The organism is Candidatus Nanosynbacter sp. TM7-057 (assembly GCF_022828295.1).
Classification (GTDB): Bacteria; Patescibacteriota; Saccharimonadia; order Saccharimonadales; family Saccharimonadaceae; genus Nanosynbacter.
This window is the reverse complement of record NZ_JAJQJT010000001.1, coordinates 57,081-113,857: the sequence shown is the minus strand read 5'-3', so window position 1 is coordinate 113,857 and position 56,777 is coordinate 57,081. Positions and strand designations below refer to the sequence as shown.

Below are 56,777 nucleotides of genomic sequence, written 5' to 3'. Positions count from 1 at the left end.
TATCCAGAATCAGACTGAATTGGCATTGAAAAAAGGAGTCGAAGCAGCTGGCGCCACTGAGGGAAGTGTGATTGTTATGAATCCGAAAAACGGTCAAGTTCTGGCAATGGCGAATTATCCGACTTATAATCCAGCGGATTTTGCCAAGCAGAAAAATGGGTCGGTGTTTGTGGATAGCGCGTCGATGGTGCCATTTGAGCCGGGATCGATTATCAAATCTTTTAGCTTCGCTACGGCAATTGACAAGGGTGTTATTACTCCGTCCAGCACGTATAATAATACCGATTGTATTAAAGTCGCTGACCGCACGATGTGTAATGCTCTGAGAGGTTTGGGCGGCACGATGACGATTCAAGGTGCGTTTAACAATTCGCTCAACGTCGGCACGATTACCGCGATTCGAAAATTAGGAAATGGCTCGCAGATTAATTTGCCGGCTCGCCAGACTTTGTATGAATATTATCACGATAAATTTGGCTTTGGCACCAAAACTGGAATTGAGCTGGGCGAGGCTTCGGGCTATATTTACCCGCCGGATAGTGTAGAAGGAAATGAGGTTCGTTATTCGGCCATGACTTACGGGCAGAGTATGAATTTGACTATGGTTCAAGTCGCGGCTGGATTTTCGTCGCTAGTTAACGGCGGTCAATATTACAAGCCAACCGTTCTTGTTGGTACAATTGACGAATCTGGCAATTTGAAACCGTCGGAAAATAAAGTTATTCGCCAAACCGTAAGCGGCGGCACGTCATCTCAGATGCGAACGATGCTAACGACGGCGCGCCGATCTTCATTTCTATCAAAGAGCGACAAATCTGGCTATGAAATTGGTGGAAAAACCGGTACTTCTGAAGCGGTGGTTAATGGCGCTTACACACAGAAGGAAACGATTGCTACATATATTGGTTATGGCGGTGGAAAAAATGGCGCCGAATATGTCATAATGGTACGTGTAGCGGCTCCGGGAAAAGGGATTAACTTACAGGGAAATCTCCATGCTGGGCCAATTTTTACGGATATATCCAACTGGATGATTGATTATATGAAAATAGCACCAAAGGAATAAATATGGGAATAGCTCTGCAGACAGTAACTAATGAATTAACGCACGTATTTTTGCTGAGTGTCGGCGCGTTTTTACTAGCGATGTTTTTAACGCCAATTTATACGTTTTTCGCTTATCGATATCGCTTCTGGAAGCGCCAAAGGTCGGAAAGCACTGACGGGAAAAAGTTGAAGATTTTCGCCAAATTCCAAGCGGCAAAATTGCGGCGAAACATCCCGACGATGGCTGGAGTGATTGGCGTAATTTCAATCTTTGTGGTGACGATTTTCTTCAATCTAGACCGAGCTCAGACCTGGCTTCCTTTGGCGGCGTTGGTTGGTGGCGGAATTGTTGGGCTAATTGACGATATCATCAATCTGCGCGGTTTGGGCGGCGGCGCGGCTGGACTTCGTAGTCCAGTGAAGTTTGCGCTAATTACGTTGATTGGCGTGGTGCTTGGTTGGTTTTTCTTTGCTAAACTGGGCGTGGCGAGTTTCCACGTTCCGTTTGCGGGCGAGGTGAATATTGGTTGGTTGATAGTTCCTTTGTTCGCATTTGCGGTGGTGGCTACTGGTAACGCTGTTAATATTTCTGACGGAATGGACGGATTGGCGGGCGGACTGCTCAGTATTAGCTTTGGGGCGTTTGGTGTGATTGCCTTATTGCAACAACATGTTATATTGGCGGGATTCTGCTTTACGGTTGTCGGAGTGCTCTTGAGCTATTTGTGGTTCAATATTTACCCAGCTCGATTCTTTATGGGTGACGTTGGTAGCTTTGCTTATGGCGCGTGTTTGGGAGTTGTGGCAATGCTGACCGACTCTTTGCTCCTGCTTCCTGTGATTGGCTTGCTATTTGTAATTGAGGCGGGATCAAGCTTGACCCAAATCGTCAGCAAGAAGCTGTTTAAGAGAAAGGTTTTCCTATCCGCGCCGATTCATCATCACTTGGAGGCGATTGGCTGGCCAGAAACTAAAGTGACGATGCGCTTCTGGGTTATTGGCTGCGTGATGGCGTTTATCGGCGTGATGCTGGCGCTTGCTGGAGGTCATATTGCGTAATTCGATCGCCAAAAATCGTCAATCTATCGCTCAGCCGGTTCGAAGTCATCGACCGATGTACCAGATTGTGCTTTATATGGGGCTTTTGCTGCTACTTGGGCTGATTGTTATGTATGCGCTGGGGCCGCAACGCGCCAACGTGATGAATTATGCTTACGGCACGAATTATAGCGATACGTATTTCTTTGGCAAGCAGCTGACGAGTGTGCTTATTGCTGTCGTGGCTTTTTCTGCGTTTTATTTTACGCCGTACAAATGGTTTACTGGCGAGAGATCAAAATATATTCTTTACGCTGGATTTGCGCTATGCATTTTATTATTTCTCTCGGGCGCGGTACTTCATTTGTCGTTTGCGCAAGAAACTAACGGTGCGTATCGATGGTTTTATCTGGGAGGATTAGGTAGTTTCCAGCCGTCAGAATTGCTCAAATATGGCGTGCTATTGTTTTTGGCGGGATTTTTAGGGCGTCGCTCGCAACAGGGAAAATTGAACGACATCCAAGAAACTATTATTCCGCTGGGCATTATTTCCGGATTATCGCTGCTGATGATTGTGTTTTTGCAAAAAGACTTGGGAACGGGAATTTCGTTGATAGCGATTATCTTATCAATGATTTTAGTGGCTGGAATTGATTGGAAGATTTTCAAGAAGATTCTGGCGATTGTTGCACTTTGTGGTTTGGTGATGATTTTTACATCGCCGCACCGAATCGAGCGCGTGATGACTTTTGTGCAGGGCGATAGTCACAAAGGGACGAGCAGTCAGGAGAATAAGAATTATCACATTCAGCAGGCCAGAATTGCAATTGGTTCTGGCGGGCTTCTAGGACTTGGAATTGGTAAAAGCGTTCAGGCGACAGGATATCTTCCAGAGGCGACTAACGACTCTATTTTTGCCGTCATGGGAGAAACGTTTGGCTTTGTCGGCTTAATGGCTATATTGGCGCTGTTTACGGCGTTACTCTTGTCGATTTTGCACGTAGCCGCGAGGCTTCCGAACGTAACGTTGCGGCTAATTGTGGCGGGAATTTTTGGCTGGATTGCTTCTCACGTGATACTGAATATTGCTGCAATGACAGGTTTGGCGCCGCTTACTGGAATCCCGTTACCATTATTAAGTTATGGCGGTACAAGCATGTTGTTTATCGCGGCAGCGCTCGGTTTAGTTTTCCAAATTTCCAAATATACGTCACATAAAGCATTAGAGGAGGGTGAAAGTGGCCAAGATCTTAGCGGTCGGCGGCGGCTCAGGCGGACACGTTACGCCAGTGGTAGCCGTATTTAGAGAATTACAGAAAACTGGTGATCACGAGCTTCGTTTTTGGTGCGATAAAAAATTTGGTGCCAGCGCACGCGGGATTTTTGCTAAGTTCGACGAGAATATTCCGGTCGATTTGATTATTGCTGGAAAATTACGCCGATATCACGGAAAAAGCATCTCATTGCATCTACATCCGTCAATTTTATTCCCAAATCTACGTGATGGTTTTAAGGTGATGATTGGCTTTTTCCAGAGCTTGTTTAAGCTTATGAAGTGGCGTCCAGACGTTATTTTCATTAAGGGCGGATATGTTTGTTTGCCAGTTGGCTATGCGGCTCGGCTATTAAGAATTCCGTTGGTTTTGCATGATTCTGACGCGCATCCAGGTTTGACGAATCGCTTGCTGAGTCCTTTCGCAAAAGCTATCGGCACGGGTGCGCCGCTTGAATATTACAATTATCCACCGGAAAAAGCTTCATATGTTGGTATTCCAGTTGCGCCAGAATTCCATCCATATTCTGAGGCTGAGAGGAAAGAATTGAAGGAAAAATTAGGCTTTAATGTCAATAAACCGCTAGTTGTTATTACTGGCGGTGGACTCGGAGCTGGCCGAATTAATTCCGCGATTGTAGCAATTAGGGAAAACCTGCTTTCTGAGGCTTCGGTATTTTTGATATCGGGAAATCAGCAATATGAAGAAATTCTCAAGCAAACCGACGAACGGGAGGGCTGGCGATTGCAGGCGTTTGTTCACAACGGGATGGCGGAAGTTTTGGCGGCAGCGGATATAGTCGTGACCAGGGCAGGGGCGACCACTCTTCTGGAGTTGGCGGCGCTACATAAACCGACAATTATTATCCCTAACGGCCATTTGACGGGCGGGCATCAATTGAAAAACGCTAAAGTTTACCAGGACGCATTGGCGGCGTTGATAGTTTCCGAAGACGAGTTGGATAAGGACAATCAAATCTTGGCACGAAAAATAATTGGCGTATTAAAATCTAAGAAAATTCTTAAAGGTCTGGGCGATAACTTCGGCAAATTTGCCAAACCAAAAGCGGCTAAAGATATGGCGAAGATTATTCTTACTACGGTGCGAAGGCAGGGTAGGCGAAAGTGAAATTCCCCTTCTCTAAGAAAAAATCGGACGAGAATCTAAGTCGTCGAGAAATCGCGGCGCGTCGTCGGACTGAGAATTATGAGGATTTGCCCGCCCAATCATATCGTCGGAACAGGACGCTTAATAGCCGCCAGACATCCTCTCCTTTGGAGACTTCTGAGAGACTCGAGACGCACGAATTGGTGAAAAAACGTCGCCGTGTAATGCGGAAAATGTTTGCGACTGCGGTAAGTCTGCTTATTGTGATATTCCTTTTGTTTCAATTGACAATCAATATTTCAATCCAAACTCCCGACGCAAAAAGTTCCAGCAATGCCAATAAATACGTGAGCGTTCTTAATGAATATTACAGCGCTCATCCAGCGGAGAGATTTCGGTTTTTCCTCAATAATAATGATCTCAAGCAATTCTTTTTACAGAAAGCTCCTGAGGTAAAAAATATTCGCGTGGAGGGAGATTTTCTAGCGCGATCGGCCGTTAAGTTGACGTTTAGGCAGCCGGTGGCTCAGTGGTCTTCCGGTGATAAGATTTATTTTGTTGATGATAGCGGTGTTACTTTTGAGCAGAATTATTTTGCTGCACCTACGGTTGCTGTTCGTGATGAGAGTGGCCTACCGACTAGAGGCGGTCAAGAAGTTATAAATCGTCAATTCTTGAGCTTTCTTGGTCAAGCCGTGTCTGAATTTTCGCAACATAAAATGAATGTTTCAGAGGTTATTCTGCCAGCTAATACTGTACGCCAAGTTTGGTTTAAGGTCGAGGGCAGGGAAACCCAGATCCGTATGACGGTGGATAGGTCTGCTCAAGCTCAGGTTAAACAGGTGATAGCTACTTTGAATTATTTGGATAATAACGGCGCGAAGCCAGGGTATATAGACGTCAGGGTAGATCAGAGGTCGTTCTATAAGTAGGGCGGTCAACTTCTCTTCTGGATAGAGTAAGTTCTCTTTTTGTTCTATTTCTGTATGGTGTAGAAAATATATATAACAATATAAAAATATGCAAAAGTCAAATAATCGCAAAATGATAAGCTAGGGGAGTAGGGCAATAAAAATATAAAAATGTCAAATAATATAAAATGCGTTGTGGAAAACTTAACGAGCTTACGGCGCGCATACTCAGAGTTTATATTGATGTAAAAATATCAATGTAGCACTCCGGTATGTGTAGTGCTGGAATTAAAAAAATATTTTTTAAGTTCGCATTTTGTTGGTGTATATTTTTATAAAAGACAGTATGTTTTATGAAGTTGTATATGATAGAGAATCCCCTAGTCGAATTACCAGAAAAAGTTCGTTTTATAAGGTGTTAGCGGATATGTAGAGACATATGTATATTCATCTTTGTACGGCATTTATTATTGCGTAAAAGATACATTGTGCGACATTAAAACTATATCTAAAACACGACTATTCCATCGTCTTTCTTCGCGATAAATTTATCTCATTTTTACCAAATCAATCTACTTGTCATTTTTGTTTTATAAACCGCCCTATTTACTGGCTTGGTGCGTTTTATGTTGTACGTTGGTTTATCTGCATTGGCTCGGATTTATAATTTATGTTTGTATCTCGCAAAATTTATCAATATAAATACTCTCAGCCGATTCGGCTTTATGTATGCTTAAAAATGGCTAATAATTAGTTCGTATTTTGTTCTATTGTTCTTTAATCGCTAATTTTGTGAAAGAGCTTGAGTGATTCTGTGCTTAATTATTTCACTGTTCCATTCGCCTGCCTTAAATCGCAGTAGGGGCATATTAGTATTGGCCATGATTGAATTGACAAAATCGTCGCGCGTTTTCCGATCGGGCTGATTGTGAGTATTATCATCAAGTTCAATAGCTATGAGAGGCTTCATATCATTGGTGCAAATTAGAAAATCTACAGATTTGCCGTTTATTCTCGCGAAAGCCGCCTTCCAGTTTTGCCCTTTTATCTCATGGTCTAAAAACATACTTAAATGAGCCTGAGGTATAATTACACATCCGTTTATTGCTTCGTGTAGTATTTTGTAAAACGATAATTCACTTGGCGTCATTGCGCAAGATTTTTTAATGTATACATATTCTTTCTTTATTGGGGTCTTAATCGGGCTTGTGTCGCCGTCAGTCCCCCGCCTTGCTTTGATTATCAGAAAAATAATTGCGGCTACTATAACTATAAATATAAGCGTTCCCATGAGATTAGTCTATCATATGTTGATAATAAATGCTTACGATTTTTAGGCTTTATCGTTGCGGTGATATAATAAGAGTGATAATTTTATCGGAGATATTTATGGCTTTTTTAAATTATAATAAAGATGAAAAGTTGGAATTCAATTATAAGAGAGCGTGTGGATTGTGGCTAATTGTAATAGCAGCGATTATTTCAATAGCTACTTTAATAGGAGGAAAACGAGTAATAAATATGCAAGTATTTAGCATTGGATATGTTATTAGTTTTTTCTCAATCAACATGAATAAAAAGGTGTTGAATAGGCTGTCTGATGGATCTTCGAGTGAATTTCAAAAGAAAGTATCTTTATACGCCGTTATTTTATTATTTATCTTGATGGTTTTGCTGGGTGGACCATTCTTTGCGACTGAAAATTGGAGATTGATTTGGCTGGGAGCGCTGATGGCGACCGCACTGCATTTTTTCCCGTATTATTTTGTGCATGGAAAATCAATGATATATCTGGGTCTTATTTGCGCCATTAATGTTTTTGTAGGATATATTTTTACCGATATCCCATTAGAGGTGATAGCATATATTGACTCGGCAATTAAGCTTGTATTTGGAATGTATTTATTATTTTTTTCGAAGCCGTCAAAAAAGACACCTCGAAAATGAGGTGTCTTCACATAACGACGACTGCAAATCACAACAATCGCCCAGCTATAATACTACTTTTTAAGAGATTGCTCAAGCCTCCTCTTGTTGCTATTTGCTAGATTCCGCAATACGCTTAGTTGGCTATATTGTTATGGTGTTCTGTGACTTCGTAATAATTTATACATTTGATAAGCTAAAATACATAAATGAGCGCGTAAAATAAACAACGTATTTTATGCTAAAATGAGGGCAGGAGGATAATATGGCAAACGGAACTAGAATACTTGACAATGGAATTATTTTTCATTCTTTTACGATGGGCGAATTAATGATATCAGTACTACTATTGATAATCATAATAATTTTGCTGGTCAATATCAATAAAAAAGACTAAGCGAAAATAGAAAAGTCGCGCTTTCGGACTTTTAAATATTCATTCACCATAAAAAAGAAGTAGGTCCGCTTTCCTGTTCAATACGAGTGGCGCTACCTACTTCTGCGTAAATATTACTACTGCCACCATAAAAAATCAATAAACGGCTGTTGTTAATACCCCCTTCGTTATAGTTCCCTAACAATTTAGATATTGATATAATAAAAAACGGGCCAGCCGAGAGGCCGAATGGGTTATAGTTCCCTAACAATTTAGATATTGATATAATAAGACGCACGGTTCATGATTGATTCTATGAAGTTATAGTTCCCTAACAATTTAGATATTGATATAATCTATCTAAATTCATGACCATCGGCGCATAAGTTATAGTTCCCTAACAATTTAGATATTGATATAATCAATTAAAACGCGCAACCAGCTAAAGACGAGTTATAGTTCCCTAACAATTTAGATATTGATATAATTGTAAAGAAAATAAACGCAGAATCCCAATGGTTATAGTTCCCTAACAATTTAGATATTGATATAATACTGGCAAGCCGGTCTCATCGCTGATTGGTGTTATAGTTCCCTAACAATTTAGATATTGATATAATGCGAGGTTGTCTCAGAATATCAATATTTTTGTTATAGTTCCCTAACAATTTAGATATTGATATAATACTTCCTTAAATCCCCCTCTGTTACGAGGGGGATTTTTGGTTAGAAAAATGCTAATTGCCCAGCTGGAACGGACTTTTCTTGGGTGGTTTTTTCGCCAACAATAACGTGCATGTGTGTAAATTGATGCTCTGTTAAATAAAGCAATCGCACCGAGCCGCTGTCCGGAGCGTGCCTCTTAATTCGCATCATATGTTTTTCTGCAACGTCACGATTTGGACATAGTCGCGTATATATGCTGTATTGGAGCATGTCAAAACCGTCGTCCAATAAGAATTTACGGAACTGTGCGGCGGCCTTGCGCTCTGTTTTGGTATTGGTCGGCAAATCAAAAAATACTGCGACCCTCATGATTTTATATGACATCCCTTCCCTGTTAGGAGGCGATTTTTGGCAAAAGAAGCTTACGCGCCTCCTTTACCTCGATACATTCGATAAAGCTTTCAACCGTCCGCTCGACCGCATGTTTTATAGTAAACTTCTTACTGTCAATTATAACATAATAATTTAATATGTCAATAATAAGTTGGCGATCATGCTTGGTGAGGCTGGCATCGCGGTCGCCGACATGAAGTGGCGCAACTTTTTCTAAGATATATAAATCGACAGCGGCACGGTACGGCTCAATTAGATCGTCAGCCAGGTTAAAGCTGTTAAGCTCATTGTGGTGGAATAGCCCCTGTGAGGCAACTAGTCCGCGAGCAGCAATATGTCTGGCAATGTGACTTCGCACCATAGCGTAGCCATAGTTTAATGCGGCATTGTGCCAGATTGGCTTGCGGCGTGTGGCGTCGCCCAGTATTTGGTCGAAATAGATTCTGGCGGCAATTGACTCGCGATTGCTGGTGTCGCCCGATTTAACATCGTTAGCTAAAGACCGCAAAGTGGAATCGTCTAGCCCGCGAGATCGCAAGACGTCTGCTTGATTTGTGATTTTACTGATAATAATTTGTTGCCATAGTTGCTTTTTTAAGGGTTGGCTCATGGACAATTGTTGACGCGAAACTTTGGCTTGGCGCGAATGTTGTGAATATGGTAGAAGTACGCTGGCAGGTAAATGCTTTTCGTCGCATATTACAGTCGTCGTTCCTTTTGTAGCTAATGCTGTCAGCAAATTTGTCGTGATAGTTGATCCGTAATTGTCTAAAATTAAGGCGTCAATATCTTCAATTGGAAGAGTAGACTCCATTTCCTGTGCAATTACTAGTTGATTATCACGCACGCTAAGCCGCGCAGGATTTTCGATAGCTACGACGCGCCAAGCCATTTATAGCCACCTGTAGTTATCGCCGAGGACGGCAATGTCGTAGCGCTCAATGAGGGTGGCGGTTTTGGCTACCTTGCTGATTAAGTCGTTATCGTTTTTACTCGTGTCACTGTGTTTTATAAGTTTTAAACTACTGTCGTTAGTGTTGTATTTTACGTAGTATCCTTCAACGATCTCGTTATCAAAATATATTCGCACGTAGTCATTTGGATATATGGAGAATTGCTTTATAAATCCATTCTCTAGTGTCGCATATATCTTATTATCCTCTGTTCGGATAGTATCAAAATCTGCCTTTTCGTTCTTGCTCCGGCCAGTAGGTGTTGGCAAAACCTCAATCCTTTGAGTGTTTATCAAATGAGTGTAGACTGGAGTAAAATAATATTCATATATATCTTTATAGTTTTTGCGTTTATAAACATCAAGACGAATAGTCTTACCATTATTCACAAAGGCTCTTTGCTTGTTAACTAAAAATCCACTTCTTGAATCTCGTGTGTTATATATTTTTATACTGCGTACAATATTGCCACGCTTACCGTCTTTTGTTGGTTTGTAAACGCTCTCGGCAAATGCTTTTTTTGGATCGCCATTAAAATCCTTGAGTCGCTGTTCCAAAATTTTGTACAGTTTAGGATCTGTTTCACGAATTGGTGAATCGTATAATTTTTTAAGATCTACAGAATGGAGCGACACTCGCTGCTTGCGTGCAATGGCGGGTTTCCCTTTTTCGTCAATGTAACCTGCTACGATTTTAGGCGATCGGAAAGTCGCATCATTTGCTGAGCCTTTTCCGGAGCGTTTAGGCATGCGTGAAACAAATATAGGCAGTGTGTTCAAACGAAACTCTTCATCGTAGTTTTTTAGACCAGTTAGTTCATTATGGAGTTCGCTTGGTGTATTGTATAGTTTACTGCGTTTTCGCACCTCCTTACCGAAATCATCCCAGGGCTCAAGATCTGCTATATGCTGTTCAAATTGATTACGATCAAGAACCTCTCCTGTTAGTTTGTCGACAATCTCGTTTTTATCAGTATATTTGAATAATTCGTAGTATTTATTAAGACTTGATATTTTTTGAATAATGCTTGGACTTGTCGCGGCAATAATACAGGCATCAGCTGCATGGTGCAAATTATTATCATCGCGATTTTTATTGCCAACATGCCACACTCTTCTTAAATATGAAGTGATTGGTCCACTTGGTGAGAAGACCCTCTGCGCGCCGGTCTTGCCTTCGATTTTAGGAAAATCTAAATTATCACGAATGTATTGACGTAAAAAACGTGAAATATATCGAGTATCGTTGAGCGCACGGACATTCCAATCTTCAACTGGCTTACTTTTTGACAGAAGGCGATCTCTTTTAGCGGCTGGTAATCCAGCGGTTGCTCTTACACGTGCCTCAAATTGTGTCCATTTTTTATCATCTCCACCCAACGCCTCATATGGTGTCAGATTTCCTTTCTCTTGATTTTCGTCTGCAAAAACCAAAACTTTATTGTTTAATCCATCGTTGCCGCAGCGTGAAAATGGTATAATGTGATCTATCTCGCCATAATGTTCATCGGCGAAAAGATTTTCAAGATTTATTTCTTTGCCTGAGTAAAGGCTAACACCGTTTTGCTGCTCACGTAATTTAAACTTAGTAATTTGTAGTCCTGTTGGTGCTGGTATATTAAATTCAGTGATAAGTTTCTGCTTAATTTTTTCGTTATATTCAGCATTCTCGTCTTGAATCTTTTTTATCTTATTACGTTCTTGGGCGTTTTTTGCCAGCTCGCTTGCTGTTTCTATTTTTACACTGTATGGTATTCCATACTTCCTGATAATTGCATTAACTACTTTAATAGTCTGAGACACTGCACGCTTGACAACAGGGTTAGTAATTTGTGCTGCTTGTTTCTCTGACAATGGCGGTAATTTCTTCTTGTTGCCAGAAAGACTTTGAGAAAAGCTGTAGCCAGCCTTTTCGACCGCCTCGCTATAGTTTAATCCTCTTAGTAGCCATGGGGTTATTCTATGGAGAGAGTCAAATGACAAATGGACAAAGCCGCTAACGTTGATTGGTAAAAGTGCTTCAACGGCATAGGTGCTTATATTTAATTTGGATAGTTCTGTGCGCAGACTCGAGTCGTCTTTATTTACCGTCAGCATTAACCCTGCTGTATCTAATAGTTCAAAATTATTGGTAGCTAGTATGTCCCAATCTTTTGGATGTTGTTCGAGAGCTTTTTTGACAGTATGGTAAAATATCATTGAGTCGAATTTATTGCCTTCACCGTTCTTTTTGTCGTCATTTTTAATTTTGCCACGTATCATACCCTGAGCAAAACTAAAGCTTTGGTCGTCCTTATATCCAAGTATGTCACGAATATGCTCATATTTTAGTACTTTGACGTTCTTTGCTTTCTCGATTATTTTTGCGATCTCATCCTCAGACAACCGTCGAGCCTCTCGATCGACTACAATGCGAAGATGGGATAGATTTTGAGCGAGGCGAAATAGCTCAAAGCTATAGCTAGCCTTTGGTGCGCGAGGCTTTTCTGGCTCGAATTCACAATAACCACGCATCTTTTTAATCAGTTCACTTGTCATGAATGGTCGCTGTGAAAATATACCATTGTAGTTGCCATTTTTTATATCACCGTACAGCAAGGTTTGTATCTTTTCATATGGTAGTTTAAGGCCAAATTTTTTCTGAGAATCAAGAATTAACATCACTTCATCTTCAAAATTTTTACGAACAAATGAATTTTTATATGTGCTTATTTTATTACGTTTATTGTTCTTAAATTTTTCATCAAGCGTAAGTACTTTGGCTACCGATTTTGTCTTATACTTTTCCAAAAGTAGTTTGTTCTCAGAAATAGCTGATAACACTTGAGATCCTTCAATATCCTGCTCTTCTACGGATATACGATTACTCTTATATCCACGTCTCTTTGCTATATGATAAAGAGCTACGAATAGCTCTTCTGGCGAGAGTCTTTCATTCAAACCCTTGATACGTAGAGCGTAGGGATCATAGATTGGCCTCCACTTTTTGGGGTGAGTTGGGCTAAGCATATCACCTATGCGACTCTCTGATATCAAATTGTTATCAATAAAGAACCGCTTGAGATAATTAAGCCTTTGTCGACGTCTCCTTAGTCGATGTCTATTGGATCTATCAATCCTGCGCGGTTCGGCAAGACTCTTGCCGGTTTTTGGTACTTCTGGTCGCTCAAAAATGCGCACCCCTAAATCATGGATGCGCTCTTTATCTAAGTCTAATACTGCCCAGCCGATTGAAGATGTCCCAATGTCTAGACCTAGTGAATATTTTTTTGGTGAATATGAATATTTTTGAGTCATGATAGTCCCTTTTGTGAGATAATTTAATGCAATTATACAACCAAAATAGAATATTTGAAAGCGTAAATACTTTACTCATAAAAAAGATAATCCGCCCAACAAGTGAGCGGATTAGTGCTTTGCTCCAGTATTTCATATACTTTACAGCGGATTTTTACCGCCAGATTATTACAGAAACCTAGAACAATTTAGATATTAATACAATCCTTACTTAAGGGACTGTAACTACAGTGTACTCCAATCAATGTTATTGCGCAAGTATTATTTTGGTCGTATTCTGTCAACTGAGCGGCACTGGCACGGTTACCGCCGCCGTCGACATTCTGAGATTCTTGTGCTATATTACGAGCAGAATCCCCTAGATGGTGTAACTCAGTTGATGGGCTCGTCCCTGCTGGCTCCATGGGGGATTTTCTTGTTGTGGCGTGATCATTCTCATCATTGATATTCTGGGCTTCTTGTGTTACACTGGCACCATCAGAGCTCCGACCGGCGGAAACTGGCGCGCCGCCGACATAGCTATCGCTGTTGGTGGATGATGGAACAACATTTGCGCCCCATCCGAAGCTCTCGAAATCTCTTCTCGTTGTTGGGAGAGATTTTTTATTTCTCCTTCTCATCATTGACATTCTGGGTTTCTTATGCTATACTTCCATTAGAAAAGTCGCCCAGTCCCCGTTCGGCTTGTCCACGGGGCGCACTATTAAGGTCACCTGGGTGGCTTTTTTTCTTGGCTTCGCACTACCTTCATAAAGAGTATTTCGCCCTATTGTCTGTCTTCTAAGAAATTTACAGGCTATTGATCGTTGGTATCTTGAGGATTGTTTGCTATAGTGGAGTTATTAATATCCCCTCCCTTTAAGAGGTTCATCCTCTGAGGGGATGTTTCCAGAAGAATCCCCACTTAAATCCCGGTAATGGGATTCGGGGATTTTTTCTGTATTATTTGGTTATAATGCCCCAACAATCTAAATACCGATATCCTCTAAGAGCCGCGTTTCACCTTTACTCCTGACGCTCCAGGGGTGATATAATTACTATAATATGCATGCGTCTGCGGTCCAATCTATAACCATAAAAGTGAGTGAAGTTGACTCTGCTTTGCTTAATGATGCGGACGAGCTACAGAAATTGTTAAGAAATGTTACGGAATTGGCTGGCTTACATCGTCTGGAGTCAGTGATGCATCAATTTTCTCCGCAAGGAATTAGCGCTGCCCTGCTTTTGTCGGAGTCGCATATCGCGATTCATACGTGGCCGGAAAGCGGCGTGGCGTATATAGCGATGACAACTTGTAAAATGCTGGATGATGATAAATTGCGACAAATAAAAGAGCTGATTGCACGGCTGCTGGGTGCAAAAAACATAATTATGAAAGAAATGGCATTGTAATATGAAACGAACCAAGGCGCGACTTAAAATCAACCAAATATTGACTGGAAAGAAAACTAATTTGCGAGTTGTTGGCTGTTTGCTTTTTCGTGAGTGGGATAAGAAAGATAAGCGATTTTACTACTGGGAAGAGTGGGAGATTACCGGGCTGGCTGATTATGATAGCTGGGTGGAATATGATCACAGCGATCAAACCGTTTCTCTGTATGAGCCGATTCGTTTTACTCAGGCAATTGATCCAACGCAATTAAAAAAAGGTCAATCATTCACCGTTTCTGAGCAGGACGGCAAGGATCACGTTGTGGTGGTTGACGAGGTTGGAATTGGTGAAATTATGAATATCAAGGGCAAAAACACGTACCAAGTTTTCCCGAAAGAACTGATGGCGTATGCTACTTTGAGAGATACTAGCGCGCCGAAAAACCGTCAGCTGATAACGATTGAGAAGTATAACAATCGCGAATATGATGCCTACCGTAAGGTTAGGTTGAGTGACAAAGAGCAAAAGGAAATGTTCGGCAGAACCATTAAACCGATTGACTGGACGACGATTATATTTATTGTCATATTTATCGCTATTATTTTGTTTGCGTTCATCTTTGACAACAATTCCGACAATAGTAATGGCGGAGGTCACGGCGGATCGCGCAGTGTTTACGGCGGCAGTAGCGGCGGGCTTGGTAAATAAAAGGAGTTATAATGTCACGATCAAGTACGAAAAAACGGGAGCAAGTTGCTCTATTTGCAGCGGCAATTTTAGTGGCAATTGGCGGAATTATTTACGAGCTGATTTTAGGCGCAGCTGCGTCATATCTGGTGGGCGATTCGATTTTGAGCTTTAGTCTGGCAACTGGCGTGACGCTGTTTGGCATGGGAATTGGCTCGCTGCTGGTCAATTATATCAAGCTTCATCCAGCGACCAGCTTCGCAACAAACGAAATTATTCTGGGGCTAATTGGCGGAAATTCGGTGATGTTGATGTATTTGGGATTCGTTTTTACGCGTTCGCATTGGATAATTTTTGCCGTCATAAGTTTGGCAATTGGTATTTGTATCGGGCTGGAAATTCCGCTTTTAATGAAGATGTTTCAGGAATTCGGGCGCAAGTCTTCGGTGAAATTATTTAGTAAGATTTTAGCGCTCGATTATTTTGGGGCGTTAATTGCGTCGCTATTATTCCCGCTTGTTATGCTTCCGTATCTTGGCTTAATGCGCAGCGCGTATCTGGTGGCGGCACTGAATATTGGCGTTGCGGTTCTGATTCTTAAGCAAATGAAAGCGTCGAAAATCGTGATGACAATTAGCGTTATTGCAACAATGTTGCTTTTGGGGTTCTTTATTTATGCGACGGAAATTGAGCACGGAATCGACAAGCGAACGTATAAAGATCCTGTGATGTGGCAACAGCAGACGCCATATCAGAAGATTGTTCTGACGAGATATAAAAATGACACTAGGTTGTTTTTGAATCGCAATTTACAGTTTTCCAGCCTTGACGAAGCGCGTTATCACGAAACATTGTCTACTTCCGCTCTGTCTTCAGTCGCCAGTCCGAAGCGCGTGCTGATTATGGGCGGCGGCGATGGTTTGCTGGCTCGGGACGTTTTGAAATATCCCAGCGTTGAGCATATTACGTTGGTCGATATCGATGAGGTGATGACTAATCTGGCAAAAACTAATCATCTTCTCACCGATATAAATCAGCGTTCTCTGCATGATCCGCGCGTTTCCATTATCAATCAAGATGCTTTCCAATTTGCTTTTTCTACCTCAGATAAATATGATGTTGTGTTGATTGATCTGGTGGATCCGTCGAATGAAAAATTAGCCAAGTTGTATTCTGAGCAATTATATCGTCAAATTGGCAATATTTTAACGGAGCGTGGGGTTATGGTGACGCAGGCGACGTCATCATTTTTCTCTCCGCATGCTTTTTATATGGTGGCAAATACCGTCAAATCATCTCATCCAGAGCGATATGTGACGGCGTTTTCGGTCAATGTGCCGTCATTTGGCGAGTGGGGTTTTGTGATGTCTACGCCGCAAGCTGAGGTTGTAGCTAGCCAGCCATTGCCGAAAAACCTACGATATCAAAACCAGAAATTGCTCACCTTCCTGACTAAGCAAAACGCCATATCAGTGCCATCTGGACCGACTTCTACGTTGGTTTCTCCGCGAATCACCGACGTTTACAACTCTGATATGCGTCAGTGGCGATACGAATAGTTTTTTAGGCGGCGGTAGTGCTCTTTTTTCGTCGGCGACGTCGTCTTTTTGGTGTTGCTGAATCTAGCGGTGTAACTGTGTTGATTGCGGTTTCTGTAGGTGCATTATCATTGCCGCGAATTTGCAAAACAACTTCGCCATCGTTTGCTGCGGGTTGCTGCTTTTCCGGTTGGCTATTGACCGCTGGAGCGTTGTTTGCAGGTTGCGGTTGAGGTTTGGCTGGTTGCTTTTTTTGGTTGCGAACAGGTTTTATTGCGGCGTCAATTTCCTTCTCGACATCTTCCCTGTTTCGCGAATACATGCGACGCGAATGTTCAATAATGTGCGGCGTGTTGTCGGCTTGGCTTGGCGGAAGTTCCAATGTGCGGGCAGAAAACGCGGGAGTTTTCTCGCCGCCGATAACCATATTGACAACGAAATTACGATTGTGCATCTGTAGAAGGTCGATTGCCTCGAAGTTCGGCTCGAATTGCTTGGCAAGAATCGGTGCATCGTCAGCAGAAACTCGGAAAGAAATCATGGTGCCGACGTTTCCGAAAACCGCATCGCGAACCGTGTCGCTCATCTGGGAAATGTACTGGTTGGCAACGGTCAAGTTAAGGCCATATTTTCGAGCCTCGGATAGAATAGTTGCAAACGAATCGGTGGCGAAGTTCTGGAACTCGTCGACGTAAAGATAGAATGGGCGGCGGTCGCGGACGTCAGGAATGTCGCTTCGAGACATGGCAGCAAGCTGAATTTTTGTGACCAAAAACGAACCGAGGATGGCGGCATTATCTTCACCGATAAGACCTTTGGACAGATTGACAATTAGAATCTTTCCTTCGTCCATAATTTGTCGAATATTGAACGTGGATTTCGGTTGGCCGATGATATTGCGAATGATTGGATTGGCGGTGAAAGCCCCGACTTTATTTAAGACTGGCGCAATCGCCTCGGCGACAAACTTGTCATTCCAGCTGGCAAATTCAACATTCCAGAATTGCAAAACCACGGTGTCTTGGCAATAAGTCAGCGTTTCTTTTCGGAATTCCTTATCTGTTAGCATGCGAGTAATGTCAAGCATCGTCGCTTCTGGTCGGTCCAGCAAAGCCAGAATTGTATACCGCAAAATATACTCAAGCCGTGGCCCCCACGAATCGCCGAAAATACGCTTCAAAACGCCGATGATTTCTGATGAGATGTTGGTTTTTTGGTTCGGGTTTGTGACCTCCAGTGGGTTGAATCCCAGAGGGTACGCGGTGTCGGCTGGGTTGAAATAGATCACGTCGTTCAATCGGCTGCCGGGAATAAATTTCATGTTGTTTATTGCGAAGTCGCCGTGCGGGTCGATGATGGCATATCCTTGATTATGGAAAATGTCGCTTAAGGCGAAGAGCTCTAATAGTCCACTTTTTCCGGCGCCCGTTTGCCCGATTATGTAAACGTGGCGTGATCGGTCGTAGCGCAACATGCCGAATTGGTGGCTGATGCCGCGGAAGTTGGTGACGCCAAAGGCAGAAATTTGGTCATCGTTGATATCTTCGCCGGTTAAGACTGGCAATTTGGACGGCGGTTCTGCAGTCTTGGAACTTGCCCAAACTATATTTGGTGTTTCAACGTTGGTGTGTGGCAAATGAAAAACTGACGCCAATTCTTCTATATTTAAGATGAATCCGTCGCCGATGAACGAACGCTTGCGATATTTATCAATAAATTCTTTACCAAACGCACCCTTGACTGCGTGGAATCCGTTGAGATTTGTTGAGTTGAACTGCTTAAATGTGCCGACGAGCGCCTGCATACGAAGCTTAGCGTTTGTCTGACTTTCGCCCATATAAACTAAGCGAATCTTTACTTCATACCCGAGCTTTGTGGCCTTTTTCTCTGCTTCAGAAATGCGAGTTTTATCGCGGTCTGATAGCTCAACGGCTGTTGATTGATTTGCTCCCTGCTCTGGTGGTTGCCATAATGCGCCAAGTACACCGATTAGCCACTGCATGCTACCGCCAAATCCTGGCAAGGAGAACATTCGCCCGTTTTTTATACTATTGATATATCGATCTGCGGCGTTTTGCCAGTCATCTGGGATTGGTCTGACTAGCACCTGAATCCACAATTCTTCACCGGTGGTTTCTAATTTTGCTAGCGTGCCTGTAATGCCCGCCAGCGGGTCGACTTCGAAGTTTTGGAAGGTGCGAATTGGGAGAAATTCGTCGGTGGTTAATGTCAATTCTGTCGAGTAAGCAACTTCGTGATCGCGCTCGTGCTCAGTATAATCTTCGTCGGCTTGGTGAATTTGAACGGTTGGGTATTGAGAATAAATCTGTCCCTCGACAAAGCTCTGCAGGGTTTTTGGTACCCAAACGTAAAAGCGAATTTGTCCATTAACTGAGGCGATTTCAAAGCTGATGTGCTCTTGGTGTCCGCCAGATAATCGCAATTCTTTATTGTCGCGAAGAATTCCGTGCAGTGAAGCGAATAACTGTTCGGCGGCAAGCTCTTGCTTGTCATTTGTGCGTGGGATTTCCAGAACCAAAAGCACACTCTCAACTGGGGTGAAATCTTCTATTTTCCGATAATTCCGCCACGTCAAAAACATCAGGACTGCCACGATTGGCATCCAAATATACCATTGTAATAATGTGCTGATGATCCAAGAAATAATCTGCATTATGTGTAAATTATCTCACCTCTGAAAGAAGTTTGCAACTTAGCTTAAGCGGCTTCTTCAAAAACGTATGTGGCTTTAGCGACGCGTTTGAATTGCGGCTTTGATTGAAGGTTTAATAGAATAGTAGTTTCCTTGACTTGTCGTTTGTCGAGGACTTGACGAACGATTTCATCACGGTGAAGCGGAGTTTCGGAATTCTTCAAAATATCAGTAATGATATCTGCTACAGTTCCGCGGCTGTAGCCCCAGCTGGCAAGCGCGTAAATACCGCGGCCGATTAGAACAAAGCGCTTGTCTTTAATAAGTTCATTGTGAATTGCCTGTGTTGTAACGCTTCGGCGGTTAAATTCGCTGTCCCGAATTCCCTTGGCGATGTCGGAAAAATGCATCGGTGAGCCATTGGTGTCCAGAACGACGTAGATTTTATCGCGGATGTTCTTTGGGTTAACGGCTGGCCATTTGGCTAGTCCCCACTGATCGTTTAAGCTGGCCAATTTTTTACTAACGGTAGCCAAGGCTGCAATGTTTGAAGGATGTTCATAGTCCAATTTTTTGTGCAATTCTTCCGCGGTAACGGGTTCGCCGTGTTTTTTGATGGTCTTTACAACTTCTTCGACTCGTGCTCTAATTTGCTTTTCATTGCCGAGAGTGTCAATTGCTGCTGCTTGGTAATAATCGTCATTCTCTGTAACAATCGTGATATTTTCTGCTAGCTCAGAAATAAACGCCACACGAGCGCGGTCAATTGCAGTAGCTTCTTTACCGAGGAAATGCGACGCCAAATCTTGCATGCGCGCAACTCGTCCCATCTCAGACAAACTCGAAGTGATTTCTTTTTCCATAGCAATAACCGAAGGAAGTTCTCCCTCGGCGACAGCTGCACGTAGACGCGTTAAGATTGCTTTTTCTAGCTGACGAACGCGCTCGCGAGTAATGCCGAACATATCGCCAATTAACTCTAACGTTTCTTTTCGGTCGTACAAACCAAATCGTCGAGAAATAATTTCCTTCTCGCGCTCTTGCGGAATCTTAGAAATAATAGTATCGACGACAGAATTTAATTTGGCGCTTTGCTCGGTTTTTGCTGTCTCGCTCATGCTACTAGAAACATCCTCTCTGCCTCACCACAGGTTATATTGATTGAAAATATGTTTTTAATTATACAATTGCATTTGACAAAAGTCAATAGATAAATGCCATAATTGCTGATATAAATTATAGCATTTATTTTACGTTTTTTGCAATAGATTATATGAAGAGTTTTTATTATCCGGAATTATTGGATAGTATGAAAACGCTATTTCTTTTTAGCGGATGTTTTGGTGGCTTTTTTAACTACGCGTTTGCGAGTTGGCTTCGCTGTTATGGCGTTTAATAGCTCCAGAGCTTTTTCGTGAGTAATAGTTTTCGGATCTGTGGCTTTAGGGATTTTGACGTTTTTGGCGCCGTTGGTAATGTATGGACCGAATCGACCATTGAGAACCTTAACTCCATCTGGAAACTCGGCGATATTCTTAGCGGCTTCGGCTTCTAATTTGGCGGCGTAAAGTTCACGTGCCTTTTCTAAAGTAATGCTGTGAGGATCTTCTGGCTTAATGGAAACGAACAATTTGCCGACTTGAATATACGGACCGAATCGCCCAATATTCGCCTTAATATCTTGCCCGTCCTCTGTTTGTCCGACGATGCGTGGCAACTTGAACATTTCCAGTGCTTGCTCCAGAGTAACCGTTTCAATCTTCGCGCCCTTTGGCAGCGGTGCAAAACGCGGCTTATCTTCATCTTCAGTTGTGCCCAGCTGCAACATTGGACCAAATCGCCCAAATCGCGCGATAATCGGTTTATTCGTCTTCGGGTCAATTCCCACTTCGCGATTAGCACCGACTTTGCTTCGGTCGATCCCGCCAGATTGCTCAATTAATTTATGGAAAGGTGTGTAAAATCCGTGCAGCATTGCGCTTTTTTCCAAATTAGCACCGGCAATTTTGTCAAATTCCGTTTCAACGTTGGCGGTAAAATCGTAATCGACAATTTGCGTAAAATGGTCCGTCAGGAAATCGGCAATCAGTTCGCCGCTTGGCGTTGGAATAAGCTTGCCGCGTGTCGAGCCAGTTTTTTCCTGGACAATACTTCGGCTAACTTCCTCGCCGTTATAGTTCAGGACAATTACATCACGCGGTTGACCTTCGCTGTCACCCTTTTCAACGTAGCCGCGAGTCTGAATAGTGTCAATAATCGTAGCGTAAGTTGACGGACGTCCGATTCCAAGCTCCTCCAGCTTCTTGACTAGCGAACCTTCGGTGTAGCGAGCTGGCGGTCGTGTAAATGTTTGACGAGCCGTAATATTGTGAGAATTGACTTCATCGCCAGACTGTAACTTCGGTAGAAGCTCATCTTTATTGCCGCCGTAAACGCGCAAAAATCCATCAAACGTAATAACTTCGCCTTTTGCTTCAAACTGAGTGGGCTTTTTGCTTTTTGGTAAATTGTCGCCTTTGATGTCAATTGTAATAGTCGTTTTTTCTAGCTTCGCTGGCGACATTTGCGACGCTAAAGTTCGGCGTCGAATCAGGTCATATAATTTCTGGTCATAGCTATTATTAGACGCGGTTTCCAGAGTGATGTCCGTCGGGCGAATGGCTTCGTGGGCTTCTTGGGCGGACGCGGATTTGGTCTTAAACTTGCGAACCGTTGAGTAATCTGGACCGTAAAGACGCTTAATGAAGTCGGTAGCCGCCGCGATGGCTTGACCGCTCAAATTTACGGAGTCGGTACGCATATAGGTGATTTTTCCATCTTGGTATAATTTTTGCGCCGAGGCCATAGTTGCTTTGGAACTGAAGCCAAGTTTAGAGTTGGCTTCCTGCTGCAAGGTTGACGTGGTAAATGGTGCCGCTGGATTCCTGATCCCAGGAGTTTTTGAGATATCGCTAACAATAAATTCGGCGGGTTTCAGACTATTTAAGAACTCGTTCGCCGCTTCTTCTGTGTCGAATTTTTGATTAAGCTCAGCCTTGAATTCTTGATTGTCGTGAATAAAAATGGCAGTAACTTTGAACTGAGAATTGCCCTCAAACTTCATAATTTCTCGTTCGCGCTCGACTAGTAATCGCACCGCTGGGCTCTGAACGCGACCAGCTGACTTTCCGCCAGGAACTTTTTGCCAGACGACTGGACTAAGCTCGAAACCGACTAATCTGTCTAAGATCTGCCTGGCTTGTTGCGCCTGAACCAAATTCATATCCACGGTTCGCGGATTCTTAATTGCATTGGTTATGGCATCTTTGGTGATCTCGTGGAAGACAATTCGCTTAGTCGTTTCAATTGGAAGATCCAACACCTTACATAAATGCCAAGCAATAGCCTCTCCTTCGCGGTCTTCATCGGTTGCGAGCCAAACATTTTCCTTGCCGACTGCCTTTACATTTCTTTTAAGCTCGGTGATAACTTTCTTTTTTTCAGGATCAACTTCGTAAATCGCGAAAAAATCGTTAGCCACGTCAATCGGCGGCGTTCCGTCTTTGGTTTTTTTAACAATCGAGCGAATATGCCCCACGCTGGACAGGACGTGAAAATCCTTGCCGAGATATTTCTCGATGGTTTTAGCTTTGGCTGGTGACTCGACGATAACGAGATTTTTCATAACTTTATATTATAACAAATCACTATCTGGCTACAACCGCAAAGTGAATTATTACGAGCGACCACTGAGGTGACGGAGCATTGCCATTGACCCGAGGCTGCGATTAACATCTGCTATTTGGCGTGGCTCTTCTGGATCTTCTTTTCCTGTGTTGCCGTTAATTGCTCGCTTTATATAGGTGTGTGTTGCGTGTATGGCGAACGGAAGCGAGGCGGCGAATGCTCCAGCTCCCAGTTTGCGTAGAAACTTGGCAGGCTTTGGATTGTCGGTTCGTTTGTCGGCTAATTCGGCAGCGGCATAAGCGACTAAGGCTGCTGTTTCTATAGCTAGCCCCACCTTCCCTGATTTGGTCGGTCGAGTTTCAGCTTTCTCCTTGTTACGTAGATTGGCAATTCCAGTAGCCCCAGCGTTTATCGAGTTTAGTAGCGCAACAGTGCCAAGAACATACTTTGGAGCCAACCCTTTTTTGTTCATTTCATAGAGAATTTTTGCCATAACTATTTTATCTGTTGTGGCATCTAAGGCTGCTCCAAAATTGCTAGTCTGTCCTGTCATACGTGCTACTTTGCCGTCCAAGACGTCAGCTAATCGCCCGACTGCGCATTCCGCCAACCCTTCAGCTGTATCGATTTTCTCAGATCCGTGCATCGCTAAAGCGGCGCCAGTCACGCTTATCAAATTAGGGATAGTAAAGATGTCCTTAGCGATTTTATGGGCGACAGGAGATTTTTTCATAGTCCGCATAATAACATCAATTTGTCAAAATAGCAATATTATCGTAATGTCCAGTTGTTCGCCCCGAGAGGCTTAATCACTCCGTTGATTTCCAACATTGTGAGCGCCGTGGCGAAGTCTGACGCGGATAATCCTGATTTTTGTTGAATTTCGTCGCCGTCACGCACCCCTTCTGAGATGAGTTTTATGACAATAGCTTCTTCAATTGTTGTGCTGGCTGCCAATTCTTGACCGTTGTCTTTTTGCAATTTTTCTGGCGCGATGATTGATAAAACATCGTCGACGTCTGTTACCAAATACGCCCCTTGTTTTAATAAAGTATTACAACCCGCCGACAGTGGGCTGGTTATGTTTCCGGGAACTACAAACAAATCTCTTCCCTGATTTAGTGCGTGCGAGGCTGTGTTTAGTGTGCCGCTTCGCTCGGCGGCTTCGGTGATAATAATCCCATCAGCTAGCCCACTAACCAAACGATTGCGCTCCAGAAAACTCCAACGATTGACTATTTTATTATCTCCCTTCATCCATTCTGAAACGACCGCGCCGCCCTGCTCTATGATGCTCATGGCTAGTTGATAATTAGTCCGCGGTGAAATATCAGGAAGCTCGTTTGGGACGACCGCCACGACCGTTCCGCCAGCTTCAATCGCAGCTTTTTGAGCAATGCAGTCCACGCCTAGCGCCAGCCCACTCACGATTACACATCCGGCTTTTGCCAGATCTGTTGCTAATCGCTCGGTCACTTCTTTTCCGTAGGCAGACGGCTTACGGGACCCGACGATTGATACGACTGGCGCATTTGTTTCTGGCAATTTTCCCATATAACATAAGCTTTTTGGTGGATTGGCAATATGCGCTAATCTCTGGGAGAAAATATGCTCATCTGGTGTAATTCTATTGATTTCCATAAAAAATGTGGTAAAAAGTATTGACACTTTGTCAAATGTTTGCTATAATCAAGGACGATTGGTTAAGTAATCATTAACCAAACGCACCTTATACCCCCTATTCTAACTATATGTTAGGTTGCGCGCAATGGCATTAAGTATTCTTACCCTCCACTTTTTGCAGTTCAACGTTACGCGCATACTAACCCCTTTAACTGCCCTTTTTCAAAGGCGACCTCTGTTAATGTGAGTACGAAATTGTATTGATAGTCATCAGGCGCGGACTTTTGGAGTTTTAGTCGCGACGCTTCACTGATACGGTAGCTCGGGTGGGTTGAAGGGTAAAAAAGCGTCAGGTGATGCCCACCCTTACCTGGCGCTTTTTTGTTGGGAAAAATTATTTATTTTCTATAATGTGTCGGCACTTTTCGCAAATACCTTCCAGCTCAAAGTGGTGTTTTGTGACTATGAAATTATGTTTTTTACCAATGAGATCTATGAGTTTTTCGAGCTCTTGTGATTGTACAGGTTCGGCATTTTGACAATTGATGCAGTATAGGTGGTGATGATGTGGTATAAAAGGTTCTGCTAACTCGTAATAATTCTTCCAGCCAATAGTTATGGTGTTTATAATGTTCAGATTATCGAACATCAGTAGCGTGCGGTAAATGCTGGCGCGGTTAATGTTTTTGCAGTTTTTTGCAATATCACCAACCGTAAGAGGCACATCTGAATTTCGCAGGATGTCAAATACTTGCTGGCGAGGTTTTGTCAGGCGAAGATTGTGGCGTTCAAATATTTCATTTAGCATAGTGCTATTAATAGTTTATAACTTATTGCAACAAGTGTGCAATAGACTTATATTCCGAGCAATTCATAAGGATATTTGGGTTGGCTGATTTTTGTGATATGCGCGTCGGTTATGACGTATTCAGCTTGACTATTAACGATTTTTTGCGACAATTTACCCTTGACGATTAGCCATATTCCATCTGGGTAGTCTGTCGAAAAGTTTTTCTCGACCAGGATTTTCATAGGCACGCTGTCAACAGTGCAGCAACTTATAACGTATCTGGCAATATTGAAGTAATTATAGCCGTAGTTTTTTAACAGATCATTTGAAACGAAGCCAGTAATGGTAATATCTTTGCCGTTAAAATAAGCGGCCTCTTTGCAAGAATTTATAGCGGTTTTCCAGCGATTTATTGAGATTGTAGAAGAGCCTTCTTTTGGTTGAGGTGTTTCGCAACGACTTTCGGGCTCAATAATCGCAGGGCTTTCTTTTTGCGCGAGACTGCTTGGAGATAGCGGTTTTGGCGGAAATATATATCCGACTGATAATATAATTATTGCAAAATAAGATATTGGGGCAATTTTTTTCAAGCTAATTCTAGATTTGTCTTTAGTGGACTTATTTTTTAATTGCAACATTATATCAATAAGCAAAAGTATAACGCCGATTACGCTAATTACGACCGCGAATGCGTGATAGCGCGGATGAACGTAAAAGCCGAGTTGATCGCGCCAAGCTAATAGTAGAATATATGCGCAAACGACAATTCCGCCAATTGATTTTGCAAGGTTAGCGTACATATAAGTTAACCCCCAGCCCGACAATTAGAGATAAGATGAACACAGTTAAGGTAATTGTTGCAATAAATTTCCAGCGAAAAGTTGTTTTTAATAGCGTAATCATTTTAATGTCTATCATCGGTCCGAATAGCAAGAAAGATAAAATTGAGCCTGTTGTGAAATTTCGCACGTAAGCCAGTGCGAAGAATGCATCGATGCTGGAGCATATCGAGATGATGAAGCTTAGTGTGATCATGGATATGACTGATAGGAAAATGTCGCCGCCGACGGCGTTTATGATGAATCGCGGAACGAAGATTTGTGTGGCGGCTGCGATGCTAGCACCTAAGACCAACATAGTAAATAATTGCCAGAATTCATTACGTGATGATCTGAATAGGTTTGGCAATTTTGAGTCATGGTCGTGTTTGTGGCAGAGCTTTTCAAATTCTGGATTGATAATGGAATCTTCCTTAAAAAAGCTGATGATAAAAGCGGTTATTTGTACGATAATTAGCGCAAAAATAATTCGCCACCAAACCATTCGGGTGTCAAAGCTGAAGGCGGTCATGGTTGAAATTATGGTTATCGGGTTTAAGATTGGCGCGGCGAAAAGAAAGCTAATAACGTCGGCGGGTTTCAGTCCATTTGCTATCAAGCTGCGTGCAATTGGCACGTTACCGCATTCGCATACAGGTAAAATTAGCCCGATCATAGAGAGTGTAATTCGTCGAAGAAAGGCGTTTTTTGGTAACATTTTGAAGACATCTTTTGATGATAAAAAGTATCTGATAAGCGCGGATATGATAATTCCTAAAATTAAGAATGGGACCGCCTCGACAATTACGCTTAGCGTCAGCGTGATGAAATCTTGTAATGACGGAAGTAATTTATTGCACCATTCTGCAAATTCTCCGTTTAATAACATAACGCCGAATCGCGAACTGAATTGATAAATAGCAATTATAAGGACACCAAAAACCACCCAACCGATCAATTCGCTGTTGGCTAATAAAAACTTTTTTATGCGACTATCTGGCGATTTTTGTGCCATATATAAAATTATACTCCATGCTTATGCTATACTAAATCAATATGAAGCATCTTTTACATTCACATCATCCGTTTCGGATTTTCTGGTTTTCGGTTCTATTGACCTTAGGTTTGGGTAGCTTGATTTTTAGCCATATGGGCGTTAGCGGTCTTTGGCTATTTACTATTTTGGTGGTTTTGGAAGTTACGTTTAGCTTCGACAACGCGGTGATAAATAGCAAGGTTTTGGCGGGAATGAGTCAAGTCTGGCAGAAAGTCTTCCTGACGGCTGGTATATTTGTGGCGGTGTTTGTCGTTCGATTCATATTGCCAATTGCCATTGTGATGATTGCGAGTGGTCATGGATTTATGGATGTTGTCAATCTGGCGCTACATAAACCTGTTGAGTACGGCAAGATCCTGCACGAGGCGTCGCCGATGATTGATGCGTTCGGTGGTGCGTTTTTGATTATGATTGGGCTTAGCTATTTCATCGATTACAACAAGCGTGTCCACTGGATGCGACATGTTGAACCGATCTTGGCGAAGGCTGGGCGATTTGAGAATTTTAAGGTGTGCATAATGCTTAGCGTGGCGGCTGTTTTGTATTTTACGGTCGAGGCGCCACATAAATCTTTGGTGCTGATTTCAGCGGTTCTTGGAATTGTGTTGCATATTGGGTTGGAACTATTTGGGTCATTTTTCCATGAAGATGACGCGAAATCCGTTAAGATTAAAACTGGTTGGGCGGCGTTCGCTAGCTTGTTATATTTGGAAGTTCTGGATGCTAGCTTTAGCTTTGATGGTGTGATTGGTGCGTTCGCCATCACCAACAGTGTACTATTAATCGTGGCCGGACTGGGCGCTGGGGCAATTTGGGTTCGATCACTAACCGTATATTTGTTGCGAACGGGCGCGCTTAGTAAATATAAATATTTGGAAAATGGCGCTCACTGGGCAATTATGGCGCTCGGCGTGATGATGATTGCCAAATTATTCCACTTGGAATTGCCGGAATGGGCGACGGGTGGCTTGGGCTTATTGTTCGTGAGTTTGGCGGTCGGCAGCAGCATATTGGAAGCCAGATCGATTAATCTGCAAGAAGCTGCGGCTACAAAATTACATCAAGCCGAAGAGCAATTGAAGAACAGCGCTTCAAAAATCGTTCCACGAAAACGAAGATAAAGTTTTAGATTCTAATATTTTATACTGAACGGCTCGATAGTTCCGTTAATGAATTTCCCAATCAAATTAATTGATTCGGGCAATATCCAGCTTTGGAGAATTTTTTGCTCATCTGAGTTGAACTTGCCTAGGACAAAATCTACGTCACCAACTTGACGTCTAAGCAAATTATCTGTGCCAATGCGAATATGCCAAAAATCTGATCCGACGTGAGCGTGAAGCGACTTTAATCCATTACTGCCAGCGTCTCGTCCGCCTTTGCGGGTTCGAATTTTACCGAAGTCCAGCGCTGTGTCGTCGTGAATAATTAGTAAATCATCCAATGTCAATTTGTAAAAATCTAAGATTGCTCGAGCGGAAATTCCAACCTCGTTGTAAAAAGTAGTTGGCTTAATTAGTAAAACTTTTTCTCCAGAAATATTTGTTTCGGCGATATCTGCGGAAAATTTTGGCTTATTGCAAAAAACTGCATTATTCTCTGAGGCAAATTTATCAATAATTAAAAACCCAGCATTATGCCTCGTGTTTGTGTATTTTTCGCCTGGATTCCCCAATGCTAAGATGACTTTCATAGACTTAGTATATCACCTTGTGAAAATGACGTATAATAAGCATATGGCAAAACGCGATGATGATTTGGAATTTAGTATCAATGCGCCGTTTGATGATGGGCGAGCGGTTATCGATAAAGTTCCGCTGTATTTGGTGAATGGCTCGTTGGGCGCTGGAAAAACTAGTGCTCTTGAGTTTTTATTGCAACAAAGTGACTATAAGGGTTCTCGGGTGATTGAGAATGAATATGCTAATGAAAACGTTGACGGTTATCGATTGGAAAAGCTGGCGGATATCGTGACGACTTTGGCTGGCGATTGTGTTTGTTGTTCGTCGAAGCATGCATTGACACGAATGTTGCTGGACTTTTGTCGCAATTCCCCCGCCCCAGTGTTTATTGAGGCGACTGGTGTGGCGCGAACGATGAATTTGGTTGAGAAATTGATTAATGCACAAATATTCAATAAGTATGAGTTGGTGCAGAGTTTTTATGTTATTGACGCACATGAGATTTTACATGGAATTGAGCCGGCGCATGAAATTGAGTTGCAAGCGGCGGATATGATTTTAGTGACCAAAGAAGATTTGCTAAGTGACGATGAGCGACTACGATATGAATCTAAGCTGAACTCCCTGCCTTACGGAAAAATACTGAGCGCGCCACGAGGTAAATTTGATATCAATAAAATGACGACGCCGTCGGGTTTGTTGGCGTTTTTTGATAAGTACGATGGCGAGCTGGTCGTGCCGGACAATCCGACGTATGCCGTGCTGGATGTTTCTGGTATGAAAATTGCTGCGGCGACTCTGGAGAAAATTTGGCCGGAACTTTTTGATGCTTATAAACTCAGGCGAATGAAGGGTTGTTTTATTGATGATAATGGCGTGCGGCATCATTTGGAGGCAACGGAAAATCAGATTCAAATAGCTAATTCTGCGGCGGAAGAGCCAGCAAAAATTGTGTTAATTGGTGAACGTGCGGATGAAATTACGCGTGAAGTTTTGTCGGCGCAATTGATGATGTTTGAATAAAGTTCGCTTTCGTCGTTTCCGGCTCATCAGCATAGATACACATCTATGGAGCGAACATGACAAGCAGAGACTTTGACAGAGGTTCGCAGGAGATTACAGCAGCTTGGCAATATCGATCGCCAATACAACAGCAATGAGACTGAGAGCTATGGCATTATACAATGCATGCACAGTCGCAGCTGCCGCCGTAGCTATAATCTGGCTACAGTATTTACGATAGTACCATAAGTATACTAGCAAAAAACCGAAGCCAGTCACGGATAGAGCTATCCCTGCTGCGAAACTGTACCAGATATTTGCGATGTGCAGGAGTCCAAAACACACGCTGGCGCGCACTCGTTCGCGCCAGCTCCACTTCTCGCTTCCGGAGCGGAAAGCTTGCTCTTCCCATAATGCTAAGAGTAATATGATATTATACGCCTCGCATCTGGTAGCTTTGGTTTTGTGAAGGAACCTCTGTGATGGCGTGTAGTTCGTGAAGTTTCCCATGAGGAAAACTCCTGCCATACCAACAGTCCAGGCAGTTGCCGTTGCCCATCCCGTAGGAAGGAAGGTCTCAAGCCCGCGAGTTAGAAGACTAACTACGGACTGATTCAGTCCAGGGACGAGTAGTAGTGTCTTTATAGTGGCAATTGTCACTATAATCAGCCCTACCGCAAGAATACTGAACTTTCGTCTGCTGAAGTATCCAGCATTCTCAATCTCAGTGACGAGTCTGGGCCAGACAAATACTGGTTTAGGATCTTGTGGCATACCCTTCTTGAAGAGCCAAGCCATAACCCCTTTTTGGGGGCGATGCACCATTATAAGATCTGGAGGGTACATCTATCATCACCTCTTTCAAAGTTCTACTTGTCAAAGTGCGCTTTCAGACAAGGATTTGCTCAACTTGTCAACAAAAGCCAATGTTACTTATATCACGCGATAATATTTAAGTCAAGAGAAATTGTCGTAAAAATAGGATTAAGCGAGTTTTTCGGCGTTTTTGGCTTGCTTGTAGGCTTTGGTAACTGGCGCCAGACCGCGCGCAACACGTTCACGATTGGCTTTTAATTGCTTTTCGTCGCGGAAAGACATTTTAATTGGCGTTCCTGCAAAATTGAAAGCCTCACGTAAAGTTCGCTCCAAGTAACGTTTGTAGCTCCAGTGGACAAACTTCAGATTGCTGCCATATATAACAAACCACGGCGGAGCAACGTCAGTCTGGACAATGTAGCGCAGCTTCGGGTGTGAATTTTTCAGACCAGCTGGCGGATGTGCGGCGATGGCTTTCTGTAAAATGTCGTTTAAGGCACGAGTTTTACATTCTTGGCGTCGGCGTTTATAAATATCAAGCGCTAGGTCGAATAACTTAGCGACATTCTGCCCAGTGACGGAAGAGGTGAATATTAACGGCGCGTACGGCGTGAACTTGAAGTTATAGCTGATTTGTGGGGCGATTTCGTCGTGCGTGTAAGCGTCCTTACCTTCGACGGAATCCCACTTGCTGACAACCAGAACCAGTCCCTTGCCCGCTTCGTCAATAATTCCGGCTAGGCGCTGATCCAATTGAACGTTAAGCTCATTGACGTCCATAAGAAGCAGACAAACGTCGGCTTCGTTGATGGCTTGCATTGTGCGAAGAACTGAGAACTTTTCAATTCCCGTTTCCTGCTTTCCTTGGCGGCGAATTCCAGCGGTGTCGAGCAATTCAATCGTCTGACCGTGATAACGAACTTGAACGCGGTTTACGTCGCGAGTTGTGCCGGCGACGTTGGCGACGATGGCCTGCTGCTTGCCTGCTAAAGTATTGAATAGATTACTTTTGCCGACGTTTGGACGGCCGATTAGTGCGACGCGGATGATATCATCAGGCGCGGTTTCGGTGGCTGGCGGAATAAGCTCGGCAATGCTATCAAGAAGCTCCGAAATGCCAATGCTGTGTTCGGCGGAAGTTTTTATGATGTTTTTAATGCCGAGCCGTTTGAATTCGTCGATAGAAAGAGAACCTTTTAAATCTGCTTTATTGGCGATTAAAATGACTGGCTTGCCGCTTTTTAGGGCTTTTTTGGCCAATTGTCGATCGGCGTCGGAAGGATATGCGGTAGAGTCGACAGTTACGAGGATTACGTCAGCGGCGGCGGAGGCGTCAGCGATTTGATCCTGAATGGTCGCCTCGAATTCGTCCTCGGCAGTTTTAAGTCCGGCTGTGTCGATGAGCCAAAATTGCGAATAGTCATCTGACGGCGCAGAATCTACGTTGCGTCGTTTGTATGAGACTTTACCAACAACATTGTCGCGAGTTGTTCCAGCTTCCCTGGCGACGATGGCCGTGCGAGAGCGCGTCAAGCGATTAAATAGTGAGCTTTTGCCGACGTTGGCTTGCCCGATGATTGCGACTGTTGGTAATTTAGACATGATTATATATTATAGCAGTTTTAAGACATTTTGGCGAGCACACTATTTATGTAAGCCTCGCACGGACGAATTATTTTTAGGAAATCCGCAAAATAATGCGGGTTATTTTCTATTGTGAACTTCTCAGGCTCGTCTACGACGAGTGTACATTCTCTGCTGTCGCTATTATATTCTCTGGCGTAATCGTGAATGTAGGCTCTTGGAGATTCTTCGTTAATTGGATTTTGGTAAAGTGTTATGTAGCAATTTTCTTCGGGATTATTTATGCAGTAGTAAACGTTATTGTCGTCATCTTTGAACGCTACGGATATGGGATATTCAAATTTCGTAGTATGTTTCTCAACCTCTTTAATAAGTTCGATGTAAGCGTAGATCTGGTTTTCTAGGAATTTTGGTAAAATATTGGACTTATCCTTCTCATAGAACAGTTTTTCTATGGTATCCGATCTTTCTTCCTTAAGGTTACGTATGATTGCTCTTAGTTTTTCTGAGGGCAAAGGCTCAGATTCGCGCCCTAACGTTTCCATTCTGTAATTACACTTTCTGTCAAATTTAGCATAAAAGCTATATTACAATATTTACCGTAAAATGTAAAGAGCCGCGGAGTAAATTATGAATTCGTGAATTTCTCTTCTCGCCATTCGCCTCTTTTGAGGTCGCCGAGCGAATAATTGCCGAAGTTTGTTCTGTGGAGTTTTTTGACAGTGTAGCCTAACGCATCGAAAGTTCGCCGAATTTGACGATTTCTTCCCTCGCTCATTTCCACTATCCAGCGATAATCATCGCCTTCGTGTTGTCTTTCTAGCGTCAATTGACTGCGTCCGTCAGGAAGCTGCACGCCAAAATCATTGATCATCTGGCGATGTAGAGGCTGCAAGGGCTGGTCGATTGTAACGAGATATCGCTTAATCTTATAAAACGACGGATGTGTCATGCTGTGCGCAAAATCGCCGTCGTTCGTCATGAGAATCAGCCCGGAGCTGTCTTTATCCAGGCGACCAACAGGTTTTAAGTGGTGAAGGTTTTTTGGTAGTAATTTGTAGATTGTCGGAACGCCACCCTGAGAGGCGCGCGAACAAAGATATCCAGTTGGTTTATGCAGGATGATGAGCTGTTTGGATTGCAATTCTAGCAATTTGCCGTTATAGGAAATTTTATTTGCGTCAGAAATTTGTTGACCCAATCTGGCGGGCTGACCGTCAATAGTAATCTTCCCTTTTTCTATCAATTCGTCAGCCTTCCGCCTGGAAATACCCAAGCACAGCGCTACAAATTTATTGAGGCGCCAAGATTCTTGCTTTGTGTCTGGGTTTGTCATTGTTGTGGATTTATCGGTGGAAATTGTGGTGACTGAGGTTCTGATGGTTGATGTGGAATACTTTGCTCCTGAGGCTGTGATTGGGCGAGAGGCGTTGAGCTAACCTGCTGTTCGATAGGATTTGGTGCTGGCTGAGGCGTTGGAATTGGTTGTGGCGCTGGAGTCTGCACTGGTTGAGGCTCTGGAGTTGGTTGAGAAATAGTCTGCGTGTTGTCTAATTCTTCTGCCATAAGCTTGGAAATGTCTATAGAATTCTGAGAATCATCAGTTGGCAAAGGTTGAATTACGCGGTCACCAAGCCCTGAAGGTCGCGGCGCAGGTGATGAAAATGGCGCCATAGGTTGTGGTAGCGTTGCTGGCTGCTGCTGAGGCGTCGGAATTGGTTGCGGTGCTGGAGTCTGCACTGGTTGAGGTAGTGGTTGCGGTGCTGGAGCAAATGCTTGTTGTGGATGTTGTTGCATAAGCGGATTTACTGCAGGAGTTGTTGACGTTGCAACGGGGGCAGCTGGTTGCGGTGACAATGAAGAAATATCAGGCCTAGTAACTGGCTGCGGCGCTGCTGGAGTTGGCTGAGGAGTTGGAGCGACTGGTTCATATGTGTGAGTTGGTTGTGAAACTGGCACTGGATTTGTGCCGACTCCCGGAAGGTCGCCCAGGGCTTCGTGGACTGCTCTCACGACGTCCTCTATTCCCACCTGAGACTTCACCAAGTATTTATCAGCACCAAGTTGCTCGCCGCGTTTTCGCTGATCTTCTGATGATAGCGCGGTCATGATAATCACCTTAACGTCTTTTGTTTCTGTCGTCGAGCGTAAAATGTCCAACATATCAAATCCGGAAATCTTTGGCATCATCACGTCGCTTAAAATTAATCGCGGACGTTCTTTAATTGCCATGGCTAGAGCTTCTTCTCCGTCGCCCGCCGAAACGATATCGTAGCCCTCCGCCAAAAGTCGTACGCCGTAAATTTCGCGTAAACTTTTGTCGTCCTCAACCAATAAAATTTTTGTCATATGTTTATACTATACTGAAGTTTTGACAAAAAATCCATAGTTCTTATGGCTATTATTCGCGACCAGGAATTGATAACTGCTGGCGTTTTTTTCGCAATTCTTCCTCAATTTCAGCCAGCGTTGGCTCGGAAGAATTTCTGGCTGGCTGTGGAATTTCTGACTGGACTACTGGAGTGGTTGGTATGGCTGGAGCTGGATTTTCTGGAGTTGCGATTGCTACTGGATTTGAATCGACAATCTCGCTATTATTTTCAATTGCGACATCTTCCGTCTTCTCTTCTGTGGCAATTTCAATTTTTTCTGAAGCCAAAGAATCCGGCGTTTTATCTTCGGGCTTTTCAGCTTCCGCAGATTCTAATCGCTGCTTGGCTTCCGAACTATTCATGCGAGGAATTTCCAAATAGAACGTACTTCCCTCTTTATATTTGCTTTCAACTCGCAAGTTTCCAGACATCGCCTCGGCCAAGCGGCGACTCAAATATAGCCCCAAGCCAGTTCCGCCAATTTCTCGCGTGTCAGAATTGTCCACCCGATAAAATTTCTGGAATAAATGCGGAATATCTTCGGCTGGAATGCCAATGCCGCTATCTTTTACGCTTACAGAAATCTGTTTATCGTCGCCGGTAACATTGACGACAACTTCGCCCGACGGCGTGTACTTGATGGCATTTTCAATTAAATTACTGACGACTTCCCGAAAATGGTCAGGGTCAATATTGGCATAAAAAATCGGCTGCAATGACTTCTCCTTACCCTCATCAATTATGTCTGGCATAAAGATGTAATTGAGCTGCTTTTCATCAGCTTTTGTCGCTAAACCATCAAAAATATCCTTCAAAAATTCGTTTACGTTGATGATCTTCGGGTTATTTTTCATTCGCCCATCTTCTACCTTGCTGATATCAAGGAGATCTTGGAACAATCGTCCCAGATGTTGCGCCGATTCGTGAGCTTTGGTGATGAAATCTCGTGCCTTTTCGTCAATATGTGCGGTGGCTGGATTTAACGCCAGACCCAAATAGCCCTCAATTGACGCAACTGGCGTACGCATCTCGTGGCTGGCGGTGGAGATGAACTCGGCTTGCTCGCGTTCCTCGGCTTTTTCTTTGGTGATGTCGCGGAAAACTACGATAACTCCTTCGCCCTCAGTGCCGACTGGAGAGCTGACAATTGAAACTAAAATTCGCTTTTCAGAGCTGGTTAATAGGAATAATTTATCGTTATGAGTTGGCTGGTTTTTTGATAAGGATTGGGCTATTGGATTCTCGAGGTCTTCTACGTCTTTTCCGTCTGAGGTGACGAGTTTTAAGACGCTTTTCCAGTTAAGTCCGAGCGCGTCGCCTTGGTCCCAGCCGATAATCTGTTGAGCGGACGGATTTATCAGTTCGATGTTACCGTCTTTGGAGATCGCCAGAACGCCGTCGTCGATGGCATTGATCACCACATCAGACTTACTTTCAACGGCGGAAAGTTTATTCTTCAAGCTGGATGTGTTGTCGTCAGTTTTTTGGCGGCGAACCCATAGAACAAGGCTGAAAATCAAAGGTAAAAATCCGAAGAAGAGGTAGCCGATGATGAATTGTATGTTTATTCCCTGTTGAACGCTGGTGGCTATAATCTGTAAAATAACCAAAAGCCCCATTATTCCTGAGATTATTGCGCCGAAAAATCCTGCAAAAATTGCCACGATAATCCACATAACCAGGAATGGCGAAACGACTCCGCCGCTGGTAATTATGGTGGTTGTGGCGACAGTGACGGTTAACAAATATACGAAAATCCCGATTTCAGTTTCGTGTTTTCTGGGAAGCCAAAAGCATAAAATCAGCACAATTAAGCTGCCGATTCCTGCCACGCCAGCCGCCAAATCTGAGACAGATAATCCGATTGGCAATTGATAGCCGGTCGGTATAAATCGCGCCCATGCATATAAAAGAATGATTGTGAAACAGCTCAGTAATGCCACTTCACACAATCTCCTCAGCCAAAATCTGGAAATTGCGTGAGGCTTAAAGTAAATCCCGCCCTTTTTCATGCTTTTATTATGGCGAATTTTCAGAAAAATCTCAAGTGATAAATATGACGTAGAGGTTGTGTGGATGCGGAAAAGTAGACAAATCTTCCCTTTCCATGGTATAATCCATGGAGTTACGGCCCTATCGTCTAGCGGTTAGGACACCAGGTTCTCATCCTGGCAACCCGGGTTCGATTCCCGGTGGGGTCACCAAGAATGTTATTTTAGGGTCTGTAAGGGGCTCTTTTTATTATCTTGAATTATTTACAGTTTAGACATTCTTCGTGAATATCCTCAGCTTCATTTTTCATTGTGTCAAAATATTTTAGTCGTCACTGCTCATCTGCTTAACTACATCTATCAAATTCCGCGGCGTAATGTCGGCTTTAATCAGGTAACCGTCGACGCGGCTCATGACGGATTTACGCGAAGCCTCGTCCTGCTCAAAATTGGTCATAATCAAAATCTTACTATTCGGAACCAAATCGACATTGTTGTTTCTCAGCGCGTCTAAAATCTGGTCACCACGCTGTTCTGGCAGCATTAAGTCGAGGATTATCAGGTCAAAAGTTTGGTTGCGCGCCGCCACTAGCCCGTCATTCCCGTCGACCACCCACGTCACGTCATACCCCGCTTTTTGCAGACTCCTGACATACATTTCGCCAATAAATCGGTCATCTTCCACGCATAAAATTGTCTTTATCATAATTCCTCCTAGCCCTTATACATAGCGTGATTTTTTATCCAGCCGCCGCCCTTTCGTATCAATTGATTGTTCAGCTGCCCGTCTTCTAGCAATTTATCTTTAACTGTAGCATAAATTGGCAAAGTGAACGAGAAAACCGAGCCTTCGTTTTCGCGGGATCGAGCGATTATCGAGCCGCCGTGAGATTCGACAAAGGCTTTGCAAATGTAAAGCCCAATTCCCGTCCCAGCGACGGCCTCGCGTGATCGGTGCGATCGATAGAACTTATGGAACAAATTGTCCACAACATTCGCCGGCATACCAATTCCATTATCAGCGACAGACACTTCCACGAAGTCGCCTTTTTGTTCGGCGGAAACCATAACTGACCCGCCCTCAAAACTGTATTTGATGGCATTGTCAATTAGATTACCAATCACTTCCCCAATACTTCCGTGATCGGCGGCTACCGTTGGGAGGTCATCTGGAATATTGACATTAAGCATTCTGTGTTGAGTCGAGGCGCGAAGTTGCATGTCATCGGCAATCGAGGCGTAAATATTAGCGACAGTGTCTTCCAGCAGATAAACCTTCAAGTGGTGCCTATCATATCTGGCAACGTTAAGAATATTGTCAATGTAGCTAGACAAGCGATTGGACGAAACAACCAACCTATCAAGAAGTTGCCTTTCATCGCCCTGCAAGCGTCCAGCAAACTCTTCGTTGATAATGTCCAGATAGCCACGAATAACTGTAATCGGTCCGCGGAGTTCGTGAGCAGCGAACGAAATGAAATTAAGGTCCTCTTCTTCTGGTAAATATCCTTTAGACTTGTCGATGAGGAAAATGACAGTTTCAGCGGCGGCGCCTTTCTCAAATGACACGATGATGTCAAATATCCGCGTTTTTTGGATGACGTCAGGGTTGGTGCTAATGCGTTGCCAACGGCGCTCGGCTTTAATTTTCTCATTGGAGATTTCGTGAAGCCAATCGAAAATGCTTGGTTCATTTAGAAAATCAAGCGCCAGAAAATCCTCGCCTTTTGCGTTCCTGGAAATCGGGGCGGCGGAATTGGCGAAGATAATCTTCTGATTGGAATTAAGAATTACTACGCCAGTGCTGGCTTGATTCAGGGCCTGAGTGAGCGGAATTTTTGGCTTGTCGTTGTCACTAGTTGGTTTTTGCTCTGGCTGATAATCGCCATAAATTGCCTGAAGCGCCGTCTTAAATCCAGTTTTTTCGTAGCGTTTATCGTTGGGATTTGGCGGAGTGTCGGTGGTTAGTTCTCCAATTTTATGAGAAAGTGCCGCCAGAATTTTATTAAGCGGCGCAGCGATGATTTTAACGATAGAAATTGAAAATAGGATTTGCAAGATAGCGGTAATTAAAATGATAATCCAAAAATTTAGCTGGAATATGGAAATTGCCGTGAAGTGGAGTGCAATTCCCAGTCCCAATATGATGCAGGCGCTCGCTGATAATAGGACTAATATGACTTTTCGGTAATAATATTGTTTGTACTCGCGCAAGGTTTTAGATGCCGGATCTATTGCCATGAAACACTTCCCCTTCCTGGCGTGAAGGCTGCAATCCATGTTTGTCCGCGATTTAAGGCGATGTCTTTTCCGGATTCGTCTGTCAATTTAAGCGGCGAATTTATGTCCGTTTTTGACCAAGTGGCGGTGGCGACTGTGCCGTTTTGGAAAATGTAAGCTTTGCCGGATCCTGTCGTTTTGACGTCTTCGTAGCCATCGTAATTTTGAGCCCGAGCTTCAACGCCAACTTCCATAGCTACGACAGTATTTGGAGCAATTTGCCCGTCCTCTCTATCGGTATGTGGCGCGCCAGCCATGCTCCTGAGGTAAGAATTCGACGCCTTGTCGTAAGCGTATGAAGTGTTATAGAGCGACCCGCTGAGGTTTATGTTTACGGATGTGGCGTTTGGCGATTCGACGGGCTTACCGTCTGCTCGCGCGAAGCTGGTGAATTCGGAATTGTTATAGCCTTTTGCGCTGTTCAATTGGTCAAGCTTCTCTCCTGAAGTGTAGACGTTGTGTGGCGCGTAGCGGTCGCGAGATCGCCAATACGATCCGTCGTTAAAGAACTGGTCGATGTCGCGATAATTGCCGTTTCTGACTTGAGATAAAGCGTTGGGGCTTCCGCCAACGTGTGCGATTGACGCTTGATATGGCGCCGCCCAGCTCAAATAGTACAATCTCAAGCTTCGCACTGGACCGATTAGCGCCGGCTTTTCTCCCTGGTACAGAGCTAAAAACCTAGTAATTCCGCCTTCCGCCACAGCTTCATAAACCACGCCGGCTTTCTTCAGTCCTGACTGTGGTCTGGCGGCTGGACTATTCTCAATCATCACGCCAGTTACGGGCAACTTTGCGGCGGCTTCGTTCGCGATTTCCACGCCAGTTAGCGGCGAATAAAACTTCTTCGGCGCGGGTTTTTTAGTTGGTAATTTCAGATCCACGCTAGCGGTCTGCTCGTATTTTATGGAGTGAATTGCAATTATGAAAACTCCAGCAATAACCATCGCGCTCACCACGAGTACAATCGCCAGAATATGCTTTTTTACCCATTCTTTGAACGACTCCCAGCGAGCGTTCTTTTTTTGTCCTGATTTATCTATTTTTTCAACATTCATGCTTATGCTTAGTATAGCATTTTCGGCGCACGAATAAACTATTTTTGTAGATAATTATCAATTCTTTTCAGGGTTTTTTCTTTGCCAATTAGCGCCAGTGTGTCGTTAAGTTGCGGACTAAATGGTGCCCACGTCGTCACAATTCTCACCAGACTAAACAAAATCCCCGGCTTCTGCCCCGTCGTTTCCAGTAATTGATTAAGGCAATTCTGAATTGCTTCTGGCGTCCAATCTGTAATTTTCTCGAATTCTTGGCGAGCAATTGATAATAAATCTCGTCGCTCGTCGTCGGTCAATTTGCGAAGTTGCTTATTTCCGTCAATTAATTCCGTGTCAATTTCAGGCTCGACGAAGAAATAACTTGTTAATTTTGGCAAATCTTGCAATGTCTTCAAGCGATCTTGCGCCAATTCCAGAACGTGTTTTTTATACGATTCGTCGGCGTTTTTGGCTTCTTCGCCCCAGAACGGTTGGCAGCGAGAATAAAGATCGTCCAGGCTAAGCGAGCGAATCCATTGACCATTCAGCCAAATGAGTCGTTGTTCGTCAAATCGCGCGCCAGATTTTTGAACGCGATCAAGCGAGAACTTTTCAATCAGCTCGGCTTTACTGAAAATTTCCTGTTCCGTGCCGTCATTCCAGCCAAGTTGCGCTAAGAAATTAAGCATCGCTTCTGGCAAAATTCCCTCTGATCGATATTCGGTTACGCTTTTAGCGCCGTCACGCTTGCCAAGTTTTTTATTTCCCGATGGCGCCATAATGTGTGGCACGTGCGCCAGAATCGGTGGCGTAATTTTAAGCGCTTCGTAAAGCGACAGATATTTAGGCGTACTGGCAATATATTCCGAGCCGCGAATCACGTGCGTGACTTGCATTTCGAAATCGTCAATAATGTGCGCAAAATTGTAGGTTGGCAGACCGTCCGCTTTGATCAAAATAAAATCGTCCAAAGCTTCTGGGCCGGCCGACAATTCGCCCATAACGGCGTCCGTCCAAGAATATCGCTTAATTTCTGGAACTTTGAAACGCAGCGGCATTCCAAGTTGCCACTCTGGCGGATTTTCTGGACGATGGTCGCGATATAAAAATGCTCGTTTTTCAGCCTTGGCTTTGTCGCGGAAAACTTGCACTTCTTCAGGCGTGTACGGATCGGCGTAAGCTAGCCCTTCGCTAATCATTTTCTTCGCCCATTTTATGTAAATATCACGGCGATCTGTTTGGTGATATGGACCAAAATTGCCAGACTCTTCTTTTGGATTGTTGAGAGTCGGTCCCTCGTCCCAATTTAGTCCTAGCCAATTTAAGGTTTCCAAAATCATTTCTTCCGCGCCTTCGACGAACCGAGCTTGGTCCGTATCTTCAATGCGTAAGATGAAATCTCCCTGGTGCGCTCTGGCAACAAGGTATGTGTATAGCGCGGTGCGAACGTTGCCTAAGTGAATATAGCCAGTCGGACTTGGCGCAAAACGAGTTCTAATAGTCATGATTAAATTATAACATGTTATCTGATGAGTTACAGACTAGTGGCGATTTTTTCAATTTGGCTGCTTGAGAGGTTCGCGTCGCCACTGATTTGATATAAAATCCCGCCGTTCACCCAAGCCGCTTCTTTCCCGCCGCTGTAAATTGTCAATCCGTCGATCATCGTGGTGTTTGGATTCTTGTGCTTTTCAGAGAAAAATTCTTTCACCGCTGACGAATTCCAGCCGCTTTTTTGCTGAGTTATGGTGTACCCTGAACTTCCGTCGGCGTAGGCGTATTTCATAGAAACCTCGCCTGATTTGAATTTGATAGGTCCATTCAGCGCGTAGCCGTCTGGCTTATAGCCTGGATATTTGGCGTCAATTCCCGATTGAACGGCTGCCATTTTTATGGAGATATTTGGCATGCTCAAGTATGTTAAATAGCCACCTAGTAGCATCACTGCAAAACCAACAGAAAACGTATTCAACCAGCGTAATGCGCCACCCTTTTTCTGGCGTCGACGTGCTTTTTTATTGCTGATAATCTCATTCGACAAAGCTTTTTCAATCGCTTCATTTTTCAATTGATGAGCGGTTTTTGCGACTGGCTTTTCTATTTTTTGCGGAGCGACGGCGACAAGCGGATTGTTATTCATAGCCAGAGGCTGGCGTTCTTTTCGCAATTTAGTGTTAACGCTAAGAGGTCTTTGTTGGGCGCGACGAGTAACGGGATGAGTTTCGGCTGGGCGGTTAATAGCAATTTTCTGAGGAGCTGGCTTGCTGACAATTGGCGTAGAAAACTTCTTCACGGCGATATGTTGCTTCACGTCGATGCGAGCTTTCTGGGGTTTGGTAGCCAATGGCGTACGCTGCGGCATTTTAACGTGCCGACGATTCAATGTACTGGATTTCTGAACGTGTGCGGCATGAATATTTGATACAGATGTACCACGCTTACTGATTGATTGTTCTTTTTCTATTTCAGATTTTTCAATCTTAATATCATCCATCACCATTCCAGTGACAGTATTGTAAGCTCGTCCATTGATAATCACGTAGTTTTTACTTGCCATTAATCCCCCTAATGTTTATTCCTGTATATTATATTACAAATCGCCTAAGGTTTTTTCAAGTGTAAAAATATGTTATAATTTCCGTAATTATGTACCAGAAAAAGAATCGCACTAAAGAGCTCGCACGGCGGACCTTTGTGTACACGCTGATGACATTATCACTTATAATTCTTCTTACGTTTTTGACGTTTAGAATGCTCGGCTATACGTTTGATCCAAATACGAAAGAATTGCAACAGACTGGACTTGTCCAATATGAATCACATCCTGGCGGGGCGCTGGTTTATGTTGACGATATGGAGCTGCGCCGCACTCCAACGAAAAGCACCGTTCTTCCTGGCAAGCACACTTTTTCGATGAAATTGGATAAATACGAACCGTGGCAAAAAACGTTGAATATTAAGTCTGATACCGTTACGAATTTGAATTACGCCAGATTGATTCCGACGAAACGCGAAACTACCGAAGTAAAAACGTTCGACTCATTACAATCTGTTTCTCTGTCGCCAGCTGGTAATTTCTTGATGGGATTTGGCGTTAAGGATAAAACTCCGATTCTGACAATTGGCGACATTCGCGACACGAACAAAGATAAGGAAAAGTTCACGGAGCATGCATTAAACACAAGCGTTTTGGCTGGCTATTCCCTATCTTCTGACAATCATACGTTTACCGTGTCGGAGTGGGACCGCGATTCTCGTTACGCGCTAGTGAAGCATTCGTATCCGGCAGAAAATAATACTACTGGCGTGCAGTGGTTGGTTCTTGATAGAGAAAATCCAGAGAAAATTACCGACGTAACAGCTATGACTGGTTTTGCAATTAAGCAAATCAGCTTTGCGGGGACTGGCGCGCACACGGTTTACGCTTTGCAGGAAACTGGCGAATTGAGGCGAGTTGATCTTGATAGCTCGACAATTTCTAGCCCAATTTTAGTTGGCGTCGAATCTTTCAAGCTTTACGGCGACGATCGTTTGTCCTACCTGGCTGTTATTGACGGTAAAAAAGTGGCAGGAATTTGGAAGCGAGATTGGAAAGAGCCGTTTGTGATTGGCACTTTTGCTGCTGATTCTACCCCTGTAATTCGAATTTCTCGCTATTTCAATAAGGATACCGTGGTCTTGACTGATGGTAAAAATATGACAATTTACAGAGGCGACATTTCGGATTCTAAGGACCGCCAAAAAGAATTCTTAAAAACGGCAAAGACCATTAAAACTGACAATGCGATTGCTAACGTAATGATGGACAATGCTGGGCGATTTATCGTGGCGCAAAACGGCGCGGCACTGCAGACTTATGATTTGGAGCGTAAAGAATTGTCGAACGCGTTTAATATCGGTGTGGCGCAGGAAGTGAAGTGGCTTGACAACTTCTATATTCGTAGCGTTTCTGCGTCGGGAAAAATGGAGATTCGCGAGTTTGACGGCACGAACGCTCATACGTTGATAGACGTTAAGCCTGGTTTGGATTCTGTTTTGTCCTCGAATCAGCGATACGTTTATGGATTGACGACCAACGCTTCTGGAAAAATTGTCCTGAGTAAAATGAATATGGACAATGGATCTGTTGGGTTATTTAATTAAAATAGCTAATTTATCTACCGCCGAATAATTTCTCAAGCAAAGTCGGCTCGGGTTTTCCTGGGATATTTGATTTGTTGCTTTGCTGCTGATTTGAGCTGGATTCTGAAGTCGCGGTAGCTTTGCTTGGGTCTGGGCTGATTTGTTCTGCGAAGATAAGAAGTCGTTTCTCTGCGGTTCCTAAAGGCACACAGCTTACAAGCGTCAGCATTGGCTTATCTGTGCTAATCTGAACTTTTGAAACTTCGGTTGGCATAACAACTTCTGTTGATGTTATTTTATAAGTGTAGCGTTTCCCGTTGTAATTCATGTAAATAATATCGCCCTTGACCAGCTTTTCATTCTGAGCGAAGACGAATTTATAATCGCCACTAGCAAAAGCGTCGTTACTGGAGTGTGCGGCAAATACGGCATTTCCGATTTCGCCTGGCACGGCACTGGCGCCAGGAATTGAAAAGTGAGCCACTCCCTTCTCCATGGCTTTTGATTGCGATTTCGTGTCACTAGCGGCGCCGTAAATAACTGGCGCGTCAACGTTAATCTTTGGGATGATAATCCTAGGTTCTGGTCCGACAGTTACGTCAGTGGAGGCGTCAACGATGATGTTTTGCGGGTTAATTGCGCCAGGTGTTGTATAGGCTGCGACCGCGCCGAAAATAATGCGGTTATATTGCAAAAACATGAAGACTAATAGCACCGATAATCCAGCAATCGCCGGAACGAAATGCCGAGATTTTTTCACTTTATTTGCGGAGTCGCGAACCTTTTGCTGAATTTGGCTGCGGAGTTCTTTTATGGCTGCTTTTTGTGGGTCCAGAGGCTCGTCTTCGCTGATTACTGGCGTGATATTCTGATTTTCCTTCGTCAATCGAGAAATTTCACGGTTTTTTGCCGCGATGTCGCCCGCGTAGTAACGCTCGTAATACATCTGATAATATTTCTGCCAAGCACTGTGGTATTGCTTCCATTGGTCGGCTGAAACTTGAGTGTGGATGGCTGAATTTTGAGTTTGAGCGGTTTGGTTTGCGGGAGCGGAATTGCTAATTTGCGGCTTTGGCTGAATCTGAGTTTGGGCAATTGGCGCCGTCCGCATAGCGTGATTGACGGAGTCTTTTTTCAGCTCTGGCTGTGGTGCTGTTGAAGCTTGCTGAGGTTTGGCTATTTGCGCCTTGGGCTGTTCTGATCTGACTTCGGGTTTTGATTGTAATTGATCGGAAAATGATTGCGGCTGAGCTTTTTCTGGCGCAGAATTCTGTTCTTCTGTTCTGGAATAAATAGCGTCAAGTTGCCCACGAATAACATCGGCAGCGGCATTTCGTGAGGCTGCTGAGTCGCGAGTTGGCGGCGTGAGAGATCGGCGCTGATCTGATACCGGCATGCCCACTCGACCGTTTGATTGATCATCCGTCGGATACATAACTTCTTTCATTATACGTCAAATTGATATCAAATAAAAGTCGTGCTTGTGAGAAATTGTTAGTCGTGTTACAATCATACGGTAGCTTGGAGCGTTCTCTTGTGCCGCGGTGGCGGAATTGGTAGACGCGCTAGACTCAAAATCTGGTGAGCAATAGCTCGTGCCGGTTCAAGTCCGGCCCGCGGTACCAGAGGCAGCTTCAGGTGATAATCGTCCATTTTGGGCGATTTTTTTATGCAAAGAAAACAGCCCGCAGAAAGGCGCTACCGAGGCTTTATAGCCTTCCAGGCAAGCTGTTTCCTTTCTGCGGGCTTTACAGCCCCTTTCCTCCCCCATTCATTCCTGCGTTCAGCAGGAACATGAAGCTGGTGAAGCCTCCGCCTAGTGCCCCAATGGGGGCCGCGGAGGACATGTCTGCGGCAAGCAGGAATGCGATTAGCATCCCAAGCAGTGCCCCGATTGCGGCGGAAGCGGCGACGACCGCCGCTAATGCTGTAACCATGATGAAGAGAGGTCCAATCTTCATGACACTCACTTCCTTTCGAGAAGTGCTTTACTCATGACCAAGGGCTACTTTCACCCTTTGACAAGTCATGGGTGAAAGCTTGATAGTATGATACAACTAATTGTACGTAATGTCAAGCGGATATTTATAAGAAGCTACATTTTGCAAATAGCGGTACTGATTGCTGCTAGTGGCGCTTTCGGCGACCAAATCAAGTAGCTTGCGGCGCGGGCGCCGACGGTTCCTCGCCAAATTGCCATTGGTGCGTCCCATTTTTGGGTGACGACTTCTCCGCTGTGGGCGATTATTAAATTGTCGGCATGAAAAACGCAAATTGTTACGGGATATGTGATGGTGAATTTATGAAGCGCTTCGACGAGTTGCGACAATTGAATGCTGAACGTAATCATTTTTGGATAAAAAATTGCGCGGAATATTTTCTGAACTTGCGCCAGACTTGCTATGAAAACCACGTGCGGATTGTCCAGAATTTCCTGAAAACTATTTTGCACGAGGTCAATCGCATCTCGCGTCAGAACGACGGGAATTTCTGATTTTTTGATCAATTCTTCATAGACAATTGCCGTTTGGCTATTACGTCCAGCGTCGCCGCATAATAGCAATACGTCTGCCCATCTTTCTAGCGCCAAAGTTTCAGTGAGCGCTTCGTTTGCCAGGCTCCCTGATTGGTTCGTCGGCGCGAATAGCACGTCGGTCATATTCGCGGGAACATTTTTTTTCAAGGCGTCAGGCAATAAAACACGAGCTTCGCCCACGCCGGTTTTAAGGGATTCTTGATAACTTTCTGCCACCGCCAAAAAGCCTAATTTGTTACCGCCGATAATTCCTAATTTTCCCGCTTGGTCGCGTCGTTCTGGCTTGTTCCATTCGACATCTGGAAAAAGTGGCTTCCCTGGTCCTTGTTTTTGCCAAAATTTCATATCCATTACAAATCTACCTCAATACTCACCGGACAATGGTCACTGCCCATTTGTTCTGGATGAATTCGCGGATTAGTAACGCGATTTGCAATTTCACGCGACGCTAGCCAATAGTCAATCCGCCAACCAACATTTCGCGCTCTGGCATTCGCCCAGTGTGTCCACCAAGTATAAGCGCCAGTTTTTTCAGGGAAAGCCGCCCGGAAAGTGTCTGTGAATCCAGCGTCCAAATAGTTCTGAAAACCTTCCCTCTCCTCATCAGTAAAGCCGTGCTTGCCAACGTTGGGCTTTGGGTTTGCCAAATCAATTTCCTGATGTGCCACGTTCATATCGCCGCAATAAAGGACTGGCTTTGACAATTCCAGTTCTTCCAGATAAGCCAACACCGCCTTGTCCCATTTTTTATATCGCAAATCCAATCGACTTAGATCCCCCTTTGAATTCGGAGTATAGCAATTGACAACCCAAAAATCGTCAAATTCAGCGGTAATAATTCGTCCTTCGTCGGCTGGATTGCCGTATTCATCGCCCGTTAAATCAAATTGCTCAATGATGTTCGGCGGAAAACCATCGCGCCAATTTAAAGGCGGGATTTTTGAGAAAATTGCCGTGCCAGAGTAGCCTTTTTTGGCGGCGGAATAGAAATGTTCGTGATAATTTGGCAGGTCAATTTCAACTTGATCCCGCGTAGCCTTGGTTTCCTGCAGGCACAGAATATCTGGATTGTACGTGTTGATAAATTTCGCAAATTCACCTTTATTTATAACCGCACGAATACCGTTTACGTTCCAAGAGAAAAGCTTCATAATTTTATTATACCGTGATGATATAATTTAATGAATATGCCATCAATGTACGATAAGTTTTTGGGCGAAATATCAAGCGATTTTATGGACGTCGGAGGCGTGAAAACTGCTTGCTATTTTTATCACGGCGGCTCGAATAAAACTATTTTGCTAATTCACGGCATTGGTGGCGATTTTCACGGGATGATTCCGCTGGCTTATCACCTGAAAAATGACGCGAATTTGGTGTTTGTTGATTTGCCTTCTCATGGCAGAAGTCAATTGATAAAAGATATGAAAATGAGCGACGTTGAAAATTGGGCGATGAATTTGATGTCGGCTTTTGGAGATAAAGGTGTGTCAATTGACGAGGTTGTTGCTCATTCGCTTGGATGTTTGGCGGCAAATGAGATGCAATGCCAGAAAATTTGGTACATCAGCCCTCCGATGAAAACTTCGGTTATGTCGAGAATTTCCTCGTCGTTCTTTTACCGCACTCGTCGGGTGAATCAATATATTTATTTGAACTATTACTTTTCGGTGTTTCGTGGGCTGTGCTTGGTGAATAATAGACGGAAAAATGTCGTGGATTTGATACGGTGGCTGACGAAAAATACGCAAGTAACGCGGCGGCAATATTTGGAGCAATCGAAAATTGCGCGGGATATTTCTCGGAGTGGAAAAATTATTATTTCTGAGCGTGAATTTACGGGATTGATAGTTGGACGACGGGACAAGATTTCGCTTCCTGTGAACGCCGCCGATGGTGTAAAAATTGATAAATTTGTGGCGCTTGATACGGGGCATTTGTCAGTGTTGGACAGCCCAGAACTGGTTGCCGAATTGATATTGGCGGAATAATTATTTGCTATACTGTAGGTATGAGTAAGAAAGACGATAAAAAACTAATTGTTAATATGATTTCTGAGAGCGAATTCACCGTTCAGGGTCATGGTGTGCATACGGCTTATAAGGAGATTACGGACGCGCTGCGTAAAAGAAAAGATATTGATATTGAAGTAAATTCTGATCGTCCTGCTGACATTGTTCATATTCAGACTATGGGTTTGTATTCGTTTCGGCATTTGATGAAAAAAAGTGGCAAGAAAGTTGTTTCTGCTCACGTTGTGCCGGATAGTTTTATCGGTTCGATTAAAGGTGCGAAATATTGGAAGTCTTTAGGTCGAGCGTGGCTGAAATTCTTTTATAAAAAGGCTGATTTGGTTTTGGCCTGCTCTGGTATGGTTGCTGATGAATTGATAAATGACATGCACGTGCCAAAGACGAAAGTTCTTTACAATACGATAAATATGTCGAGATATAAGCATTCTGCTGCGGAGAAAAAGTCGGCTCGGAAGAAGCTTGGCTTGAAGGATGATGATTTTGTAGTTATGGGAAATGGTCAAGTCCAGCCGCGAAAACGTTTGGATATTTTAATAAAAGCTGCCAAAGAAATGCCAGATGTAAAGTTTTTCTGGGTGGGAGGAATTCCGTTTAAGAATTTGGGCGCGGATTATAACGCCATGCAAAATATGATAAAAAATGCGCCGAATAATCTCACTGTAACTGGTGTGATACCTTTGGAGAGTGTTCGTGACTATTATGTCGCTGCCGACGTTTTTGTTTTGCCAGCTATGCAGGAAAATCACCCTATGTGTGTTTTGGAAGCAGCTGGCGCTGGACTGCCGATTATTTTACGCGACATTCCGCAGTACAATGACACGTTTAAGGGCGACGCTGTTATGGCAAAAACGGACGATGAGTTCTTGGAGTTGATCAGTAAATTGCGCAAAAATAAGAAAGCCTATAAGAAAGCGCAACTTGGTGCTGAGAAAATTGCTGAGCGTTTTGATAGCAGTGCGGGCGCCGAGCGATTAGTCGAATTTTATCGATCGCTGATATAAATGGTATAATGAGGACATTATGAGGATAGGACTTTTTACGGACAGCTACAGGCCGTCCATTAACGGTATCGTTTATGTTGTTGAATCATTAAAGCGCGAGCTGGAAGCTTTGGGACATGAGGTTTATGTTTTTTGCCCGGCAAAGTCTATTAGTCCGTCCAAGCAAGCCGAACTTCTCCACGAAGATGAGAATAGCCGAATAATTCGTTTCCGCTCAATTACGGGCGCGTTCTTTGATGATTACGACACGTCGGTGTTCTTCCCTCCTGTGGTGCAGCGCCAAATTGCTAATATGCATCTGGACGTCGTTCATATTTTTACGCCGTCGCAAATTGGACTATTGGGCGTGAAGGTAGCGAAGAAAAATAAAATTCCTTTGATTATTCAGCATTGTACGGATCTATATGAATTTGTCGATCATTATCCTGCGGTTTTGCCGGGAGTTTTGGCGTTGGCGGGAGTAGTTTTTCCATTGTCGGTGAAATTGAACGGACAAGATTTGCTGGAAGTTGCTAAGCTTTATCGCCCGCGTAGTGGCGTAACGAAATGGAATAAAGACATAATTGAGCGTGTTATTACTATTTTATACAGCAAGGCGGATGCGGTGATTGCCCTGTCGCGTAAAAGTCGTGATCAATTGGAATCTTGGCAAACTGAAGATTATGCGTACGATGTTACTTTAATGCCAAACGGCGTGAATGCTCTTCCGCGGGCGAGCGCGAAACGAGTCGCAGAGTTCCGCGAGCAATGGGGTCTTGATGAAAAAGATGAAGTGTTTGGATTTGTTGGACGTTTGGGCGAGGAAAAGAATTTGCCAATTTTGATTCAGGCGTTTAGCGAGTTTATCGCCGAAGCTCGTCCGAAATCAAAACTGTTGTTTGTTGGCGATTTTGAATATCGAAAGACTTTGGAAAAAATGGCAGCTGATACGGATTTTGCGGATAGGATTATCTTTACTGGTGCCATGCCGCGAGAAGATTTGGGCGTGGCGTATAAAGTGATGAACGTGTTTACTTTTCCTTCGCTCAAAGATACGCAGGGCTGGGTGCTTCACGAAGCTGCTCACGCTGGAAAGCCGATTGTTATTATTGACAAGGAAGTTTCAGAGGTCGTGAAAGACGGAGTTAATGGCTATTTTGCAGAAAATAATCCAGAAAGCGTAGCAGAAAAAGTAATTGCAATTCTAAAAAGTCCGAAAAAACAAGCAGAATTTAGTGCTGAAAGTAAAAAATTAGCCAATAAGTTTACGGAGCGAAGTCAAGTGAAGAAGCTTGAAAAGCTCTATCAAAAGCTAATTGACGCGCGCGAAAATCAATAAATCTCAGGCTGAATTTGTAATCGGTACGATTATCTATTAGAGATAAGTCGCCTGGTTTCTCGGTCTTGGTCGCGGCGTTTGATGGTTTGGCGCTTGTCGTAATTTTTCTTACCTTTTCCGAGCGCGATTACAACTTTAATAAATTTTCCATTGGTCAACAATTTGGTTGGGACAATTGTCATTCCCTGTTTTTTGGCTTCTGTAAAATTGGACAATTGTTTTTTACTTACCAATAATTTCCGCGCCGAAGTATCGACTGAACGACTATTTGCTTCTCCGCGAACGTTTAATCGCAGTGAAAAGCTGGCGTTATTTAGCCACAATTCGCCATTTCTTAAGCTAACAAATGAGCCTTTAAGCTGGACGTGACCTTCTCTGGCGGCTCGTACTTCCATTCCAGTTAAAACCAAGCCGGCAACGATTTCTTCGCCAAGTTCATAATCAAACCGTGCGCGACGATTGACGATATTTTGCGTAGCTGGTTTTTTGGCTTTTAGCTTCGACATGGATTATATTATAGCAAAACTTAACGCGACAGTATATTTAGGCTAGTTTGGTGCGGCTGAAATATGACTTATGTTACAATATCTCAAGCATGATAGCCGACATTCACATTACTGAAAAAAGTTTTGGCGATAAGACGTTAATGAAAGACGTCAAGTTTAGTGTGGACGATGGTGAGAAAGTCGGCGTGGTTGGTCGTAACGGCGTTGGTAAGTCGACACTTTTTGGAATATTGGCGGGCACAGATAACGATTATACGGGAGAAGTTGTTTTTCGGCGCGGCATTACAATAGCAACTACAGCTCAGGAACATCATGGTTTGGGTGAGCAGACGGTCATGGTGTACATTCTTAGTGGACTTCCGGAATATTCCAAGCTAAAGAAGATTATCGATGAATATCCACTAACCATGGGCGACAATATGCGAAAAATTGAGGAATATACGCAAGCTCTGGAGCGATTTGATCAAAAAGGATTTTATCAAGTCGAAGAAAAAATTGAGCGAGAGCTGAGCAATTTTCAATTAGACGGTTATGGTGATCGGAAGATTTCTTCCCTGTCTGGCGGTCAAAAAAGGCTGGTGGAAATTGTTAAAATTATGCACTCGGAGGCGCATTTGGCGCTAATTGACGAGCCGACAAACCACATGGATTATGTGGCGAAACAGCAGTTTATTGACTGGATGAATTCCCAGCCACATCAAGCGATGCTAATCATTACGCATGATCGCGATGTTCTTGGGCAAGTTGATCGAATAGTTGAGATTAAGGACGGTCAAGCCGTGAGTTATCGTGGAAATTATGATGCGTATTTGAAGCAGAACGCGCAAGCCACGACGGCTGGAATGAATAATTTTGAGCAGATTGAGAAGCGAATTGTTAACCTGAAACAAAAAGTTTTGGACTATCAAAGACTTAAGGAAAAGTCGCGTAATCCCGGCACGATTCAGAAATTTAAGCGACTGGAGAATGAGGCGCGAGCGGAGCTGGCGGAATTGTCGGAAATGGAAAAGCCGACGTTTTGGATTGACAAAGAATCTGCTAGTCAATTGGATTATAAATCGGCCGAGCGTTACGGAAAATTCAAGTCGCGTAATATTCGCCTGAGTATGAAAGACGCTTCCAGTCGCAGCCAGCACGTGTTGGTTCGTGCGGAAAATGTGGCGGTTGGGATTGGTGAGCGGATATTGTTTGAGGACGTGAATATTGATTTGCGCGAAGGTGAAGCGATTGAAATTAGAGGTCGTAATGGCGCTGGTAAGACTACGCTGATTCGGATGATTTTGGCGTCGGGCAAGAGTTTTGACGGCGGTCCTATTCTTTATTCTGGCGATATTTTCCTTGATCCGCAGGTTCGAATTGGTGTTTATGAGCAGGAAATTGACGAGCGATATTTGTCTGATCCGCTAGAAAAAGCGATTGAAAAATTGTATATGAGTCGCGATTTGTCGATTTCTGATACGAAAATTCGGCAACTTTTGGCTGACTATTTGTTCACGGACGCCGATCGGATGACGCCGCTGGCTCGCTTGTCTGGCGGTCAAAAAGCTCGCTTTCAGATTATTTCCATGCTGGCGAACAACCCGCAACTGTTAGTTCTGGACGAGCCGACGAATCATTTGGATTTGCCGAGCATCGAAGAGCTGGAAACGGCGTTGGCCAAGTATTCCGGTGCGATTCTTTACGTCAGTCACGATAATTATTTCCGCGAAAAACTTGGCGGCAAAGTTGTGCAAATTGGCGCAGAATAAAAATTTTCCGCCAGAATTTGACGGAAAATCTTGAATCGTTTTAAGAAAATTAGTCGGACAATAAGCCGTTTTTTCGTAGCAAATCTTGTAGTTTCGGTCGATCAAAACCAAGCACTAATTCCCCGTTAATATCCGTTACTGGCACGCCTTGGAAATTGCCGCCATTTTTATTTAGCAACTCCTCTTTTGCGCCAGGATCAGCCTCGATATCTTTGGAAACAAAGTCAATTCCCAGCTTCTTCAGCCATTCCATTTCCGTGTGGCAAAACGCACACCAGCTAGTGTTGTACACGACAACTTTTGTGTCTTGATGGTTGTTCGTTGTGTCTTCGCTCATATATTCCCCTATTTAATAACACTTCCAATTATAGCATAACGGTTACGTCTATTTAGAATTCTTCGACGTCAAATGCCAATTTTTGCACCATTCGCAGTGATATATATCAATCGACAAATTCGGGTTTGCTAATTCTTGGATTTCTGCTGCTTGGCGGGCCTTTATCTCTGTTGAGAAGCGACGTTTTTTCTGGCAATTAGCCAACCCTGAAATTGACATCAATGATGTTTTTTGGCTTTTTTGACTATTTTTTGAATAATTTCGTCGCGGCATCTTGCAAAATAGTATAACAGATTGATATAGTGGAAAGTAATGGTAAAAGAAACTGACATTTCGGCTAATGATACAGGCGATTCTGGCGCGATGATGATCTTGGCAAGGACGATGATTGGTACAATGTGGCGAATGTTTTTGCCAACAATTGGCTTAACTTTGTTGGGGTTGTGGCTGGATAATGTCAGCGGAATGAAGATGAGATGGTTACTTGCTGGAATTATTTCTGGCGCGATTATCTCAGTGATTCTCGTAGCTTTGCAAATTGCTAAAATTAAACAGCAGGAGTTGAAGAAATGATTGATTATATGGCAAGCGCTGGTCCGCATATTTCAGTAAAGGTTGACGAAGTTTTCAATGTCGCTGGCGTATCTATTACGAATTCACACTTGATGGGATTCTTGGGATTGATCGTACTGGTGTGGGCAATGTTCCGTACTCGTGCGGCGGTTTTAGGTAAAAAGAAGCATAATTTTATTACAAGACTAATTCAGTGGACGTTCGACGGACTTTATAATACAGTTTGCCAAGTCATTCCGGACCGAAAATGGGCGCGTAAAGTTGCTCCGCTCTGTATTACGTTGTTTTTCTTTATCGTTGCGCAGTATTGGCTGGGGCTTTTGCCGATCGTTGGTCCAATTACAATCGGTGAGCATCACACTCCGCTGTTTCGCGGTGGCGTGGCAGATCTTAATATGACTTTCGGCTTGGCAATTGTAACGATTGTTGCGGCGCAGATTTACGCGTTTAAGTATTTGGGCTTTAAGGGTAATTTAGGGCGATATTTCATCAACCCGCTGCGTGATCCAATTATGTCATTTGTTGGCATTCTGGAATTGGTGGCTGAGTTCTCGCGAATGCTGGGACTAAGTTTCCGTTTGTTTGGTAATGTTTTGGCTGGCGAAATTCTCTTGGCAATCATCGCTTATATGACGAAGTTTTTGTCGCCCGTAGCTCTGCAGCCGTTCTATTTCTTCGAGCTATTCATCGGCGGTATTCAGGCGTATATTTTCTTTATGCTATCAACTGTGTTTATTTCCCTGGGGCTGGCTCACCATGATTCGCACGAGCCAATTGATGAAGTTCACTCCTCTGTTGAAACTAATAAATTAGCGACATCAGAGAGTGATTAAATTAGGTAATAATTAATTAAAAGGAGAATATTAACCATGGAAGCATTAGCATTCACACTTACCTACGCAATCCCAGCAGCATTTGCAGCAATCGGTGCCGCAATCGTTGGTGCAGCAGCTATGAACGCAGCTGGTCGTAATCCAGAAAAAATCAACGACCTACGCACAATGATGATCTTGGGTATTTCATTCATCGACGCTATTGCTATTATCGGTTTCGTCGCAGCAATCGTCGGCAAAGTTATGTAGTTTTCGGGAGTAAATTGTGGAGAAAATATTAACACAATTTGCCAATTCTGGCGCATCGGAAAAAGCTGGTTTGTTTGATTCGCTGGGTATTGATTGGGCGCTGTTGGCGTTTCAGACGGTAGCATTTTTAATCTTGCTATTTGTTCTTCGCAAGTTTGTCTATCCGCCAATGATGAAAATGCTCGTCAAGCGAGAAAAAGACCTGAAAGCGGCTGATGCGGCGGCAAAATCTGCCAAGGAAAATGCCGATCGAGCTGAAGAAATGACCGCCGAAATGATGCGAAAAGCGCGAGCGCAAGCTAGCGACATCGTGGCGTCTGCTCGAGAAGAAGCGACCGAAGTCGTTGAAGAAGCGGCTAAAAAAGCGACTGCCAAATCTGAAGCTTTGATTAAAGAAGCGCATAATACGATTGCTCAAGAAATTGAAAACGCTAAGAAAGACCTGCACAATTCGACATTAGAGTTGGTGGCTGAAGCAACTGGCAAGGTTTTGGGCGAGAAAATTGATGCGAAGAAAGATACAAAGCTGATTTCGGAAGCGCTTGAGGAGGCTGAATAGATGAGATTAGTGTCCAGGAAAAAGTTGGCAAAGTACGCAGCTGAACAAATTTTAGCTGGCAATGACGCGGTGTTGGAAGAAATTGCTGGTCTTTTGATTTACGAAAAGCACGAACGTGAAGTTGATTTGTTGGTGCGAGATATTGAGGCTGAGTTGGCTGAGCGTGGTGAAATTGTAGCGTCGGTCGAGAGTGCGAGAGCGCTTGACGACAGTACAAGGCGTAAAATAGAACAATTTCTGGCGGCTGCGGCGAGCGATAAAAATAGCAAGCCAAAAGTGTCGCTAAGAGAATCAATTGACCCGACGTTGATTGGTGGATTTAAGCTACAAACGCCGACCGCAACACTGGACGCAACGGTTTCGAAGAAGTTAAACGACTTGCGGGCGAAGAAAATCTAGGAGGAAAAATGAGCAAGATTGATGTGACAGAATTAGCCAAAAGCCTGCGGGAAAAAATCGCGCAGCTGGAGGCGACGGAAGGTTTGGAAGATGCTGGCGTGGTTATTCGCGTTGGTGACGGCGTGGCTTGGGTGCACGGCTTAAGTAGTGCTGGCTATAGTGAAGTGCTAGAGATCGAAACTGATGGCGGAACGGTTGAAGCGTTTGCTTTGAACTTGATGGAAGATGAAATTGGTGCGGTGATTCTTGGCGGTGAAGATAAGGTCAAGGCTGGCGCCAGCGTTCGCCGTAAGGGTTCGGTGCTAGACGTTCCTGTCGGCGAAGAGCTGTTGGGGCGAGTGGTTGACCCACTAGGTCGACCTCTTGACGACGGCCCAGCAATTAAGACTAAGAAACGTGGTTTAATTGAGCGTCCTGCTATTGGCGTGATGGGTCGCAAATCGGTTCACGAACCTCTGATGACCGGCATCATGTCAATTGATGCGATGTTCCCAATCGGTCGTGGTCAGCGTGAGCTTATTATCGGCGACCGTCAAACTGGTAAGACGGCAATTGCTATTGATACGATGATTAACCAAGCTCGTCAAAAAACTGGCGTGGTGAACGTT

The 56,777-nt window shown here is 43.8% G+C and carries 55 protein-coding genes, 2 tRNA genes and 1 CRISPR repeat array (2 of these 58 cut by a window edge); of the genes, 25 read left to right on the top strand and 32 right to left on the bottom strand.

Going from position 1 to position 56,777, the window contains the following annotated elements:
- The 5 genes in view from LRM45_RS00575 to LRM45_RS00555 are tightly spaced (at most 2 nt apart) and all read left to right on the top strand, a layout consistent with a single transcriptional unit that may run on beyond the window.
- On the top strand, positions 1 to 1,066 hold the 3' portion of the coding sequence (locus LRM45_RS00575; protein WP_243826325.1) for a peptidoglycan D,D-transpeptidase FtsI family protein. Its footprint begins 680 nt before the window's first position; the window shows 1,066 of its 1,746 coding nt (coding positions 681–1,746); its start codon lies beyond the left edge, outside the window; it ends in the stop codon at positions 1,064 to 1,066.
- Positions 1,067 to 1,068: 2 nt separating this feature from the next.
- Positions 1,069 to 2,106, top strand: a complete 1,038-nt coding sequence (gene mraY, locus LRM45_RS00570) for a phospho-N-acetylmuramoyl-pentapeptide-transferase (RefSeq protein WP_243826324.1) — start codon at positions 1,069 to 1,071, stop codon at positions 2,104 to 2,106.
- Positions 2,099 to 3,391 (top strand): FtsW/RodA/SpoVE family cell cycle protein, encoded by a 1,293-nt coding sequence (locus LRM45_RS00565; protein ID WP_243826323.1) that lies wholly within the window; start codon positions 2,099 to 2,101, stop codon positions 3,389 to 3,391. Before mraY ends, LRM45_RS00565 begins: the two co-directional genes overlap by 8 nt.
- Positions 3,324 to 4,487, top strand: a complete 1,164-nt coding sequence (locus LRM45_RS00560; protein WP_243826322.1) for a UDP-N-acetylglucosamine--N-acetylmuramyl-(pentapeptide) pyrophosphoryl-undecaprenol N-acetylglucosamine transferase — start codon at positions 3,324 to 3,326, stop codon at positions 4,485 to 4,487. The genes LRM45_RS00565 and LRM45_RS00560 overlap by 68 nt, the downstream gene beginning before the upstream one ends.
- Positions 4,484 to 5,398 (top strand): cell division protein FtsQ/DivIB, encoded by a 915-nt coding sequence (locus LRM45_RS00555; protein ID WP_243826321.1) that lies wholly within the window; start codon positions 4,484 to 4,486, stop codon positions 5,396 to 5,398. The genes LRM45_RS00560 and LRM45_RS00555 overlap by 4 nt, the downstream gene beginning before the upstream one ends.
- 763 nt (positions 5,399 to 6,161) lie before the next feature.
- Here the strand turns inward: LRM45_RS00555 and LRM45_RS00550 are convergent.
- Positions 6,162 to 6,668, bottom strand: a complete 507-nt coding sequence (locus tag LRM45_RS00550) for a DUF2726 domain-containing protein (protein ID WP_243826320.1) — start codon at positions 6,666 to 6,668, stop codon at positions 6,162 to 6,164.
- Positions 6,669 to 6,766: 98 nt separating this feature from the next.
- Here LRM45_RS00550 and LRM45_RS00545 point away from each other — a divergent pair, with 98 nt between their 5' ends.
- Both LRM45_RS00545 and LRM45_RS04205 read left to right on the top strand, forming a co-directional pair.
- Positions 6,767 to 7,324, top strand: a complete 558-nt coding sequence (locus tag LRM45_RS00545; RefSeq protein ID WP_243826319.1) for a DUF6609 family protein — start codon at positions 6,767 to 6,769, stop codon at positions 7,322 to 7,324.
- 244 nt (positions 7,325 to 7,568) lie between these two features.
- Positions 7,569 to 7,700, top strand: coding sequence for a hypothetical protein (locus LRM45_RS04205; RefSeq protein WP_275973411.1), 132 nt, complete (start codon positions 7,569 to 7,571; stop codon positions 7,698 to 7,700).
- Between the two features lie 166 nt (positions 7,701 to 7,866).
- Positions 7,867 to 8,365: a CRISPR direct-repeat array (repeat unit 36 nt; unit sequence GTTATAGTTCCCTAACAATTTAGATATTGATATAAT).
- A gap of 40 nt (positions 8,366 to 8,405) precedes the next feature.
- On the opposite strand, the gene cas2 is transcribed toward LRM45_RS04205, so the two are convergent.
- From cas2 to LRM45_RS00525, 4 genes are all read right to left on the bottom strand, one after another.
- Complete coding sequence (cas2, locus tag LRM45_RS00540; protein WP_243826318.1) at positions 8,406 to 8,714, bottom strand: CRISPR-associated endonuclease Cas2; 309 nt, start codon at positions 8,712 to 8,714, stop codon at positions 8,406 to 8,408.
- Between the two features lie 25 nt (positions 8,715 to 8,739).
- Positions 8,740 to 9,630 (bottom strand): type II CRISPR-associated endonuclease Cas1, encoded by an 891-nt coding sequence (cas1, locus tag LRM45_RS00535; RefSeq protein WP_243826317.1) that lies wholly within the window; start codon positions 9,628 to 9,630, stop codon positions 8,740 to 8,742.
- On the bottom strand, positions 9,631 to 12,987 hold the full coding sequence (gene cas9, locus LRM45_RS00530; protein ID WP_243826316.1) for a type II CRISPR RNA-guided endonuclease Cas9: 3,357 nt from the start codon (positions 12,985 to 12,987) through the stop codon (positions 9,631 to 9,633). It abuts the gene before it with no gap.
- A gap of 188 nt (positions 12,988 to 13,175) precedes the next feature.
- Positions 13,176 to 13,616: a hypothetical protein gene (locus LRM45_RS00525; RefSeq protein ID WP_243826315.1), complete on the bottom strand. Its 441-nt coding sequence runs from the start codon at positions 13,614 to 13,616 to the stop codon at positions 13,176 to 13,178.
- Between the two features lie 415 nt (positions 13,617 to 14,031).
- Between LRM45_RS00525 and speD the strand changes: the two genes are divergently transcribed.
- The 3 genes from speD to LRM45_RS00510 are packed head-to-tail and all read left to right on the top strand — an operon-like array spanning position 14,032 to position 16,605.
- Positions 14,032 to 14,379 carry an adenosylmethionine decarboxylase gene (gene speD / locus LRM45_RS00520; protein ID WP_248286665.1) on the top strand — a complete coding sequence of 116 codons (348 nt, stop codon included), beginning with the start codon at positions 14,032 to 14,034 and terminating at the stop codon, positions 14,377 to 14,379.
- Between the two features lies 1 nt (position 14,380).
- On the top strand, positions 14,381 to 15,067 hold the full coding sequence (locus LRM45_RS00515) for a hypothetical protein (RefSeq protein ID WP_243826313.1): 687 nt from the start codon (positions 14,381 to 14,383) through the stop codon (positions 15,065 to 15,067).
- 11 nt (positions 15,068 to 15,078) lie between these two features.
- Positions 15,079 to 16,605, top strand: a complete 1,527-nt coding sequence (locus tag LRM45_RS00510; protein ID WP_243826312.1) for a polyamine aminopropyltransferase — start codon at positions 15,079 to 15,081, stop codon at positions 16,603 to 16,605.
- A 4-nt stretch (positions 16,606 to 16,609) separates the two neighbouring features.
- Here LRM45_RS00510 and LRM45_RS00505 read toward each other — a convergent pair whose 3' ends face one another.
- The 8 genes from LRM45_RS00505 to LRM45_RS00470 form a co-directional block, all read right to left on the bottom strand.
- Entirely contained in the window at positions 16,610 to 19,258 is a 2,649-nt protein-coding gene (locus tag LRM45_RS00505; protein ID WP_243826311.1) for a type IV secretory system conjugative DNA transfer family protein, read from the bottom strand.
- 44 nt (positions 19,259 to 19,302) lie between these two features.
- The gene (locus LRM45_RS00500) at positions 19,303 to 20,355 is read right to left on the bottom strand and encodes a sigma factor-like helix-turn-helix DNA-binding protein (protein WP_129632578.1); all 1,053 of its coding nucleotides are present in this window, start codon (positions 20,353 to 20,355) and stop codon (positions 19,303 to 19,305) included.
- Between the two features lie 200 nt (positions 20,356 to 20,555).
- Entirely contained in the window at positions 20,556 to 22,901 is a 2,346-nt protein-coding gene (topA, locus tag LRM45_RS00495) for a type I DNA topoisomerase (protein WP_243826310.1), read from the bottom strand.
- 51 nt (positions 22,902 to 22,952) lie between these two features.
- A complete protein-coding gene (locus tag LRM45_RS00490; RefSeq protein ID WP_243826309.1) occupies positions 22,953 to 23,636 on the bottom strand; it encodes a CDP-alcohol phosphatidyltransferase family protein in 684 nt (227 codons plus the stop codon).
- A 38-nt stretch (positions 23,637 to 23,674) separates the two neighbouring features.
- Positions 23,675 to 24,544 carry a DNA-processing protein DprA gene (gene dprA / locus LRM45_RS00485; protein WP_243826308.1) on the bottom strand — a complete coding sequence of 290 codons (870 nt, stop codon included), beginning with the start codon at positions 24,542 to 24,544 and terminating at the stop codon, positions 23,675 to 23,677.
- A 376-nt stretch (positions 24,545 to 24,920) separates the two neighbouring features.
- Entirely contained in the window at positions 24,921 to 25,334 is a 414-nt protein-coding gene (locus LRM45_RS00480; RefSeq protein ID WP_243826307.1) for a Fur family transcriptional regulator, read from the bottom strand.
- A 47-nt stretch (positions 25,335 to 25,381) separates the two neighbouring features.
- A complete protein-coding gene (locus LRM45_RS00475) occupies positions 25,382 to 26,116 on the bottom strand; it encodes a TIGR03943 family putative permease subunit (protein WP_243826306.1) in 735 nt (244 codons plus the stop codon).
- Positions 26,106 to 27,149: a permease gene (locus LRM45_RS00470; protein ID WP_243826305.1), complete on the bottom strand. Its 1,044-nt coding sequence runs from the start codon at positions 27,147 to 27,149 to the stop codon at positions 26,106 to 26,108. The genes LRM45_RS00475 and LRM45_RS00470 overlap by 11 nt, the downstream gene beginning before the upstream one ends.
- Before the next feature lie 41 nt (positions 27,150 to 27,190).
- On the opposite strand from LRM45_RS00470, the gene LRM45_RS00465 reads away from it, so the two are divergent.
- Positions 27,191 to 28,312 carry a DUF475 domain-containing protein gene (locus LRM45_RS00465; RefSeq protein ID WP_129636801.1) on the top strand — a complete coding sequence of 374 codons (1,122 nt, stop codon included), beginning with the start codon at positions 27,191 to 27,193 and terminating at the stop codon, positions 28,310 to 28,312.
- Positions 28,313 to 28,323: 11 nt separating this feature from the next.
- Here LRM45_RS00465 and pth read toward each other — a convergent pair whose 3' ends face one another.
- Positions 28,324 to 28,884 carry an aminoacyl-tRNA hydrolase gene (gene pth, locus LRM45_RS00460; RefSeq protein WP_243826304.1) on the bottom strand — a complete coding sequence of 187 codons (561 nt, stop codon included), beginning with the start codon at positions 28,882 to 28,884 and terminating at the stop codon, positions 28,324 to 28,326.
- Between the two features lie 43 nt (positions 28,885 to 28,927).
- On the opposite strand from pth, the gene LRM45_RS00455 reads away from it, so the two are divergent.
- On the top strand, positions 28,928 to 29,896 hold the full coding sequence (locus LRM45_RS00455) for a GTP-binding protein (RefSeq protein ID WP_243826303.1): 969 nt from the start codon (positions 28,928 to 28,930) through the stop codon (positions 29,894 to 29,896).
- A 93-nt stretch (positions 29,897 to 29,989) separates the two neighbouring features.
- Here the strand turns inward: LRM45_RS00455 and LRM45_RS00450 are convergent, their stop codons facing one another.
- The 6 genes from LRM45_RS00450 to LRM45_RS00425 form a co-directional block, all read right to left on the bottom strand.
- Positions 29,990 to 30,673: a hypothetical protein gene (locus LRM45_RS00450; RefSeq protein WP_243826302.1), complete on the bottom strand. Its 684-nt coding sequence runs from the start codon at positions 30,671 to 30,673 to the stop codon at positions 29,990 to 29,992.
- Between the two features lie 186 nt (positions 30,674 to 30,859).
- Positions 30,860 to 32,293 (bottom strand): ribosome biogenesis GTPase Der, encoded by a 1,434-nt coding sequence (gene der / locus LRM45_RS00445; protein WP_243826301.1) that lies wholly within the window; start codon positions 32,291 to 32,293, stop codon positions 30,860 to 30,862.
- A gap of 20 nt (positions 32,294 to 32,313) precedes the next feature.
- Positions 32,314 to 32,820, bottom strand: coding sequence for a hypothetical protein (locus tag LRM45_RS00440; RefSeq protein WP_243826300.1), 507 nt, complete (start codon positions 32,818 to 32,820; stop codon positions 32,314 to 32,316).
- An 83-nt stretch (positions 32,821 to 32,903) separates the two neighbouring features.
- Entirely contained in the window at positions 32,904 to 33,611 is a 708-nt protein-coding gene (locus LRM45_RS00435) for a pseudouridine synthase (RefSeq protein ID WP_243826299.1), read from the bottom strand.
- A complete protein-coding gene (locus LRM45_RS00430) occupies positions 33,608 to 34,624 on the bottom strand; it encodes a response regulator transcription factor (protein WP_243826298.1) in 1,017 nt (338 codons plus the stop codon). Before LRM45_RS00430 ends, LRM45_RS00435 begins: the two co-directional genes overlap by 4 nt.
- A 52-nt stretch (positions 34,625 to 34,676) precedes the next feature.
- On the bottom strand, positions 34,677 to 36,659 hold the full coding sequence (locus LRM45_RS00425; protein ID WP_243826297.1) for an ATP-binding protein: 1,983 nt from the start codon (positions 36,657 to 36,659) through the stop codon (positions 34,677 to 34,679).
- Positions 36,660 to 36,776: 117 nt separating this feature from the next.
- Here LRM45_RS00425 and LRM45_RS00420 point away from each other — a divergent pair.
- Positions 36,777 to 36,851 (top strand) — tRNA-Glu (locus LRM45_RS00420).
- Between the two features lie 112 nt (positions 36,852 to 36,963).
- Here the strand turns inward: LRM45_RS00420 and LRM45_RS00415 are convergent.
- The 5 genes from LRM45_RS00415 to LRM45_RS00395 are packed head-to-tail and all read right to left on the bottom strand — an operon-like array spanning position 36,964 to position 42,512.
- Positions 36,964 to 37,344, bottom strand: coding sequence for a response regulator transcription factor (locus LRM45_RS00415; RefSeq protein WP_243826296.1), 381 nt, complete (start codon positions 37,342 to 37,344; stop codon positions 36,964 to 36,966).
- Between the two features lie 8 nt (positions 37,345 to 37,352).
- A complete protein-coding gene (locus LRM45_RS00410; protein WP_243826295.1) occupies positions 37,353 to 38,879 on the bottom strand; it encodes an ATP-binding protein in 1,527 nt (508 codons plus the stop codon).
- Positions 38,870 to 39,976, bottom strand: coding sequence for a DUF3048 domain-containing protein (locus LRM45_RS00405; RefSeq protein WP_243826294.1), 1,107 nt, complete (start codon positions 39,974 to 39,976; stop codon positions 38,870 to 38,872). Before LRM45_RS00405 ends, LRM45_RS00410 begins: the two co-directional genes overlap by 10 nt.
- Before the next feature lie 38 nt (positions 39,977 to 40,014).
- On the bottom strand, positions 40,015 to 41,460 hold the full coding sequence (gltX, locus tag LRM45_RS00400) for a glutamate--tRNA ligase (RefSeq protein ID WP_243826293.1): 1,446 nt from the start codon (positions 41,458 to 41,460) through the stop codon (positions 40,015 to 40,017).
- Between the two features lie 29 nt (positions 41,461 to 41,489).
- A complete protein-coding gene (locus LRM45_RS00395; protein WP_243826292.1) occupies positions 41,490 to 42,512 on the bottom strand; it encodes a DUF4367 domain-containing protein in 1,023 nt (340 codons plus the stop codon).
- Between the two features lie 149 nt (positions 42,513 to 42,661).
- Between LRM45_RS00395 and LRM45_RS00390 the strand changes: the two genes are divergently transcribed.
- Positions 42,662 to 44,098, top strand: a complete 1,437-nt coding sequence (locus LRM45_RS00390; RefSeq protein ID WP_243826291.1) for a PEGA domain-containing protein — start codon at positions 42,662 to 42,664, stop codon at positions 44,096 to 44,098.
- Positions 44,099 to 44,108: 10 nt separating this feature from the next.
- Here LRM45_RS00390 and LRM45_RS00385 read toward each other — a convergent pair whose 3' ends face one another.
- Positions 44,109 to 45,524, bottom strand: a complete 1,416-nt coding sequence (locus LRM45_RS00385; protein WP_243826290.1) for a sortase — start codon at positions 45,522 to 45,524, stop codon at positions 44,109 to 44,111.
- A gap of 91 nt (positions 45,525 to 45,615) precedes the next feature.
- Between LRM45_RS00385 and LRM45_RS00380 the strand changes: the two genes are divergently transcribed.
- Positions 45,616 to 45,702: transfer RNA gene (locus tag LRM45_RS00380), tRNA-Leu, on the top strand.
- 123 nt (positions 45,703 to 45,825) lie between these two features.
- Here the strand turns inward: LRM45_RS00380 and LRM45_RS00375 are convergent.
- The 3 genes from LRM45_RS00375 to LRM45_RS00365 all read right to left on the bottom strand — a co-directional run bounded on the left by LRM45_RS00375 (position 45,826) and on the right by LRM45_RS00365 (position 47,764).
- Positions 45,826 to 46,038 (bottom strand): hypothetical protein, encoded by a 213-nt coding sequence (locus LRM45_RS00375; protein ID WP_129636501.1) that lies wholly within the window; start codon positions 46,036 to 46,038, stop codon positions 45,826 to 45,828.
- 134 nt (positions 46,039 to 46,172) lie between these two features.
- Positions 46,173 to 46,958, bottom strand: a complete 786-nt coding sequence (locus tag LRM45_RS00370; protein ID WP_243826289.1) for a carbohydrate kinase family protein — start codon at positions 46,956 to 46,958, stop codon at positions 46,173 to 46,175.
- A 5-nt stretch (positions 46,959 to 46,963) separates the two neighbouring features.
- The gene (locus LRM45_RS00365; RefSeq protein ID WP_243826288.1) at positions 46,964 to 47,764 is read right to left on the bottom strand and encodes an exodeoxyribonuclease III; all 801 of its coding nucleotides are present in this window, start codon (positions 47,762 to 47,764) and stop codon (positions 46,964 to 46,966) included.
- A gap of 30 nt (positions 47,765 to 47,794) precedes the next feature.
- Between LRM45_RS00365 and LRM45_RS00360 the strand changes: the two genes are divergently transcribed.
- The 3 genes from LRM45_RS00360 to LRM45_RS00350 are packed head-to-tail and all read left to right on the top strand — an operon-like array spanning position 47,795 to position 50,965.
- A complete protein-coding gene (locus tag LRM45_RS00360; RefSeq protein ID WP_243826287.1) occupies positions 47,795 to 48,604 on the top strand; it encodes an alpha/beta fold hydrolase in 810 nt (269 codons plus the stop codon).
- A 20-nt stretch (positions 48,605 to 48,624) separates the two neighbouring features.
- Complete coding sequence (locus LRM45_RS00355) at positions 48,625 to 49,647, top strand: glycosyltransferase family 4 protein (RefSeq protein WP_243826286.1); 1,023 nt, start codon at positions 48,625 to 48,627, stop codon at positions 49,645 to 49,647.
- A 19-nt stretch (positions 49,648 to 49,666) separates the two neighbouring features.
- Positions 49,667 to 50,965 carry a glycosyltransferase gene (locus tag LRM45_RS00350; protein WP_243826285.1) on the top strand — a complete coding sequence of 433 codons (1,299 nt, stop codon included), beginning with the start codon at positions 49,667 to 49,669 and terminating at the stop codon, positions 50,963 to 50,965.
- 29 nt (positions 50,966 to 50,994) lie between these two features.
- Here LRM45_RS00350 and smpB read toward each other — a convergent pair whose 3' ends face one another.
- Positions 50,995 to 51,471: an SsrA-binding protein SmpB gene (gene smpB / locus LRM45_RS00345; protein ID WP_243826284.1), complete on the bottom strand. Its 477-nt coding sequence runs from the start codon at positions 51,469 to 51,471 to the stop codon at positions 50,995 to 50,997.
- An 89-nt stretch (positions 51,472 to 51,560) separates the two neighbouring features.
- Here smpB and LRM45_RS00340 point away from each other — a divergent pair, with 89 nt between their 5' ends.
- Positions 51,561 to 53,219, top strand: coding sequence for an ABC-F family ATP-binding cassette domain-containing protein (locus tag LRM45_RS00340; RefSeq protein ID WP_243826283.1), 1,659 nt, complete (start codon positions 51,561 to 51,563; stop codon positions 53,217 to 53,219).
- Positions 53,220 to 53,268: 49 nt separating this feature from the next.
- On the opposite strand, the gene LRM45_RS00335 is transcribed toward LRM45_RS00340, so the two are convergent.
- Together LRM45_RS00335 and LRM45_RS00330 are read right to left on the bottom strand one after the other, a co-directional pair.
- Positions 53,269 to 53,556 carry a glutaredoxin family protein gene (locus LRM45_RS00335; RefSeq protein WP_129632750.1) on the bottom strand — a complete coding sequence of 96 codons (288 nt, stop codon included), beginning with the start codon at positions 53,554 to 53,556 and terminating at the stop codon, positions 53,269 to 53,271.
- Between the two features lie 48 nt (positions 53,557 to 53,604).
- Positions 53,605 to 53,829, bottom strand: a complete 225-nt coding sequence (locus tag LRM45_RS00330) for a hypothetical protein (RefSeq protein WP_129637302.1) — start codon at positions 53,827 to 53,829, stop codon at positions 53,605 to 53,607.
- Positions 53,830 to 53,868: 39 nt separating this feature from the next.
- On the opposite strand from LRM45_RS00330, the gene LRM45_RS00325 reads away from it, so the two are divergent.
- The 6 genes in view from LRM45_RS00325 to atpA are tightly spaced (at most 36 nt apart) and all read left to right on the top strand, a layout consistent with a single transcriptional unit that may run on beyond the window.
- Positions 53,869 to 54,129, top strand: coding sequence for a hypothetical protein (locus tag LRM45_RS00325; protein ID WP_129743885.1), 261 nt, complete (start codon positions 53,869 to 53,871; stop codon positions 54,127 to 54,129).
- Positions 54,126 to 54,962 carry a F0F1 ATP synthase subunit A gene (locus tag LRM45_RS00320; protein ID WP_243826282.1) on the top strand — a complete coding sequence of 279 codons (837 nt, stop codon included), beginning with the start codon at positions 54,126 to 54,128 and terminating at the stop codon, positions 54,960 to 54,962. Before LRM45_RS00325 ends, LRM45_RS00320 begins: the two co-directional genes overlap by 4 nt.
- A 36-nt stretch (positions 54,963 to 54,998) precedes the next feature.
- Positions 54,999 to 55,211, top strand: a complete 213-nt coding sequence (locus tag LRM45_RS00315) for a H(+)-transporting ATPase (protein ID WP_129637300.1) — start codon at positions 54,999 to 55,001, stop codon at positions 55,209 to 55,211.
- A 16-nt stretch (positions 55,212 to 55,227) separates the two neighbouring features.
- Positions 55,228 to 55,770: a F0F1 ATP synthase subunit B gene (gene atpF / locus LRM45_RS00310; protein WP_243826281.1), complete on the top strand. Its 543-nt coding sequence runs from the start codon at positions 55,228 to 55,230 to the stop codon at positions 55,768 to 55,770.
- Positions 55,771 to 56,169, top strand: a complete 399-nt coding sequence (locus LRM45_RS00305) for a F0F1 ATP synthase subunit delta (protein ID WP_146422298.1) — start codon at positions 55,771 to 55,773, stop codon at positions 56,167 to 56,169.
- 8 nt (positions 56,170 to 56,177) lie between these two features.
- On the top strand, positions 56,178 to 56,777 hold the beginning of the coding sequence (atpA, locus tag LRM45_RS00300) for a F0F1 ATP synthase subunit alpha (protein ID WP_243826280.1). 927 nt of this gene lie beyond the right edge of the window; 600 of the gene's 1,527 nt are visible here — the first part of the coding sequence; its start codon is at positions 56,178 to 56,180; its stop codon lies off the right edge, out of view.

What these genes read in the sequence shown, in the direction of transcription:
- mraY (WP_243826324.1), top strand. Translation starts at nt 1,069, where the DNA reads ATGGGAATAGCTCTGCAGACAGTAACTAATGAATTAACGCACGTATTT.
- LRM45_RS00550 (WP_243826320.1), bottom strand. Translation starts at nt 6,668, where the DNA reads ATGGGAACGCTTATATTTATAGTTATAGTAGCCGCAATTATTTTTCTG.
- LRM45_RS00545 (WP_243826319.1), top strand. Translation starts at nt 6,767, where the DNA reads ATGGCTTTTTTAAATTATAATAAAGATGAAAAGTTGGAATTCAATTAT.
- LRM45_RS04205 (WP_275973411.1), top strand. Translation starts at nt 7,569, where the DNA reads ATGGCAAACGGAACTAGAATACTTGACAATGGAATTATTTTTCATTCT.
- cas2 (WP_243826318.1), bottom strand. Translation starts at nt 8,714, where the DNA reads ATGAGGGTCGCAGTATTTTTTGATTTGCCGACCAATACCAAAACAGAG.
- cas1 (WP_243826317.1), bottom strand. Translation starts at nt 9,630, where the DNA reads ATGGCTTGGCGCGTCGTAGCTATCGAAAATCCTGCGCGGCTTAGCGTG.
- cas9 (WP_243826316.1), bottom strand. Translation starts at nt 12,987, where the DNA reads ATGACTCAAAAATATTCATATTCACCAAAAAAATATTCACTAGGTCTA.
- LRM45_RS00525 (WP_243826315.1), bottom strand. Translation starts at nt 13,616, where the DNA reads ATGTCAATGATGAGAAGGAGAAATAAAAAATCTCTCCCAACAACGAGA.
- speD (WP_248286665.1), top strand. Translation starts at nt 14,032, where the DNA reads ATGCATGCGTCTGCGGTCCAATCTATAACCATAAAAGTGAGTGAAGTT.
- LRM45_RS00515 (WP_243826313.1), top strand. Translation starts at nt 14,381, where the DNA reads ATGAAACGAACCAAGGCGCGACTTAAAATCAACCAAATATTGACTGGA.
- LRM45_RS00510 (WP_243826312.1), top strand. Translation starts at nt 15,079, where the DNA reads ATGTCACGATCAAGTACGAAAAAACGGGAGCAAGTTGCTCTATTTGCA.
- LRM45_RS00505 (WP_243826311.1), bottom strand. Translation starts at nt 19,258, where the DNA reads ATGCAGATTATTTCTTGGATCATCAGCACATTATTACAATGGTATATT.
- LRM45_RS00500 (WP_129632578.1), bottom strand. Translation starts at nt 20,355, where the DNA reads ATGAGCGAGACAGCAAAAACCGAGCAAAGCGCCAAATTAAATTCTGTC.
- topA (WP_243826310.1), bottom strand. Translation starts at nt 22,901, where the DNA reads ATGAAAAATCTCGTTATCGTCGAGTCACCAGCCAAAGCTAAAACCATC.
- LRM45_RS00490 (WP_243826309.1), bottom strand. Translation starts at nt 23,636, where the DNA reads ATGAAAAAATCTCCTGTCGCCCATAAAATCGCTAAGGACATCTTTACT.
- dprA (WP_243826308.1), bottom strand. Translation starts at nt 24,544, where the DNA reads ATGGAAATCAATAGAATTACACCAGATGAGCATATTTTCTCCCAGAGA.
- LRM45_RS00480 (WP_243826307.1), bottom strand. Translation starts at nt 25,334, where the DNA reads ATGCTAAATGAAATATTTGAACGCCACAATCTTCGCCTGACAAAACCT.
- LRM45_RS00475 (WP_243826306.1), bottom strand. Translation starts at nt 26,116, where the DNA reads ATGTACGCTAACCTTGCAAAATCAATTGGCGGAATTGTCGTTTGCGCA.
- LRM45_RS00470 (WP_243826305.1), bottom strand. Translation starts at nt 27,149, where the DNA reads ATGGCACAAAAATCGCCAGATAGTCGCATAAAAAAGTTTTTATTAGCC.
- LRM45_RS00465 (WP_129636801.1), top strand. Translation starts at nt 27,191, where the DNA reads ATGAAGCATCTTTTACATTCACATCATCCGTTTCGGATTTTCTGGTTT.
- pth (WP_243826304.1), bottom strand. Translation starts at nt 28,884, where the DNA reads ATGAAAGTCATCTTAGCATTGGGGAATCCAGGCGAAAAATACACAAAC.
- LRM45_RS00455 (WP_243826303.1), top strand. Translation starts at nt 28,928, where the DNA reads ATGGCAAAACGCGATGATGATTTGGAATTTAGTATCAATGCGCCGTTT.
- LRM45_RS00450 (WP_243826302.1), bottom strand. Translation starts at nt 30,673, where the DNA reads ATGGCTTGGCTCTTCAAGAAGGGTATGCCACAAGATCCTAAACCAGTA.
- der (WP_243826301.1), bottom strand. Translation starts at nt 32,293, where the DNA reads ATGTCTAAATTACCAACAGTCGCAATCATCGGGCAAGCCAACGTCGGC.
- LRM45_RS00440 (WP_243826300.1), bottom strand. Translation starts at nt 32,820, where the DNA reads ATGGAAACGTTAGGGCGCGAATCTGAGCCTTTGCCCTCAGAAAAACTA.
- LRM45_RS00435 (WP_243826299.1), bottom strand. Translation starts at nt 33,611, where the DNA reads ATGACAAACCCAGACACAAAGCAAGAATCTTGGCGCCTCAATAAATTT.
- LRM45_RS00430 (WP_243826298.1), bottom strand. Translation starts at nt 34,624, where the DNA reads ATGACAAAAATTTTATTGGTTGAGGACGACAAAAGTTTACGCGAAATT.
- LRM45_RS00425 (WP_243826297.1), bottom strand. Translation starts at nt 36,659, where the DNA reads ATGAAAAAGGGCGGGATTTACTTTAAGCCTCACGCAATTTCCAGATTT.
- LRM45_RS00415 (WP_243826296.1), bottom strand. Translation starts at nt 37,344, where the DNA reads ATGATAAAGACAATTTTATGCGTGGAAGATGACCGATTTATTGGCGAA.
- LRM45_RS00410 (WP_243826295.1), bottom strand. Translation starts at nt 38,879, where the DNA reads ATGGCAATAGATCCGGCATCTAAAACCTTGCGCGAGTACAAACAATAT.
- LRM45_RS00405 (WP_243826294.1), bottom strand. Translation starts at nt 39,976, where the DNA reads ATGAATGTTGAAAAAATAGATAAATCAGGACAAAAAAAGAACGCTCGC.
- gltX (WP_243826293.1), bottom strand. Translation starts at nt 41,460, where the DNA reads ATGACTATTAGAACTCGTTTTGCGCCAAGTCCGACTGGCTATATTCAC.
- LRM45_RS00395 (WP_243826292.1), bottom strand. Translation starts at nt 42,512, where the DNA reads ATGGCAAGTAAAAACTACGTGATTATCAATGGACGAGCTTACAATACT.
- LRM45_RS00390 (WP_243826291.1), top strand. Translation starts at nt 42,662, where the DNA reads ATGACATTATCACTTATAATTCTTCTTACGTTTTTGACGTTTAGAATG.
- LRM45_RS00385 (WP_243826290.1), bottom strand. Translation starts at nt 45,524, where the DNA reads ATGAAAGAAGTTATGTATCCGACGGATGATCAATCAAACGGTCGAGTG.
- LRM45_RS00375 (WP_129636501.1), bottom strand. Translation starts at nt 46,038, where the DNA reads ATGAAGATTGGACCTCTCTTCATCATGGTTACAGCATTAGCGGCGGTC.
- LRM45_RS00370 (WP_243826289.1), bottom strand. Translation starts at nt 46,958, where the DNA reads ATGAAATTTTGGCAAAAACAAGGACCAGGGAAGCCACTTTTTCCAGAT.
- LRM45_RS00365 (WP_243826288.1), bottom strand. Translation starts at nt 47,764, where the DNA reads ATGAAGCTTTTCTCTTGGAACGTAAACGGTATTCGTGCGGTTATAAAT.
- LRM45_RS00360 (WP_243826287.1), top strand. Translation starts at nt 47,795, where the DNA reads ATGAATATGCCATCAATGTACGATAAGTTTTTGGGCGAAATATCAAGC.
- LRM45_RS00355 (WP_243826286.1), top strand. Translation starts at nt 48,625, where the DNA reads ATGAGTAAGAAAGACGATAAAAAACTAATTGTTAATATGATTTCTGAG.
- LRM45_RS00350 (WP_243826285.1), top strand. Translation starts at nt 49,667, where the DNA reads ATGAGGATAGGACTTTTTACGGACAGCTACAGGCCGTCCATTAACGGT.
- smpB (WP_243826284.1), bottom strand. Translation starts at nt 51,471, where the DNA reads ATGTCGAAGCTAAAAGCCAAAAAACCAGCTACGCAAAATATCGTCAAT.
- LRM45_RS00340 (WP_243826283.1), top strand. Translation starts at nt 51,561, where the DNA reads ATGATAGCCGACATTCACATTACTGAAAAAAGTTTTGGCGATAAGACG.
- LRM45_RS00335 (WP_129632750.1), bottom strand. Translation starts at nt 53,556, where the DNA reads ATGAGCGAAGACACAACGAACAACCATCAAGACACAAAAGTTGTCGTG.
- LRM45_RS00330 (WP_129637302.1), bottom strand. Translation starts at nt 53,829, where the DNA reads ATGCCGCGACGAAATTATTCAAAAAATAGTCAAAAAAGCCAAAAAACA.
- LRM45_RS00325 (WP_129743885.1), top strand. Translation starts at nt 53,869, where the DNA reads ATGGTAAAAGAAACTGACATTTCGGCTAATGATACAGGCGATTCTGGC.
- LRM45_RS00320 (WP_243826282.1), top strand. Translation starts at nt 54,126, where the DNA reads ATGATTGATTATATGGCAAGCGCTGGTCCGCATATTTCAGTAAAGGTT.
- LRM45_RS00315 (WP_129637300.1), top strand. Translation starts at nt 54,999, where the DNA reads ATGGAAGCATTAGCATTCACACTTACCTACGCAATCCCAGCAGCATTT.
- LRM45_RS00305 (WP_146422298.1), top strand. Translation starts at nt 55,771, where the DNA reads ATGAGATTAGTGTCCAGGAAAAAGTTGGCAAAGTACGCAGCTGAACAA.